Source organism: Fodinicola feengrottensis (assembly GCF_010993775.1).
Classification (GTDB): domain Bacteria; phylum Actinomycetota; class Actinomycetes; order Mycobacteriales; family HKI-0501; genus Fodinicola; species Fodinicola feengrottensis.
The window spans coordinates 218,089-264,677 of the sequence record NZ_WOTO01000001.1; the positions used below are offsets into that span (position 1 = coordinate 218,089).

Below are 46,589 nucleotides of genomic sequence, written 5' to 3' on the forward strand. Positions count from 1 at the left end.
GCTTCGGTGTACGCGGCGACTGAGTCGAGGAAGGGGTCGACGAAGGGGTCGCCAACATAGTCGGCGATGGGGTGACTGACGGGTCTGCGGGCCAGTGGAAGTTCGCGCGTCGCGGTGGCGTCACCGGCCATCCGTACGAGCGCCGCCGCGCCGCCGATCTGGGTCAGGTAGGCGGCGTCGCTGACCTGGACGAAAAGCCCGCTGCCGTCGGTGAAACTGATCCTGGTCGGGGTCACCGCGGCCGGTTTCCCGCCGATCTGGGTGGTGGCCGCCGGGGTGTCCGGCGGCTGCTGCAACCCGACGCCGACATAGCCGGTGTCGCTGTTTGGCGGCATCGGCGGATCGTCGCTGCCGTAGAGCACCTCGACGACCCGGGTGGCCCACGATTTCGTCCCGATCGGGCTGATGGTGCCCACGACCTGCGTGCCGCCGAGCGCGGACGCCTTGATCTGGGCCGGCATCGGGACCGCGTCGTGCGCGCCCGGCCACACACTCAGCGCCACCTTGTACGCTCGGTCGCGGCTCGCGCTGGGGCCTCGCAGCGACACGAATCCCCAGGCCCCGGGCGCGTACTCCCAGGCCAGCTCGACCGCACCGGACCGGATCATCGGCGGGGCCAGCCAGCGCGCTCGATGGCCGTCCACCGAGTCGGCGGACTCGCCACCGGGGCTCCATTCCTGACCGTTGCGGTACGGGTACCAACCGGCCGCATAAAGGGTCACGGTCGCATCGGTGGCCGGCATCGCCTGGTCGTCGGCCGGCACCAGTTGGATGACCTGCCGATATCGGCCAGTCTCGTACGTGACCGGGGTGAAGCCGCCGGCCGAGCCGACGTGGAAGGCCTGGCGCCGTACGTCAAAACTGCCCGAATGGGCGGCCGGCGTGGGCGTCTGCGGCTGGTGCACCGCGAAGGCCACCCCGGCCACCAGCGCCACCACCGCGATCGCGCCGGCGATGGGCAGCGCGGCCTGCCGGACCCGGACCTGGCGGCGGCCGGATCGTACGGCCCGGCGCACGTCCACCGCGATCGGGCCGTCCGGCTCCGAATCGCGCAGCGACGACAGCAGTCGTACACCGTCTTGCTCGTCCTTATGGTCCACGCCGCTACCGCTCGTCCAACACGGCGACGGCTTGGTCGCCAAGCAGCTTGCGGAGTCTCTTGAGACCCTGCGCGGTTTGACTCGTGACGTTGCCTTCCGAACACTCCAGGACCCGGGCCACCTCGCTGACCGGCAGGTCGCAGAGGAAGCGGAGCACCAGCACGCGCGCTGCCGGGGCGCCACCCGGGACAGCGCGGTGTGCACGACCGCGCGCGTCTCCACATCCGGGGCCGGTGAGGTGGTGACGTTCGGGATGTCGTTAGGCGTGCCCACGAGTCGTACGCGCGCCCACGCCATCCGTTGCTCGTTGAGGAACGTCCGGACAACCATGGTGCGGACGTACGCGTCGAGGTTCTCCGCGGACTTCGCGCGTTGCCAGTGGACGAAGAGCTTGGTGATCGCGGTCTGTGTGACGTCCTCGGCGCGATGGGTGTCCCGGCAGAGCAGAAAGGCCAGCCGGCGAAGCCAGGGCAGCGCGGACGTCACGTAGTCCACATAGTCCTGCTCGTCGTCGGCCCGCACGGCCCTCCGCTCTTCGCCGATATCCGCAGACCACAAGATATCGGCGAACGCCGGAACAATCGCATTTGTCATACGACTCGCACTTTCCAGAACACCACACCGCCGGCCGTACGGCCAGGGCCCAGCAGCTGCTCGATGGTCTTCTGCAAGGCGGCGTCATTCTCGTACGGCGGCAGCACGACCAGATCGGCTCCCCAGTAGGCGAAGTCCTGTTGGGCGTTCAGCCGATCCTGGTCGGTGATGATGGCGACCTGGCCGCTGTCCCGAACCCGGCGCAGCAGTTCGGTGGTGGGCCGCGGCGCTGGGCCGTAAGAGCCCTGCCGGGTGCCGTCCCATGGTCCGACGAAGTAGCCCTCGGGCAACGCGAAACCGAGGCCGGCCTCGATTTGCCAGTGCGCGGCCCGCATGTCCGTCGGCTCCGGAGTCGGGACCGTGATGATCACTGGGAGCTTCTTCCCGGCCGGCACGTACTGGCGCCAGATGCCCTGGCTGAAGAACGCCGGCGTGGGCGCGTGTGTGGTCGCGAGCAGCGGGATCGGGAAGATCGGCACCAGCGCGGCGGCGAGGGGCGATCGACCAGACGACCTTGATCCGGTTCGTCCGGGCAAGCATCAGATCGGTGGCGACCGCCAGCAGGATCCCGATCGTCGGTACGCAGATCATCGTCAACCGGGAGTCCAGCATGGACTCGAAGAGCGGCAGGTGGCCGAGGATCGCCCAGGGCATCGGAATGCCGGTGTCGTGGCCGTGCACCGCCACTGTCGCTCCCAGCGACAGCACGGTGATCGCGAGGGTCGTCAGCACCAGCGCCCGGGCGGCCAGCACCCGCCACACCAGCACCGCCACCACCAGGAACACGATGACCAGCGGCCAGCCGAAAAAGGAGTTCTCCTCGGTCGGGTACGCGTACGCCAGCGCGGTCGGATGGTCGCCGGCCAACGCGCGGCTGGGGAAGGTCACCAACGCCGCGAGGTCGTTGCCGTAGTTGCCGTGCTGCAGGCTGTCGTAGCTCTGCGGGCCGGCGAACTGGAACCACAGCGGGTAGGCGACCAGCGGTACGAAGACCGCGAGCGAGATGCCGATCCCGGGCAACAGCTGGCGGGCGGACGCCCAGGCGTCCCGTGGCCGTACGACGGCGTACGCGACCGCGAAGACGGCTATGCCGAGCGCGGCCATCAGCAGGGCTTCCTCGCCGAGGAAGAGCTGGTAGGTCACCAGCAGGCCGAGAATGACGCCGTTGCGGATCCTGTGCTCGCCGGTACGCATCTTCAGCAGCTGCCGATGATGATGATCAGCGGCAGCACGAAAAAAGACGGCCAGGTTCGGGTGGGCGTTGGCGTGCGAGACGATCGGCGGTGCGAAGCCGGCGAAGGCCGCGCCAATCGCCGCCGGTACCGGTGAGATGCCCAGGTGGCGGACCATCAGCCAATACCAGCAGCCGGCCGAGGCGGCCATGCCCAGCGTCAGCACCAGCGCCCAGGTGATCGTCGGACCGAAGATCAGGGTGACCGGCGCCAGCGGGATGGACAGGCCGAACATCGCCGTGTTGGCCATCATGTTCACTCCGAGCGGATGGCCTTGCAAGGTGCTGAGCAGCAGGTTGTCGCCGTGGGTGAGAGCGCGCGCGGTCACTGCGAAGAACCACTCCCAGTCGTACTGGTCCTGGCTGCTGGTCGTCAGATAACCGTCGCCGTGCGAGAGGATCCCGGCCCACAGGCCGCTGAACAGGTAGCAGGCCAACACCACGTACACCCCAACGAACGTGGCGTGGATCGGCCAGCGGCGCCACGCCGGCAGCCGGACCGGCTCGGCCTCCGCGGTGGCGGGCGGGCTGTCGACCGTCACAGCTTCTTCCCCCGGTGCGCCAGTCGTACGCGTACGACGTCCATAAGGACTCGGAGATAGTCCAGCGGCCGGACCTTCGACCCGGGCTGGTGCGCCCATCGCACCGGCACCTCGGAGATGGTCCAGCCGAACTGCCGGAACAGCCGGAGGATCTCGACGTCGAACCCCCAGCCGTCGATGACTGACAGCGCGAAGACCTGGCGGGCCTTGTCCCCGTCGAACATCTTGAAGCCGCATTGGGTGTCCGCGATGCCGGGCACCGCGAGCAGTTGGATCAGCCGGTTGCCCAGGCGCCCGAGCCACACTCGTACGCGCCGCTGGCTGACCTCGATCAGGGCCTGCTGTCCGGCTCGGGAGCCGATCGCCGCGTCGAAACCACTGTCGAGCTCGGCCCGCAACACCGCGATCTCCTCGATCGGGGTAGCCAGGTCGGCGTCGCAGTAGAGGACGCGCTTTCCGTGCGAGGCGAGGATGCCGCGGCGTACGGCATCGCCCTTGCCCTTGTTCTGGTCCGCGCGCAGCACTTTCACCCGCGGATCCGTGCTGGTCAGTCGCTCGACCAAGGCCGCGGTGCCGTCGGTTGATCCGTCGTCGGCGACGATGACCTCCCACGCCACACCTGACGCGTTCAGGTGGCGGTGCACCGCGGCCAGGCTGGTGCCCAACCGGTCCTGCTCGTTGTACGCCGGGATGATCACCGAAAGATCGATGACCTGCGCCTGGACCGGCGGTTGCGCGGAGACCGGCTGGTTCGCCGGGGTCGGGCTATGCATGGGCCGGAGGCTTACGCTTTGGCTCATACTTCCCTGACACCGACGACCACCCGGCGCGTTGTATGACCTGGGTCACATTTTTGCCGCGGCTGGCCGCACCCGGAAAAAAGCCGCCCTCGGACTCGGGAGTCCTCGGCGGCGCGGACGTTCTCGCTGAGCGCGCACTCACCGGCAAGATGCTGCCAGACTCGGCGCAAACTGCCACCGCCGGCGCGCGCGCTCTGCCTCTTTGGCACTTGGATGAGCCAGCTGCTTGCTTCGTACTCAGATGAGCCAGTTCTCTGGAGGCTCAGATGAGCCAGTGGCCGGAGGCCATGACGACCCGCTCGCGCATTTCCGAGCGGTCCCGCCAGGCGAGCACCCGGCGCGGCTTCAGAACGAGGTAGACGCAGCCAGGGACCCGGCTGGGATGCAAGGGCAACCGCACTGCTTCTGGGGTGACATTGGCGGTCGCGGGGAGTACGCAGAGGTCGCCGTCGATCAGGACGACGTCGGTGGGGGAGCCGAGCGCCAGCCGGGCCCGGCCGCCGTTGCGTACCGTACGAGCGGCCTCTTTGGTCGACATGACGATCTGGCTGCCGTCCCAGACATAAGCGAGCGGCACCAGGTGCGGTCCGCCGGCCGAGTCCGCGGTGGCGAGCCAGCCGTTTCGTTCGGTGCGAAGCATTCAGGACGGCCCGTCGGCCTTGCGCTGGGGCGGGCGAGCGGGCGGACCGGGGCGCCGGTCTGGCCGCGCTGAGTCTGGGTCACGAATCTCCTTCGGTCAGTGGAAAGTCAGCGCCACCGCGAGGGCCGCGAAAGCGACCAGCGCGAAGGACGTACGGGCGAGGTTCCAGCGGCCCCAGGACCGCCGCGGGTCGTGCCAGCCGGCCGGCACCTCGTCGAGGGCTTTCACCCGTTTGTTGATAGGTACGTTCCGGGTCTGCGACACGATGGACACGCCGACCAGGAAAACCGCTGCCAGCACGAAAAGTGCCCGCGCCGGTGGGCGGCCGTCGAGCACCGCGAGGATGACGGCCAGAACGGTCGAACTGACCACGATGATCGGCATCATCGGGTCGTACGCGCGGCCGATCAGTTTGTGGGCGGCCACGTACTGTTCCGGCGACATCGCCTGCAGCGCCGGCCAAACGCCGACCGCGTGGGTGAAAAGGACACCGGCGGCGATGCCGCTGGTCACCAGCACCAGGGTGCCCAGGGTCTGTACGAGCATGCTTCTTCCCTCCGATTTCGCCGCAGCGTGACAGAAATCCCTTGAGCCGCCCTAGAGAACGGACCTTCTAGTGGCGTGCGAGCGGGGTTCAAGGGTGGCCGGGAATGGTGCGGAAACGACAGACGTGCCGAAAGGAGTCCTTGGTGACCGCCACGCGCCCCACTGAGCTCGCCCAGAAGATCGCCGCCGCTGACATCGCGCCGAACCGGCGCCGCGGTGGCGACATCCGTGTCCTGCTCAGCCCGAAAACCGTCGGGTCCACCTCGGGTTTCATGGGCACCCTCAGGCTGGAACCGGCGGAGTTCGTCGCCGAGCACTACCACCCGTATTCCGAGGAATTCCTCTATGTGGTGAGTGGCCACATCACCGTCCGACTGGACGGCCGGCCGGTCGACCTCGGTCCGGGGGAGGCCATGATGGTGCCGATCAAAACCAGGCACCGGGTGGAAAACCACGCAGACGAGCCGGCCCAGGTGGTCATTCACCTCGGGCCGCTCGCACCCCGGCCGGAGCTGGGTCACGTGGACACCGAGCCGCTGCCCGGTGGCCACGAACCGATCCAGGCCGTCGGGGAGGTCCGGTGATCCGGCGCCGCGTCGCCGTCACCGGCATTGGCGTGATCGCTCCCGGTGGCATCGGCCGGAAGGCTTTTTGGAGCCTGCTCACCGAAGGTCGGACGGCGACCCGGCCCATCACGCTTTTCGACGCGACCGGTTTCCGGTCCCGGATCGCCGCCGAGTGCGACTTCGACCCGGCCGCGGAAGGCCTGTCCCCGCAGGAAATTCGCCGGATGGACCGGGCCGCGCAACTGGCCGTGGTGAGCGCCCGGGAGGCGCTCGCCGACAGTGGCTTGGAAACTCTCGTACCGGCCCGAACGGCGGTCACCCTCGGCAGCGCGGTCGGCTGCACGATGGGACTGGAAGAGGAATACGTCGTCGTCAGTGACACCGGCCGGAACTGGCTGGTGGATCACTCGTACGGCTCCCCGCATCTTTACCGCTATCTGGTGCCGAGCTCGCTGGCTGCCGAAGTGGCCTGGGTCGCCGGCGCGCGCAGGGTCCCGTTTCGCTTGTTTCCACTGGATGTACGTCCGGGCTGGACGCCATCGGCTACGGTGCCCGGTTGATCGCCGAGGGTTCGGCCGACGTGGCGTTGTCGGGCTCCACCGACGCACCTATCTCGCCGATCACAGTCGCGTGTTTTGACGCTATCAAGGCGACTTCAGCGAACAACGAGGATCCGGCGCACGCCTCCCGGCCCTTCGACGGTGAGCGCGACGGCTTCGTCCTCGGCGAGGGCTCCGCTGTTCTTCTTCTGGAGGAATGGGAAAGTGCTCAGGCCCGCGGTGCACATATCTACTGCGAGGTTTCCGGCTATGCGACGCGGAGCAACGCCTACCACATGACGGGGTTGAAGCCGGACGGCCGGGAAATGGCCGAGGCGATTCGAATCGCTTTTGAACGCGGCGAAACTCGACCCGACCAGTGTGTCGTACCTCAACGCGCACGGCTCCGGCACCCAGCAGAACGACCGGCACGAGACCGCCGCTTTCAAGCGCAGCTTGGGAAATCACGCGTACGAGGTGCCAGTGAGCTCGATCAAGTCGATGGTCGGTCATTCGCTTGGTGCGATCGGGTCGATTGAGATCGCCGCTTCCGCGCTCGCCATCGAGCACGGCGTGGTGCCGCCCACCGCCAACCTGCACAACTCGGACCCGGAATGCGATCTGGACTATGTCCCGCTGGTCGCTCGCGAGCATCGTACGGACGTGGTCCTGAGCGTCGGCAGCGGATTCGGCGGCTTCCAGACCGCGATGGTTCTGCGGGCACCGCAAGGGAAAGCGGCATGACCAGCCGGGCCCTGATCACCGGCATCGGCGTGCTCGCGCCGACCGGGCTCGGCCACGACGACCACTGGGCGGCGACGCTGCGCGGCGAGACCGCGATCGGTCCGCTGGCGCTTCGACCCGTCGACGTACCCGATCCGACTGGGCGGCGAAGTGCCGGGTTTCGTGACCAAGGACCGGGTTCCCGGCCGGCTGGTGCCACAAACCGACCACTGGACCCATCTAGCCCTGGCCGCCACCGATCTTGCCTTGCTGGACGCCGATATCCGGCCCGCCGAGCTGCCCGAATACGAAATGGCGGTGGTGACCGCGAGCTCGTCCGGCGGGGTTGAATTCGGCCAGCGGGAAATCGAGCGGCTGTGGGCCAACGGACCGCGGCACGTCGGTGCGTACCAGTCGATCGCCTGGTTTTACGCGGCGACGACAGGACAAATCTCGATCCGCCATGGAATGCGCGGGCCGTGCGGGGTGGTGGTGGCCGAGCAGGCCGGCGGGCTGGAGGCTTTCGCTCAGGCTCGCCGGGTGCTCGACGACGGCGCCCGGATCGTGGTCAGCGGCGGCACCGACGCGCCTTTCAGCCCGTATGGACTGACCTGCCAGCTCAGCAACGGCCGACTCAGTCGGATCGACGATCCGGATCGCGCGTACCGGCCTTTTGATGGTGAGGCGGCCGGCTATGTGCCCGGCGAGGGCGGCGCGATCGTGATTGTCGAGACGCCCGCGTCGGCGGCCGAGCGGGGTGTGCCCGGGTACGGCGAGATTGCCGGCTATGCGGCCACTTTCGACCCGCCACCGTGGACCGGGCAACCGTCCGCGTTGCGCGCCGCGATCCAGGGCGCGCTGCGCGACGCCGAGCTGGATCCGTCCGAGGTCGACGCCGTTTTCGCTGACGCCGCTGGCGATCCGGATCTCGACGCGGCCGAAGCCGCCGCCATTTGCGCGGTATTCGGCGCGTACGCGGTGCCGGTGACCGCCCCGAAAACGATGACCGGCCGTCTTTACGCCGGCGGTGCGCCGCTGGATCTGGTCGATGCCCTGCTGTCCATTCGCGACGCCGTGCTGCCGCCCACCATCGGCGTCCGGACTTTGTCGCCGGACTGCCGAATCGACCTGGTTCGCGACCGCCGTCGCCAACTGCCGGTTCGGACGGCACTGATTATCGCCCGCGGATACGGCGGATTCAACGCGGCTCTGGTCGTACGTGCCTGCCAGGTTCCCACCAAAAGGAGCAGCTGATGTCTGAACGTACGCTCACCGAGCTCAGGGAGCTCATGATTGCCAGCGCCGGAGTCGGTGAGGATGAGCTGCGGCTGGGCGGCGACATTCTCGACACGCCGTTCACCGACCTGGACCTGGATTCGTTGGCCGTACTGGAAATCGCCAGCCGGGTCGAGCGGGACTGGGGCGTGTCGGTGTCCGACGCCGTCGCCAACGGTTTCAAGACACCCCGCATGGTCCTGGACTTTGTCAACAACCGCACGGCGGTGCGGTGATGGCCGCCGGACACACCGAAAGCTCGGTCGTCATCGACGCACCCATCGACGTGGTCTGGGAAATGACCAACGACGTCACCTCTTGGCCCAACCTCTTCACCGAGTACGCCGAACCGAGGTGTTGTCCCAAGATGGGAACACCGTTCGCTTTCGACTGACGATGCACCCCGACGCCAACGGCAACAAGTGGAGCTGGGTGTCCGAGCCAGTCATGGATCCGGTGGCCCGTACGGTCCGCGCTCAGCGGATCGAAAAGGGATGGTTCGAAGAAATGGACATCTACTGGAACTATCGCGAAGTTGACGGTGGCACCCAGCTGAACTGGATGCAGGATTTTCAGATGCGGGCCGACTCGCCGGTGTCTGTGGAGCAGATGACCGAGCGGATCAGTGGGAACTCGCCCGTACAAATGGCCGCTATCAAGGCGAAAATCGAAAGCGCGTCGGTTTCGAGATGACCGTTTTCCTGCTGCCGATCGCGTTGTTGGCTATTGGTCTGTCGGCAGGCACGCTGGTGGGCACGACGATCGGCGTCGTGCCGTTCTATCACACGCTGCCCGCGAGCGATTACGTACGCGCACATGCTTTCGCGGCCGGTCGGTACGATCCGTTCCAAAACCGGCGTGTTTGCTGTGACGGACGGTGGTCGCGGACGTACTCGTCGCGATCACCGCACCGGTGCCGGCAGGTCGGGTGCTGGCTGGAGTCTGCGCCTTGTTGGCGGCCTCGGTGGTGACGGTTTCGGTGACCCGTAACGTGCCGGTGAACCGGTGGCTTCGATCGCTGGACCCGGAGCAGCTGCCGACGGACTTCGCCGACCGGGATCCGCGCGCGTACTGGACGAAATGGAACCAGGTGCGAACCGCGCTCGCGGTGCTCGCGCTGCTCGGCAACGTCATCACCGCCGGCCTGCTGATCTGACCTTCGACGAGAGGTTTCCTGCGATGGAACTGAATCTGGATGGAAAGAACGCCGTCGTCACCGGCGGCACCCGGGGCATCGGCCGGGCAGTCAGCCTGGAGCTGGCCCGGGCCGGCTGCAATGTCGTTGCCTGCTACCGAAGCAACGTTGAGGCGGCCGCGCAGCTGGAGAAGGACCTGGCCGAAACTCCAGGAAAGCACAGTGTGATCCAGGCCGATGTGGCGGTGCCGGCGGACGTGGACCGATTGGTCGACGAATGCCGTACCCGACTGGGATCGCTGGACGTGCTGGTGCATAACGCCGGCTCGATCAGCCACATTCCGTTGGCGAAACTGGGCATCGAGCAGTGGCGGAACGTGCTGGACAGCAACCTGACCGCGATGTATCTGTTGGTCAGCCGGTCGCTGGACCTCTTTTCGGACCAGGCCTCGGTGATTGGCGTCGGCTCGAAGGTCGCCTTGGTTGGCGTACCGTTGCGCGGCCATTACACCGCGGCGAAAGCCGGCATGATCGGGCTGACCCGGTCGCTGTGCAAGGAACTCGGTCCCAAGGGCATCCGGGTGAACCTGGTGGCGCCCGGCATTATCGACACCGACCAGGCCGCCGGACTTTCCCCGGAAATGCGCGAACGTTATCGCTCCATGACCTCGGTCGGCCGGCTCGGCGAACCGGACGACATTGCCGGCGCGGTGGTCTTCCTCGCCAGCGACATGTCGCGGTTCATCACCGGCGAGACCATCAACGTCGACGGAGGCATGTGAGATGGCCGTTTTCCGGATCATGCTGCGGATGCAGATCAAGGCCGGGATGGGACCGGAGTTCGAGAAGGCGTGGTATTCGATTGGCGACGTGATCTCCGGGCACCCGGCCAACCTCGGTCAGTGGCTGCTTCGCAGTGGAGATGAGGAAAACCTCTACTACATCATGAGCGACTGGGTCGACGAGCCGGAGTTCCGCGAATTCGAGAAGAGCGCGCAGCACCTGGAACACCGGCAGAAACTGCACCCGTACCGCGAACAGGGCAGCATGGCGACCATGCACGTCGTCTATGACATGCTGAAAATCCGGAGCGGCGCGCGATGATCGGCCGGGTCCGTGTGGTCGTCTATTATGCCGCTCCCGAGGAGACGTTGGTCGACGCGTACGAACGGGTCAACAAGGAGATGGCTGGCACCGCTGGCCTGGTCGGCGCGGAGCTGTTGAAGTCCACTTTGGACACCGACCGGTTCGCCGTGCTGAGCGAGTGGACAGACCTGCCGTCTTTTTCCAGCAGTGGGAGGAGGGCGCGCGGCACCGAAACCAGACGTCCGAGCTGCGGCCGTACGAGGACGGGACGAACGGCCGTCCGTACGGGATTTATCAGGTCATCGGGCAGTTGTGACCTCTCGGCGGGTAGCGGTGGCGGTCGGCCGGTTGGTCCTGCGCGGTCTGCAGGACCTCGGCCGCTGCCACGCGATGGCCGACTGGGCGGTGTTCGCGGAGCAGATTCCGGTGGACCAGCACGAAAAAGCGCTGAGTGAGGAGAAAACGGATGTCCGGAATCACGGGTTGGGTGGATTTCGAGCGTGACCTGCACCGGGACGGCGCCACGGTCCGCGCGATGACCGCCACGCTGGCCGGCCGCGGCCCGGACGCCGAGGAGCTGTGGCTCAGCTCGAGGGCGATCCTTGGCCACCGCCGGCTCGCGGTCGTCGATCGTGAGGGTGGCCGGCAGCCCAAGGTTGCCGAGGAAGACGGAAAGCTGCTCGCCGTCGTCGTTTTCAACGGCGAGATCTACAACGCTGATGAGCTGCGTGGTCAACTTGTCTCGCACGGCCATCGGTTCCGCACCCGCAGCGACACCGAAGTGGTCCTGCGTGCGTATCTTCAGTGGGGCGCTGAAGCACCCCGACGGTTCAACGGCATGTTCGCCTTCGGAATTTGGGACGTACGCAAGGAAGAGCTGCTGCTCGCCCGTGACCACATTGGCGCCAAGCCGCTCATCTACTACCCGACGCCTACCGGGGTGCTTTTCGGTTCCGAGCCCAAGGCGATCCTCGCGCACCCGTCGGTGCCCGCAGTGGTGGACTTCGACGGACTTCGTGAAGTCCTGTCGCAGTCCGGCACCCCTGGCGAGGTGGCTTTCCGCGGCATGAAAGAGGTTCGCGCCGGGCACCTGGTTCGCATCCGCCGGCAGGGACTGACCGTCGAGAAGTTTTGGGGGGCCTGGAGGCGTACGAGCACACCGACGACCTCAAAACCACCATTGGCACGGTTCGCGAGTTGCTGGAGGAATCGGCCGCGCTGCACCTGATGGCGGATGTGCCCATTTGCTCGCTGATCTCCGGTGGCCTGGATTCCAGTGGCCTCACCGCGCTGGTCGCGAAGGTGCTGAAGGCGCGGGGCGCCGGCCCGGTGCGTACGTTCACCGTCGACTATCGGGGCCTGGCGGAGAACTTCCAGCCGGACGAGGTGCGTACGACCCTGGATGCGCCCTATGTGGCCGATCTGGTCCAGCATCTCGGCGCCGAGCACACGAATGTCATGGTCAGCACCGAAGATCTGCTCGACCCGGTGATGCGGGCCGCCACCATCCGGGCCCGGGACGTGCCGAGCCCGCTCGGCGACATGCAGACCGGGCTGTACCTGCTCTATCGGGAGGCCGCGATCCATTCCCGAGTGGCCCTCACCGGTCAGCTCGCCGACTCGCTTTTCGTGGCCTCAAATGGTTGCAGGACCCGCAGTTCGCCAACGCCGACACCTTCCCCTGGGTGGCGTTGGCCCAGAAGCGTGCCTGCGCCGACGGCATCGGCAACGGCCTGCTGCATCCGGCGCTGCGGGCTCGGCTGGACATTCCCGGCTACTGCACCGAAAGATTCCACCAGGCACTCACCGAGGTGCCGACCATCGCCGGTGAGGACAAGCTGAACCGGCGGATGCGCGAAATGACGTACATGCAGCTGACCCGCTATCCGGAAACGCTCATCAAGAACGACGAGCGGTTGAGCGGCCAGGTCGGCCTGGAGGCCCGTTTCCCGTACTGCGACCCGCGTTTTTGCTGCAGTATGCCTTCAACACCCCGTGGGATATGCAGATTTTCGACGGCCGGGAGAAGAGCGTGCTGCGAGCCGCCGTCGCTGACCTGCTGCCCAAGTCTGTGGTGGAACGGAAAAAGAGTCCGTTCCCGGTCAGCGTCGATCCCACGTACGCGAAGGTCCTGCGCTCCGAGCTGACCGAACTTCTCGATGATCCTGGGGCGCCCGCCGCCGCACTCATCGACCGTGAAGGCGCCCGCGCGGTCCTCGACGACCCGGAAAGCCTCGCCAATGGCTGGCGAAGCCGCGCTAACGTGGAAATGCTGGTCCAGGTCAACACCTGGCTCCGCGACTACGGCATCCGCCTCGACATCTGATCTCCTTCCGGGTTCACCGGGCTCTCACGCGAGCTCACTCCGATCGCGGATCGTCTTTCCGGTGCGTCGGAAATCGGTGAGGTCGCCGCCTGCGAGGAGGTCGTCGACGTCCTCGGAGGTCACCGGTAGGCCGGGAGCGAACTGCCGGGGGCGGCTGCGCCGGCGGTCGGTGCGTACGGCGGTCGGCGGCGATAGCGATATCGCGCCCAGATCGTCGATCGCCAGTCGAAATATCGGCGCCCAGTGGCAGAATGCGATATGAAGTCTCCATGACTTCTCTCGACCCGAAAAGCCTGCCCCTCTCGCGCGCTATCTTCCGCGGCGGGCCGTGCGCCTGCCCACAACCGAAAAACGGCACGCCGCGATTCCGTGCGTGGACATTCACAACCACCTTGGTAAATGGTTGACCGGCGATGGCACCTGGATGACTCCAGATGTCGCAGAGCTCATCCGCATCATGGATCGCTGCCAGGTCGACCACATTGTCAATCTCGACGGCCGGTGGGGCACCGAACTTCAGGAAAACCTGGAAAGGTACGACCTCGCACACCCTGGCCGATTCTCCACTTTCTGCCATGTCGACTTCCGGGTCCTGGCCGAAAGGGGCAACGCGACGCAGACTCTGGTCGACCAGCTCCACGAAGCGGCCAAGGTCGGCGCTCGCGGGCTCAAAGTCTGGAAGAATCTCGGCCTGGAATTTCGCGACCAACGCGGTGAGCTCGTCCTGCCCGATGACGATCGGGTGGCGCCGGTCTTTGACGCGGCAGCGGAGCTGGACCTCCCGGTTCTTATCCATACCGCCGATCCCGTCGCGTTTTTCGAGCCGATAGACCAGCACAACGAGCGCATCGAGGACCTCGCCACGAACCCGGACTGGTGGTTCGGCAAGCCCGGGCTGCCGACCTTCGATCGCCTGATCGACGCGCTGGAAGCGGTGGTGGCCGGCCATCCGAGGACGACTTTTATCGCGGCACACGTGGGATGCGCGGCGGAGGATTTGCGGCGGGTCTCGCGAATGCTGACCGCGTACGAAAACCTGCACGTCGATCTCGGTGGCCGGATGCCCGAGCTCGGCCGGCAGCCACGAGCCGCCCGCCGGCTGATCGTGGACCATCCACGGCAGGTGCTCTTCGGCACCGACCTCTATCCAGTGGTAGAGCAGGAATATCATCGCTGGTTCCGGTTCGTCGAGACCGACGACGAGTGTTTTGGGTATGCACCGGACGACGAGATCCCGCCGATGGGCCGTTGGGATATCAGTGCCCTGGACATCCCAGCCTCCCATCTTGCCGCCCTGTATGCCGGAAACGCTCGACGAATTCTGCGTCTTCCCGTCAGCTGAAGGAAAACCACGGGCGAGGCGAGAGTGGCTGGCGAGCCCACTCGGGAAGCAGGGTCCCGTGAGCGGCGACGAGGTCGTCGCACAGGTTCCAGATCTGGTCCACGGTCAGGCTGGCGGCGGTGTTGGGGTCGACCATCGCGGCCTGCCGGATCATGCGCGGGTCCTGGGTGAGTGCCGCTTGGACAGTCAGCTCTCCCACACTGAGAAAGGCGCGGTTCAGCGCGGCGCACTGGACGGGGAGATCGCCAACGTGCCAAGGATGGACGCCACCGCGGTCGACGGTCGCCGGCACCTCGACGGCCGCGCCAGCCGGGAGATTGGTGATGAGGCCGGTGTTGGCCACGTTCACCTGAATCTGGCGCGGGGTGCCGGTGACGATGCTGTGGATGACCTGCGGAGCGTATTCCGTCGCCTCGCTCTCGATGTCGACCTTTCCGCCTGCCGCCACAATGTCCCTCGTACGCTCAAAAAAGTCGCGACGTTCTCCTCGCTTATCTTTATGTACGTATCGATCGGGATGCGTAGCCGAGCGATTTCGCTGGTATTCTTCAGATACCACGGCACGTACTCACTCGAGTGCTCGCTGGTCTCGGTCGGGTAGTAGCCCAACCGGCGATACATGTCCACCCGTACGCGCCGCCGCAGCTCTGGATCGGCGGCGATCCGGGTGTTCAGCAGTGGGTAGAGATCCTCCCCATCCCGCTCGAGTGTGAGCAGCCACGCCTGGTGATTGACACCCGCGGAGTGGAACGTGACTTCCTCGTGCGGGATGCCCATGACCTCGCTCAACCCCACGACTGTCCAGTAGACCGAGTGGCACAGTCCGTACGCGCGCAGTTTCGGGGCGATCCGGGACAGATACCAGATGTTCATCGCCATCGGATTGGTGTAGTTCAGCAGAATCGCGTCCGGGCAGACTTCGGCCATGTCCGTGGCGAGGGCACTGAGCAGCGGGAAGGTTCGTAGCGCCCGGAAAATCGCGCCGATGCCGAGGGTGTCCGCGATGGTCTGTCGCAGTCCGTACGCGGCCGGAATGTCGAAATCCGTGCGAGTCGCGGCCAAACCGCCGACTTGGACGATGTTGATGACGAAGTCGGCGCCCTCCAGTGCGGCCCGGCGGTCCGCGGTGGCTACGATCGTAGGCGCGGCACCGAGTTGTTCGGCCACCGAGCGGGCCACTCCATCGGCGGTCCGCAGCCGGCTGTCGTCGATGTCATGGAGGCGCAGCTCGAGATTTTCCAGGTCTGGAAAGCGAAGAAGGTCGGCGACGAGGTCGCGGGTGAATTCGACGCTGCCGGCGCCGATAAAGCTGATGACGGTCACGACTGCTCGGTCCTTCCGGGGGGCGGGGATGCGAAGTCGAAATGGGTGATGAGGTCGAGCAACTCGGTGCCGATCCGCTCGATGCCCAGCGTGAGCATCGAGTCGCGCATGCCGGTGACGCTGACCGCGGTGTGTGGCGACAGTTCCCCGAAAACCATCGGAACGCGCGCGCCGCGACGCAGAGCAGCCCGAGCTCGCTTTCCTGGTCATCGACCGAGAAGCCGGTTTCCCGTACGGCATCCAAGGCATCGGACAATGCCCCGGCGGTGGTCGCGGTGTGGTGCGTACGCTGAACCAGCGGCCCGTGTTCGCTGACCCATTCGCCGACGGCCGCGCGGTCGGGGAGAATATGTGCCAGTAACGCCTTGCCCACGCCGGTGGCATGGGCAGGGTTTCGGCCGCCGATCACCGAAGTGATACGAACGCCGATATTCGCCTCCACTTTGTCGACATAGCTGATCTCACCGCCGGCGAGGCACGCCAGGTGGGTGGTCTGCTGGAATCGGTCGCGTACGGACAGAACCAGCGGGTGCAGCACCTGCCGCAGGTCGAATCCAGCGTGAAAGGTGAAGGCTGCCTCCAATGCGGCCGCGCCCAGCAAATAGACGCCGCCAGATTCCTGTTGGGTGGCGAAACCGCGCGGGCGCGCATCGAGGAAAGAATCCGATGCAGAGATGGCTTGGGCACGCCGAGGCCGGCCGACATCTGCTGCAGGGAAACGCCTGACGGGTGCCGGCCGAGGAAGGTCAGGACCTGCAGGGGGCGCGGTCGACTGCCTGGTGCGCCGGGACGGCTGGGGAACCCAGGGGTGTGCTCATCGAGTCACAATCACATTCCGCTCATAGAAACGCTAGTCCGCTGACAGGATCGATGCTACCTTGCCACCCATCGACTGGACGGAGGGATTTGATGCACGCCTTGGTCTTCACCGGCGCGGGGCGCGTCGAGTTGCAGAATGTGCCGCCTCCAGACGCGGCCGAAGACGAGACTGTAGTGACTGTCCGTGCCAGCGGAATCTGCGGAAGTGAACTGCATGGATTCCGTACGGTGGGCATGAGAGTGCCACCGCTCATCATGGGGCACGAGTTTGTCGGCACCACCGATGCCGGCGACCGAGTGGTGATCAACCCGCTGATTTCCTGCCAGAGCTGCGATTCCTGCCTGCGCGGCGAGCCTCAGGTGTGCCGGACCAGGGGATTGCTCGGGGTGAGTCGCCCGGGTGGTTTCGCGGAAACTGTCGCGGTCCCGACCGGAGCGCTCTATCCCTTACCGCTGGGGGTTGGTTGGAGCGCGGCCACGTTGATCGAGCCGCTGGCCAACGCCGTACACGCCTGGTCAGCGCGCGGTGACGGGGATCGGGTCGGGGTGATTGGCGCCGGGGCGATCGGTTTGGTTTGTGCGCTGGTGGCCCGTTTCCACGGCGCCGAGGTGACCGTCAGCGAGACTTCCACGGACCGGAGAGAGGTGGCCGAGTCGCTCGGCCTGACTGTGACCACCGCACTTCCTGGTGAGTACGACACGGTTTTCGACGCCGTCGGCGCGCAGGTCACCAGGGTCAGTGCGATCGAGAGATGCCGCCCGGCTGGCACCGCGGTGTGGCTGGGCCTGGCCGCCGACGACGTGCAACTGGCCGGAAATCCTCGTCGTCCGGCAGGAAAAGCGAATCGTCGGATCGTTTGCCTACACGCCAGCCGATTTCGCCGCCGCCGTCGATCTGGCGACCACTCTGGACCTGTCGTGGACCACCGACGTGCCGCTGTCCGAGGCGGACGCCGTTTTACTCGCTGGCAAACGGAAAACACCGCGATCGCGAAGGCGGTCATCGTGCCCGACTCGGTGGTGGGCACATGATGGGCCTCGCCGGTCGTGGCGTGCTGGTCAGCGGCGGCACCAGCGGGATTGGGTTGGCCGCGGCCCAGCGGTTCCTCGAAGAAGGCTGCCGGGTGTACATAACCGGGCACGAGCCGGACGCACTGGCCGCAGCGCTGGAAAAACTCGGCAAACGAGGGGAGATTTCCGGTCAGGTGTGCGATGTCAGCGACCACCAGCAGGCGATCGCCGCGGTGGAGGCCGCGGACGCGGCCGTCGGTGCGCTCACGGTGGTCGCCAACAATGCCGGTATTTCCTGGCGAGAGCCATTTCTGCAGCAGCTGGAAGTCGCGCACTGGGACCGGATCATGGCTGTCAACCTGCGAGGAATGTTTTCGGTGGCGCAGGCCGCCGCGCAATTGCTCGTACGCGCCGGACGCGCCGGTTCCATCATCAACATGGCGTCCACCAACGCGCTTGGCGGTGAGGAGGACTACGCGCATTACAACTCCTCGAAAGGCGGAGTCCTTCAACTCACCCGCAGCATGGCCGTGGAACTCGGCCCGTACGGCATCCGGGTCAACGCGATCTGTCCCGGATATATCGACACTCCACTGAACCAGACGATCGCCGGCGGGCTACCGGGCGACTTCGCCCAGCGGTATGCGAACGAACGGATTCCGTTGCGCAGGGTGGGCAATCCCGAGGATGTCGCCGCCGCATATGCATTCTTGGCCAGCGACGACGCGGCTTTCGTGCATGGCGCCGTGCTCGCGGTCGACGGCGGTCAGGTAGCGGTGATGTGATGCTGGTGCAGGACGTGCGGGGGCCAGTGTGCGATTTGGGGGAAGGTCCGTGGTGGGACGCGCGAACGCACCGCCTTGTCTGGGTCGACCTGCTCGCGGGTTTTGTTCACATGCTTGACCCGGGCACCGAGGGCTGCCGGACGGTGGTCGTGGGCCAGCCGGTCAGCGCGGTCGTACGCGCCGGCGAAAACTGGCTGCTGACTGTCGAAACCGGCTTCGAACTGCGCGATCCGGAATGGAAAACCCTGTCGTCGTACGAGATTTTCCGGAAGCCCACGAAAGTCCGGATGAACGACGCCGGCTGCGATCCGGCCGGTCGACTTTACGCCGGCTCGTTGGCGTACGACGACAGGGAAGGCCTGGGCTGCCTCTACCGACTCGACCAGGACGGCGGTTGCCATGAACTGGTGACCGGGTTGGGCATTTCCAACGGTCTGGCGTGGTCGCCCGACCACCGGACGATGTACCACGTGGATTCCGCGGCCCGGGTGATTTATGCCCGTGAGTACGACGAAACCACTGGCTCACTCGGGGGGCGGCGCCAGTCTTTTATACCCACACCGACGACGACGCGATGCCGGACGGGATCGCGGTCGACGCGCAGGGCGGCCTGTGGGTGGCGCTCTGGGACGGCGGCCGGGTGATCCGACTGGACGCCACCGGCCACGTCACCGCGCAGGTTTCGGTGCCAGCGCTGCGGGTCACGAGTGTCGCGTTCGGCGATGAGGACCTGCGTACGCTCTATTTGACGACGGCTCGTACAGGCCTGAACGAGGCGACCCTAAAAGCCTATCCAGGCAGCGGTCGCGTGCATTTCTTCCATACCGACGTCCCCGGCCTGTCAGTTGCCGGCGCGGCGCTGTTTTCCCTTCCTGACTCGTCCCCAGCGAGTCCGCACGGATGTCCAAGGAGGGCAACGTGACGTTGACGAACCGCCGTCTTGTCGCTGTTTTCACCGCTGCCGCACTGGCTGTCGGGGTCGCCGGCTGTGCTGGCTCCGGCCAAGGAGCCAGTGGGCCGCTTGACCCAGCCGCCAAAGTCACCCTGACGTGGTGGACCGGGCAAGCCTCGGACGCGGAGAAAACCCTGGAAGGGTTGGCCGCGGACTTCCACAAGCTGCACCCCAATGTCACGATCAACATCTCCGCCGGCGCGTCCACCACCGATGACCTGCTGCAGAAACTCTCGGCTGGTTTCGCCAGCAACCAATATCCGGATGTCTCGTACGCTTACGGCAGTTGGGCCAGCGAGTTGGCCTCCTCTGGCCGTACTTTGGACATCAGCCAGCAGATCAGCGATCCGGCCGTGCGCTGGTCGGAGCTGCCACCGGCCGGTCGGGCGACCGCGGCCGCCAGCGGCAAGGTCATTGGTTTCCCAGCGATCGTGGACAACCTGACCTTGCTCTACAACAAAACGGTGTTCGACAAGGCCCACGTGGCGTACCCGACGAACAGCTGGACCTGGGACGACTTTCGCCGTGCGGCGAAACAACTCGCCAATCCGGCCACCACCACGTACGGCTTCGGCTATCCGCGACGACGGCAGTGAGGACACCACCTGGCATCTCTGGCCGCTGCTGTGGCAACTCGGTGGGAACGTGATCAGCGCGGATGGCAGGAAATCCGCTTTCGACAGTCCCGCGGGCGTACGAGCATTGGACTTCCTGCGATCGATGGCCGTCGACGACAAGAGCGTCTATCTCGACCAGACCAGCGAAAAGTACGGTCCGCTGTTCGCCTCCGGGCGGATCGGGATGATCATCTCAGGGCCGTGGATGCTGCACGATCTGTCTCAGGCGGGTACAAAGTACGGCGTGACCTATCTGCCGGCATTTAACGGCGTGCATACCACTGTCGCCGGCCCCGATTTATGGGTGCTGCTGAACCATCAGGACGCGAGCCGCGCCTACTGGTCGTACCAGCTGACAAAGTGGCTTACTGATCCGACCCAGGACGCCCGTTGGAACCTCGCCCAGGAGAACCTGCCACTGCGCGCCTCGGAACAGTCTTCCGCCGCATACCAGGAACTTCGGAAAACTATCCGGGGATCGACGTGATGGTCGCGAACTTCGCGAACGCCACCAAACCGCGTCCGACGGTGACTGGGTATGTCGGGCTGTCCCAGGCAGTGGGCACCGCGATTTCCCAGGTCATGCAGGGAGCGTCGACGCCAAAGAACGCCTTGGCCGCGGCCGCGACCAAGGCCGACCAGGCATTGGCGGGGGACTGATGGCGATCCTCGCCCGGCCAGTGCCGTCCAGCGTTTCGGCGCCCTCCAGGGCAAGCCGACGGCCACGGCGGGCCGTCGGCCGGCTGGGCGTGGGCCTGTCCTTCACTGGTCCGGGGACCTTGATCGTGGTCGGTCTCTCGATTTTCCCGGCGATCTGGGCATTTTTTCTCTCGCGGGAGAAATGGAACGGCTTCACGCCGGCCACCGACATTGGCTGGCTGAACTACCAGCGGATGGCCAGCGATCCGGACCTCGCGGCGGCGGTCGACCACACGCTGCTTTTCACCGCGCTTTTCGTACCGGCCTCGATCTTTCTGCTCGGCTTGCTGCTGGTGGGTGGCGTTGAACCGGCCGATCAGGTTCGTGGGCTTTTATCGTACGTGCATTTTCGTGCCGTTCGTGGCATCGGCGGTCGCCACCGGGATCCTCGGGAACTATGTCTTCAACCCGCAGTTCGGGGTGGCCAACAACATTCTGCGAGTGCTCGGGCTGCCGGCCCAGGGACTGTTGGAAAGCCAGCAGCAGGCGATGATCGTCATCGCGGTGATGGCGCTGTGGCAGCAGCTCGGCTTCACGGTTGTCGTCTACCTCGCGGCTTTACAGGACATGCCGGCCGATCTGGTGGAGGCGGCCAGAGTGGACGGCGCCTCCGCGCCGCGGATCTTTCGCCACATCGTGCTGCCGCAGCTGGCGCCGGTGACGGTTTTCACCACCATCTGGCAAACCATCACCGCGCTGCAACTCTTCGACCTCGTCTTCGTCACCACCAAGGGCGGGCCGCTGGGATCCACCGAGACGGTCGTCTACTACCTTTGGGACCAGGCATTTCGGGGGGGGCTGCGTTTCGGCTACGGATCGGCGGTCGCGTACGGCCTCTTCGCGGTCACCATGCTGATCACCATCGGCATGGTCGTCTATTCCCGCCGGGCCAAAGTCGAGGCGTTCTGATGACCGCCCCCGCCACCAAACGCCGGCGCTTGAACCCCTGGCACCTCTTGCTTGCCCCCACCGCGTTGATTTTCCTTTTCCCGCTCGTCCAGTTGGTGATGACCTCGGTGGAACCGGAGGCGGACATCAACCGCTTCCCGCCGCGGTTCTGGCCGTCCCGGATCACGTTCGACGGCTATGTGGAGCTTTTCCAGCAGTCGGGGATCATTCGCTGGTTCCTCAACACCGTCATCGTGTCCGGCACGTCGGTGCTCGCGCATCTGGTGCTGTGTTCGCTGGCCGGCTATGGCTTCGCGCGGCTGAAGTTTCCCGGCCGGAACCTGGGTTTCCTGATGATCGTGGCCACCATCATGATCCCGACCCAGCTGCTGATGATCCCGACGTACGTGATGTTCAGCCGGCTCGGGATTATCAACACGCTTGCCTCCGCGATCGTTCCATGGCTGGCGAGCGCCTTCGGGATCTTCCTGATGCGGCAGTTTTTCCTTTCCCTGCCGGTGGAGTTGGAAGAAGCCGCCAGGCTGGATGGCTGCTCGCCCTACGGGACCTTCTGGCGGGTGATCCTGCCGCTGGCCCGGCCGGCGTTGGCGACTCTCGCGATCTTCACCTTGATCGGATCCTGGAACGACCTCATCTGGCCACTCATCGCGATTAACGACTCGCACAACTACACGTTGCAGTTGGGTCTTTCAGACTTCCTCGGCACCCGGCGGACCCGCTGGTCCCTGCTGATGGCCGGGAACGTGGTGGCCACCGCGCCGCTGATCCTCTTCTTCATGGTCGCCCAGAAACAGTTCGTCGCGACCATGACCTTTTCCGGCCTCAAAGGCTGATCGTACGACAAAAGAAGGGAGGTCCGCGCTTTCGTTTGTCCCCCCCACAGAGAAACAAAGGGAGATGCCATGCGAGTCCTCGGCTGCCCAGACGCCCGCCCGGCCCGCCGGACGTTCCGTCTTTTACTCGCAGCCACTACCGTCGGCCTTCTCGGCCTTTCGCTGGTTGTCGCGGCCAGCCCCGCAGCTGCCGCAGTAACCCTGCCGCCCGCTCATGGTCAGTTCGACTACCAAATCGGCGGCGCGTATCCCCCGGCGGCATCGGTCGCCATCGTCGACCGCGACCGGACGTCCACCCCGGTCGCGGGCAAGTACAACATTTGCTACATCAACGCATTGCAGACTCAACCAGACGGTGACAATCCGCCGGCCGAGCCTGACTACGGCACAGTTTCCTGGTGGGTCAAATACCACAACGACCTGGTGTTGAAGGACAGCAAGGGAAAGCCGGTGATTGACACCGACTGGAAAGAGGCGTTGCTGGATGTTTCGACGGACGCCAAACGCCAGTCGATCCTCACCATCGAAGAGGGCTGGATCGATGGCTGCCAGACCTCCGGCTTCCAGGCAATCGAACCGGACAACCTCGACTCGTACAGCAGGTCAGGTGGCCGGCTCACTTTCGCTCAGGACAAGGCATTCATGGTGCTGTTCGTGCCGTACGCGCACACCAAGGGACTGGCGGTGGCGCAGAAGAACACCAACAGCGAGTTCGGCACCACCGGTAAGACCGAGGTCGGCTTCAACTTCGCGATCGCCGAGGAATGCGGCTTCTACGACGAATGCGGTGACTATGCCGCCGCGTACGGGAACAACTACATCGAGATCGAATACACCGACGAGAGCGCCAAGAAGTTCAAGGCCGCCTGCACGGACCATGGCGCGACCGTGTCGATCATCCGACGCGATCGCAACGTCGTTCCCAAGGGCGATCCTGCCTATCATTACGAGCTCTGTCCCTAAATAAATGAGGATCGCTGCGCGCCGGGCCGCTGCCCGGCGCGCAGCCGGGATCGTGAATCATGGATTGATGGACCAGTTGCCGGTCGAGCTTGTCGGTAGCTAACGCCGAGACCTCGATCCCGCCGCTGAGATCATACAACCGGCGCCTTTGTCTCGGCGAGCCTTTCCAACAGGACAGCGGCTTCCACCGGCGGGTCGTGCCGGGCGAAGTCGGTTTGGACGCGAACGGCCGCGCGCTGGTAGGACGGGTTGCTCAGGACTGCCCGTACGGCATCACGGATCTTTCCCACCGTGGGCCGATCGGTCTTCAGGTCGATCCCCACACCGGTGTGCGCGATCCGGGCGCAGACCGCTGGCTTGTCCTCCGTACGGCCACCGCCGATCAGCGGCAGACCGTGCGTCAGCGCGGCCAGGATGCCGCCGATGCCACCGTTGGTGACCATCACGTCGACGTACGGCAGCAGCAACGCATACGGGATGGACTTGGCCAGCCGTACGTTCGCCGGCAGCGGCCCGAGATCGGCCGGATTCGCGGCGGTGGCAACGACAAGGACATCGTCGTCAGCGCGAGTGCGTCGAGGGTGGGGCGCAGCAGGCTGGTCGGATCGGTTGCCACCGTGCCCTGGGTGACGTGCACGACCGGCCGGTCGGCGCTGACCACGTCCTGCCACCACGGCGGCAGTTCGAAAACATCGGGCCCAGGCGGCAGAAGTGGGCCGACATGGTGTACCTGCGCCGGAAGTTCTGGGCGGGGGTAGTCGAAAGCCAGGGTTCCGGTCTGTAGCTGAAGAAATGGCGAGATGGTGGCGGCGAAGCCGGTCTCGCCAGTTGGCTGTGGACCGAGGCCGAACCTGGCCCGCAGTTCGTCCAGGGCCTCGGTCAACTGAGACATGTGGACATTGGCTGCTTCCCAGTTCATCCGCCGATAGCGGTCCTGCACCCCGGGATCGTCGGAATAGGGCAGAACTTCCGGTGGATCGGCGAAAACCGCGGGCGACACGAGCGGCGGGATAGCGGAGGTGGGCAGGCTTGGCAGCGGGCTGACGCCCAGTCGTGCCCACGGGGGGCCGCCCAACTCGTGCAGCAGCCGCGGGCCTAGGCCCGCAGTCGACTCGTTGATGACCACATCCGCGTCGAAGTCGGACAGGATTTCGGTGTAGTCACGCAACTGTCCGGGGGCGGGCTCGACAAACAGCCGGCGCAACGCACCCACGACAGCTTCCCAGCTGCGGCTTTGTTTGGGTCGCGGGGTGAGGTCCTGGAATCGGGGCGCGTGTTTCATCGGGACGAAAGAGGCACCCGTTTGACTTACTTTGTCGGCGAAGTCAGGCCCAGTGTGCCACCGGACCTGGTGGCCGCGGGGGCGGCGAGCGCGGTAGCGATCGGGAGCGCTGGATAGATGTGTCCGGTCTCGGGCATCGTGCTGATCAGGAATTTGGCCATCTCACCCTCATCTTTGGAGCCGTGTGCCGCACCCGAATGGTCCCGGTCCACCGAGACGTACGAGCAGGCCGACCCCGCTCGGTCCACCCGGTCATAGCGATCGCTGGTAGGCGCGGAAAGACTGGACCGTGACGGCCGCGCAAACGACGGCGAGCACGCACAACCAGCCCAGCCGACTGAAAACCAGGCCCCAGTCAGCGTTCGCGGCCAGCGCCGTACGGCCAGCCTGCACCGCCCAGTCGATCGGGTTGAACCGGGCGACCGAAGTGATCCAACCGGCCGCGAGCCGCTGAACCATGAACGCCGAGCTCATAAACACCAGCGGCAGCAGGATAAACTGGATGGTCGCGGTGAGCGACTGCGGTCGCCGGATCACCAGCGCGAATGCCATCGACAGCGATCCGATCGAGAGCACAATAAGGGTGGCCGCCACCAACATCACCAGTACGCCGGGAAAACCGCCGGGCAGATGAGCGCCGACGGCGACGGCCAACACCAGGACGACCATTGCCTGCACCATGACGGTGATCACCTGGTGGCCCAGGTGACCGGCGATCAGCGCGGCCCGCGAGACCGGAGAGATCAGAAATCGGTCCAGCACACCATGATCCAGCTCAAATAGCATGTCGCGCCGCCGCTCCAGGCACCGCGGGTGAGGGCCATCATCACCAGCACGCCCGGGGTCAGGTAGTCGAGGTAAGAGGTGGCGCCAAAACCCCCGAGTTCGGTCACCCGGCCGAAAAGCTGGCCAAAGATCAGCAGCCAGATTGCCGGCTGCACCAGCCCGATGGCGAGAAAAAGCGGCTGGCGCAGGGTGGACCTCAGCAACCTGGTCGTCATGAACCACGACTGGGTGAGCGTGGCGGTCATCGAGTCGTCTCCTCTTCCAGCTCGCTCAGCGAGCGGCTCGCGTAATGCAGGTAAACATCGTGAAGGGACGGTCGCGCGACGGTGACCGAGACGGCGTTGACACCGTCCGCGGCCAGCGCCGCGAGCACCAGCGGGACGCCGCCGCGGCCGCGTCGTCGACACGCGCTCGTACGGCACAGCCTTCGATGGTGACCTCGCGGATCGCTTCGAGTCCAGCCAGCGCGCGGTGGGCGGCTGGTACGGCCCGCGGCTCGATCAGGTCCACCTGCACCGCGTCGCCTTTGAGGTCGTCTTTTAGTTGGCTGGGACTGCCTTTCGCGACGACGCGTCCGTGGTCCAGGATCACCACCCGATCGGCGAGCCGGTCCGCCTCCTCGAGGTGGTGCGTGGTGAGCAGGACGGTAAGCCGTTCAATGGCCGCCAAAGCGGCGATCTGCTGCCAGATTTCGGCCCGGATCTCCGGATCCAGCCCGGTGGTCGGCTCGTCCAGGAAAAGTACCTGTGGCCGATGGATAAGGCTCATCGCGATGTCGAGTTTGCGTTTCGTACCACCGGAATAGTTGCCGGCGACCCGGCTCGCCGCGGCGGTCAGGTCGACCTGCTCGACCAGCTCGTCGACCCGGCGGGCGAGTTTTCGGCCGGACATGCCGTGTAACCGGCCCTGCAGCGTGAGGTTCTCCCGACCGGTCGCGCTGCTGTCCACCCCGGACCGTTGCGCTACACAGCCAATCATTCGACGGACTTGCTGGGGGTCGCGTACCACGTCGATGCCACCAATGTGGGCCGATCCCGGTGTCCGGCCGGGCCGGGCCAGCGTGGTGAGGATCTTCATCGCCGTCGACTTGCCCGCGCCGTTCGGCCCGAGAATGCTGAAAACACTGCCGGCCGGGACGGCGAAACTGACGCCGGCGAGCGCCCGTACGTCTCCTGGATAGGTCTTGGCGAGGTCTCGGACCTCAATGGTCGCTGATGGCAACGTCATCCTCCTGCCGCGGGCGGTCCCGGACACAGTCACAGAAATCGGTGGAGAGGCCCTCAAGACAGGCTCGAGGGCATGCCCTCGAGCGCGAGCCCAGTGGTCTGCGAGTCCACGGCCACAGGATGTGCCGCAAAAGTCCGCCGCTGCGAGGAGAGGCGCTCGATGAAGCAGACAATCGCCGGAAAGACCGAGCTGATCAGGCTCGGCCTCGACCACTGCCGATCGAAGGTTTTGCTGAGTGCGGTCGAACTCGGTGTCTTCACCCATCTCGCTGCCGCGCCCCACACGCCACCGAGACCGAGCTGCGTTCGGCACTGGACCTGCACCCGCGGGCCACCGCCGACTTCCTGGACGCGCTGGTGGCTATTGGCCTACTCAGCCGCGAGCAGGGTTTCTACCAGAACACCGCGATTTCGGACGCATACCTGGACGCCCGCAAGCCCGGCTATGTCGGCGGATTCCTGATCATGCACAACCTGCAGTACGGGAAATGGGCCCGGTTGACCGAACTGTTGCACGTCGGCTCGGTGACCCAGGACGTACGCGACGAACAGAAAATGCATGACGACATGCAGGCCGACCCGATGCGGATCCGGCGTTTCATGGCCGCGATGGACGGCATCAACCAGCTGGTTGGCCCGGCGCTGGCGGAAAAGTATGATTGGAGCCAGCTGCGGACGTTCGCCGACCTCGGCGGCGCTCGCGGCAACTTGTCCGCGGAATTGGTCAAGGCGCACCCGCATCTGGAGGCGACGGTCTTCGACCTGCCGGCCGTACGGGAAGTTTTCGACGAGCACATGGAAAAGCTGGACCTGGCCGGCAAGGTCACCTTCCAGGGCGGGGATTTCTTCACCGAGTCGCTGCCAACAGCCGACGCGTTGATCTTCGGTCACGTGTTGCACGACTGGAATCCCGGCCTGCGTAAGGATCTCGTCCGCAAGGCGTACGAAGCTCTGCCTTCAGGCGGATATCTGCTGGTCTATGACCCGATGATTGACGACGAGCGGCAGCGGAACGACTACAGCCTGATCACCAGCCTGCACATGATGCTGATCAGCCCCGGTGGCAGCGAATACACTGCGGCCGACTGCCGGTCGTTGATGATCGAGGCAGGTTTCGCCGAGACAGACACGATCCCGTTGACCGATGTGGACACGCTGGTCGTCGGGCGCAAGAGCTGAGATGACCGGCGGATTGCTCGCCCAGCTGCGGCGGGTCGGGATTTCCCGGGAGCTGGCGGTCTTCGTGGTGATTGGCGTGCTCAGCACGGCTGCCCACCTGGCCCTCTACGCGCTCCTGCGGTCGGTGTTGCCGGCCTTGGTGGCGAATGTGCCGGCGGTGTTGGCCGTGATGGTGGTCAACACCGCGGCGAACCGGCGATTTGCCTTCGGCTATCGAGGCTCCGAGCGAGCCGTCCGGCACCACCTCGAGGGTGGCATCACGTTCCTGTTGGGGCCGGCGACCAGCACTTTGGGTTTGTGGCTCCTGCAACTGCTCGCTCCACATGCGACAAGACTCGCCGAGTTGGCAGTCCTGGCCGCGTGTACGGCACTGTCCACACTCCTGCGCTTTCTGCTGCTCCGCGGCTGGGTTTTCCATCCCCGCCGCAACCTTTCCGTCCCTCCCACCACAGTCCGGGAGCCCGCGCGATGACCACCCACCTTTCCCCGCCGGCGACCACCGCCGAGAAAACCGCTCCTGCCGCGACCGGCGTTCGCGTTGGTTGGCTGCGGAGATTGCTGCTGGGCCGTCCGGCAGATCCGCGGTGGGCCCGACCGGCACTCTGGGCGATCCTGGTTTCTCGCGGCCGCCCTCTACACGTGGGGCCTTGGCGCGAGCGGCGACGCGTACCAGTACTACTCGGCCGCGGTCCTGAGCGGAACGAAGAGCTGGAAGGCGTTCTTCTTTTCTTCGCTTGACCCGGCTTCCTTCATCAGCGTGGACAAGCCGCCGCTGGCGCTCTGGATTATCGGCCTGAGCGTACGGGTATTTGGCTTTAATACGTGGAGCCTGCTGTTGCCGCAGGCCGCCGAAGCGGTGGCCGCGGTCGCGGTTCTCTATGCGGCCGTACGCCGAACGGTTGGTCTTCCCGCCGCACTGATCGCCGCCCTTGTCCTGACCCTGACGCCGATCACGGTGGCGATCACCCGGGACGATACGCCCGATCCCTTGCTCGTCCTGCTCCTCGTGCTGGCCGGCTGGGCAGTCCTGGAGGCCACTCGCACCGGGAAGCTCACCTTATTGCTGGGATCGGCCGTGCTGGTTGGCCTTGGCTTCAACACCAAGATGCTGCAGGCATATCTCATTGTGCCTGCATTGGCCCTCACCTATCTGGTGGCAGCGCCCGGAAAGCTGGTCCGCCGGCTTGGTCACCTGGTCGCCGCCGGAGCGGTCCTCGCGGTAGCGAGTTTCTGGTGGACGCTGATCGTCGACTCGGTGCCGGCCAGTGCTCGGCCGTACATCGGTGGCAGCTCGAACAACACGGTCCTGGACAGTGCCATCGGGGCGAACGGCATTGGCCGGCTGGGAAATCCGGGTCCGGCGACGAATGGATGGGCGACCCGGGCCTGGGACGGATGTTCAACGAATTCATCGGCACCCAAATCTCGTGGCTGCTGCCGCTCGCAGTGCTGGTTTTGGTGGCGGCGCTGATCCTGCGCGGAGTACGGCCGCGGACCGACTTTCCCCGCGCGGTGCTGATTCTCTGGGGGTGCTGGCTGCTCACGCATGTCGCCGTGCTGAGTTCGACCAGCGGTGGACCGCATCCGTACTACACGGCGTCGATGGCTCCGGCGGCGCTCGCGGCCCTGGTCGGGATCGGATGCGTGACACTTTTCCCCCTGCGATGGGCATTGCCGGTGATGGTGGCGGTTTCTGGGCTCTGGGGTTCGATCCTGTTGATCCGTACGAGCACCTTCTTGCCCTGGCTGGGATGGATCGTCCTCGCCGGCACCGTGGCCGCGGTCGTCGGTCTGCTCTTGCCGCGGTGGAAACCGGTCGCCGCCATCGTGGCCGCCATCGTCGTACTCGCCGGACCCGCTGTTTTCTCAGTCATCACACCGTTCCAGCGGATCATCTTCACCAACCCGCTCGCCGGTCCGGCGAGTACCTGGATGGGCGGACCCGGCGGAAAGGGTGGCTTCGGCGGTGATCCGAACGGCCCGTTTCAGGATCTGAGTAGTCCGACCGGAGATCCAGCCAGCTACCGCAAAATGCTCGACTATCTCCAGGCGCGGCAGGGCTCGGCCACCTGGCTGGTCGCCGTCCCCAGCTCCCAGTACGCCGCGCCCCGATCATTCTGCGAACCGGGCGGTCCGCGATGGCGATGGGTGGATTCATCGGCAGCGATCCGACGCTCACCCTTTCCCAGCTGCGGAAGTATGTACGGCAGGGTCAGGTCCGCTATTTCCTCGTCTATCCCGGCCAAGTTCCACCCCGGTTCGCTGACCCGGTGCTCGCCGGTTGGGTGACGGCGCACTGCCCGGTGGTCAAGCCGGCAGCGTTTGCGGCCGCTTTCACCCAGGACGCCCTCGTCCTGCACGACTGCGGTCCTGCGAAAGGGTCATCATGACGATTTCTCTGGAAGCTCCTACCAAGTCCGGCAACCAGCCGAAATTCGCCCGTGACGTGGTAGTCATCGGCGGCTGCGGGCACGTCGGGCTGCCATTGGCGATCGCGCTGGCCGATCGCGGGGCGAATGTGGGGATCTACGACGTGAACGCGAGGTCCGTACGCGACGTCAACGGCGGCCAGATGCCATTCGACGAGTCCGGCGCTCCCGATGTTTTGCGGCGAGTGCTGGCAGCGGATCGGTTGAAGGCATCGGTCGACCCGGCGATGATTTCCAGTGCGGAGCACGTTGTGGTGGTGATCGGTACGCCGGTCGACCGGCACCTGAATCCTGACCAGGCCGCGATTGGGGACGCGTTGGCCGCCTGCGCGGATCATTTCCGCGACGGGCAGCTGATCGTGCTGCGCAGCACGGTTTATCCAGGGGTCACGGCGAGCGTGGAGAAAATGGTCGCCGGACTCGGCATCGAACTGGACGTGGCTTTCTGCCCGGAGCGGATCGCCGAGGGGCGGGCGATGACCGAGCTGTTCGATCTGCCGCAGATCGTCTCCAGCCGGACCGCTCGCGGCGTGGAAACGGGCCGGCCGGCTTTTCCGCCTGTTGACGGGCAGCGTGGTCGAGATGACGCCAGAGGAAGCCGAGCTGGCCAAACTTTTCACCAATGTCTGGCGATATGTCAAGTTCGCCACCGCGAACCAGCTTTACATGATGGCCAACGACCGTGGGCTGGACTTCGAACGGATCCGGGCTGGCCTGACCGCCGAGTACCCGCGGGCGGCGGACATGCCAGGGCCCGGTTTTCGCGGCGGGGCCGTGTCTTTTCAAGGACACGATGCAGCTCGCCGCGTACAACAACAACAACAATTTCGCGCTCGGGCACACCGCGATGGCGATCAACGAGGGGTTGCCTCTCTATCTCGTCGACAGGGTCGAGCGTCGCTTCGATTTGTCGTCGATGACGGTCGGCATCCTGGGGATGGCGTTCAAGGGTCGATCGGATGACATCCGGTCGAGTTTGTCCTACAAGCTCAAGCGGATTCTGAAGTTCAAGGCCGCCCGGGTAATGTGCACCGACCCGTACGTCACGGTTGATCTTGACCTGCGCCCGCTGGACGAAGTGCTTGCCGCCGACCTGATTTTCGTGGCTGCTCCACATGAAGAATATCGCGGCCTGAGCATTGACAAGCCGGTTGTCGACGTGTGGAACATGATGGGCAAGGGGTCCGGGTGTGACCGTCATGACGCGGCCGCGGGTTTCTGTCGTTATTCCGGCCTACAACGAGGGCAAGGACATCGTGCCGGTCCTCGACCGGCTTTTCGGGGCTGTCACGCTGGTCTGCGAGGTCCTGGTGGTCGTGGACGCGCCGGACGACACGACAGTCGCCGTCATTGAGGAATATGCGCAAGGTCAGCCGGGCCTGAGATGCACGGTGAACACGTACGGCCGCGGCCCTGCGAACGCCATTCGCTTCGGCATCGAGGTGGCCACCGCACCGGTGACTGTTGTCACCATGGCCGACGGCTGCGACGATCCCCGGCAGATCGACGACCTGACCCGGCTGGTCGAGCGTGGTGTGTCCGTCGCGGCCGCGTCCCGCTATATGCCCGGGGGCCAACAGGTCGGCGGGCCGTGGCTGAAGGCCCTGATCTCGAAATGGGCCGGTCTTTCGCTGTGGCTGCTGGCACATCTCGGGACCCGCGACGCGACCAATTCCTTCAAGGCGTATTCCACGGACTTCGTCCGTTCGGTCGGCATCGACAGCCGAGACGGTTTCGAGATCGGCATCGAGCTCATCGCCAAGGCCAAGAGGCTGCGCCGCCCGGTGGCCGAGCTGCCGACCATCTGGTTGGACCGGCAGGCCGGTGTGTCCAACTTCAAGATCGCCCAGTGGATTCCCAAATACCTGCGCTGGTATCGGTTCGCCTTCGGGCCGCGGCTGTCGGTCGCGCAGATCCGGGCCAGATCAGCCAGAAGTCTGTCGAAAGGCGCGTGATGGAGAAGGTTCTCGTCAGCGGTTCGGCCGGATTCATCGGCGGCTATGTCGTCGAGGAACTGTTGAGCCGAGGCTACTCGGTGGTCGGCATCGACAATTTTTCCAAATACGGAAAGGTAGCGAAGTCGTACGACGACCATCCCCGTTACCAGTTGGTCGAAGGCGATGCCACCCAGGTAGACCTGATGACCGACCTGCTGGCCGACTGCGACCATTTTATCGCCGGTGCCGCGATGATCGGCGGCATCTCGTATTTCCACACGTACGCATACGACCTGCTGGCTACCAACGAACGGATCATCGCCGCCTCCTGCGATGCGGCGATCGCCGCGCAACGCAAGGGAAAACTCGGCAAGGTCACCTATCTTTCGTCGTCGATGGTCTTCGAGAGCACCACCGACTGGCCGTCGTACGAAGGGCAGGAGCGCGAGGTCCCGCCGCCACTTTCCTCGTACGGCTTCCAAAAACTCGCGGTCGAATATTTCGCCCGAGCTGCCTGGGACCAATATCAGCTGCCGTACACAATCGTCCGGCCCTTCAACTGCGTTGGCATCGGGGAAAGTCGCGCCCTCGGCGACGAGCGAATCCTTTCCGGCAACGTCGAGCTGGCGATGAGTCATGTTGTTCCAGACCTGGTCCAGAAAATCGTCAAAGGCCAGGACCCACTGCATGTTCTCGGCGATGGATCGCAGGTCCGCCACTACACGTACGGCGGCGACCTGGCCCACCGGCATCGTCACGGCGATGTCCCATCCGGCCGCCCGCAACGAGGATTTCAACCTTTCCACCGCGGAATCCACCACGGTCCGCCAGTTGGCCGAGGTGATGTGGCACCGGATCCGGGGTCACGAGGTGCCGCTCCGGTTCGTCCATGACAAGCCGTTCGCGTACGACGTGCAGCGCCGCGTGCCCGCCACCGAGAAGGCGAAGCGGGTCCTCGGTTTCGAAGCCACCACCTCGCTGGAGCACATGCTCGACGAGGTCATCCCCTGGATCGTCCAGGCCGTTGACACCGGCACTATCTAGTACCCAAAGCAAGAACGAGCAGGTCTGGCGGGTACGCATGACCTGCAGGCATACACGCTAAAGGGTTCGGGCCACTCGATAAACCTGGCCAGCAACACCGCGCTTTACCGGGATCGGGTCACGCAGTGGTTCGGTACGCATTTCTAGGAGTCATTTCGGCTGGGGGCCGCGGTCACCACTGTCGCGGCCTGCCAGTACGGCACAAGCAGGATGATCCCCCATCACCGCAGCGAAAATTCCGCCGGTGACGGCGATCGCGGTGAGCCAGCAAATCAGCACGAATTCGACCACCAGGGCCCGATAGAGTGCGCGCCGGAATCGGCGATCGGTGGCGCGCAACGCAAGATAGGGCGTGCGCCCAGCCGGCAACAACAAACGGCCCAGAAATATGAGCAAGGCCAGCGCGATCAAGCCGGCGCCGACGCGAACGGCGGGCGCCAGCGCCGGCAGTGCCCAGGTGGCCACCGCTGCGGTGGCCGCGAGCAGCACCATCAGGCCGGTCAGCATCCAAAATGGTCCGATCGCCGCCAGGATGACCGGCCACGCCGAAAGCTGCGGGTCGTGATCGGTCGGCCGCAGCCGCGCGAGCGCGCCGTAGCGGCCCAGCGACTGGCGGATCTGGCCCTGGCTCGCGGCCAGCTCGGCCAACCCGCGATGGGCGTGCGCGGACTGCGGGTCCCGGCGCAGCGCCTCCTCGTAAGCCGCCGTGGCCGCACCGAAATCCCGGCGTTCGCGCTCGACCAGCGCGATGGTGAGCCACGGCTGCTCGGCTTCTGGATCCAACGCCAGGGGCGCGTCGCGCGGTCTCGATCGCTTTCGCACTCTCGCCGCCGCCGGCATAAGTCTGGGCCAGCAGCGACAATCCGCCCGCCCACAGCGGAGCCAGCCGCACCACCCGCTCCGCGGCCGCCACTGCCGCCGGCCAGTCGCGACACCGCATCCGCACGTACGCGATCTCGACGTAGCCACCAGGCCCATTCGGCGCGGCCGCCACCGCAGCCTCCGCGGCGACCTGCGCCTCCGCGTATTTTTTCCTGCTCAGCGAGCGTACGAGCGAGCAATCGCAGCAATTTCCCATGGGCCGGCTCGGCCACCAGCCCGCGCCGCGCGACCTGCTCGGCTTCGGCGTACCGGCGCAGGTCGAACAACGCCACCACCCGAGCCGCTTCGTCCGCCACCCTGCTATTCGACCACGACGCCACACCGTCCGTGCAGTGTCGCCGCCTAGGTGGTGACGCCGACGTTGAGCAGGCTGATATCGAAATACTCGGAGTGCATGCGCGCACCAGTCACCTTGGATCCGGTCAGGATCACGACTTTGACGTACTGGAGCGGAATGATCGCGGCTGACTCCATCACAAGCCGGTCCACCTGTGCCCACAACGTCTGGGCCTTCCTGGTGTCGGGCTCGGCTTCGGCGGCGCGGATCGCCTGGTTCACCTTCGGGTCATCGAGCAGCGAGAAGTTGGAGTTTCCATCGGAAAGGATTTGCCGACCGTCAAAGAGCGGCGGATAGAGGGCCGCGCCGGATGGCCAGTCGGGGATGAAACCTGTATTCACCAGTTCGTCCTCGGTGCCGGGTTTGCCTACCGTGGAATAGAACTCTTTGCGGGCTATGGGGGTAGGCAGCACGGTGATACCGGCCCTCGCGAATGCGTCCTTCACCGCGGCCGCCGTGCGATCGCTCACCGGCGTTTGGGCATAGTCGTATTTGATCGTTCGCGGGCAGTCCGAGGCCTGTGCCAACAGTTGTCGGGCCTTTGCCGGGTCGCCGCGCGGATCGGTGGCCGGAGCCGCCCGATAGGCCTTCATCGAAGGCCCCGCGACTGTGTTCGCGTAGTCCCCGGTTGCCGGCCCACCGAGAACGGTCACATATGTCTGCTTGTTCATCGCGTACGAATAGGCCTGCCGGCAGCGTACGTCCGGAACTTTTCTCGTGTTGATAGCGATGAACGAGGTGCTGCCGGTGTAGCCGCTGAACGTTCGCGAACGCAGTTTTGGATTGCCGAGAACCTGCGAGAGCTGCTCGGGCGACACTGTGGTGTTGGCGAACGGGATGGTTTGCTGGTCGGTGTCGCGGTCCTGGATCAGCCGGTCGGTGATGACCTCGCGGCTCAGCCCGAAGGTGAAACTGAGGACATCTGGCAGGTTCTTCCTGATGTGGTCCAGACCTTGGTCCCAGTACGGGTTGCGTACCAGCGTGAGGCTCTGGTCGCGAACATGGGTCTTTATCATGTACGGGCCGTACGAGAACGGTTGGTCGTCGTATTTTGTTCTGGTGTCCCGATCCTGTCGGACGGCCGCGAAGATCCCCATGGAGACGGCGTAGCGAAAGTCCGGGACCGGATATTTCAGTTGGTAGGTGATCGTCTGTTCGCTGCAGGTGACCGAGGGAATCCCGCGCGGATCCTGATAAATTCCGGAATAGGTGTCGCCACCTCGCAGATATGCTTTCTGATAGGTCGGGCCGCCGGGAAGCAGGTCGGAGAACGAACGGTTCACGCCGTACCGGAAGTCCGCGCACGTCACGGGCCGGCCGTCCTGCCATGTGAGGTTGTCTCGCAGGGTAAAACTCCACTGGGTGGCGTCCGCGTTCGGCCGGCCGGTGTCGGTGGCGGCGTCCGCGCCGACCTCAGTGCCGGCGAGACCGGGGGCATTGACATAAGACGTCAGTGTTGGCGCGTAAAGAGTCTCAAGGTGCAGTTGGCTGGGTGGATAGTTACGTGCCGGGTCGAGATGGTCGAAATCGGACTGGTCCAGAATATGCAGGGTCCCGCCGCGATGATCCTGGCCGGCGCTCGGACGATCGGAGCCGCTTGTTCCACATCCACCAGCGAGCAGAAGGACAACGATTCCGGCGATCAGTCGGGTGGCAGGGTTCTTCCTCATGGTCGAGAAGATTGTCTGATCGGTGGGCAAAATTCGCCGGCGAAAGAGGCAACCAAGAGGGCAGCATCGTCGGCCCGGCGCAGCCAGATGTGATCGGTCACATCGGGCAGCGTCGGGCTGGTCGGGTCAGATTCTGTTGAAGATCTTCGAATAGGCGTAGCCGACCTTCTTGTCGTACGAGTCGACCTCCCAGAACGACAGCTCCTGTACGCCCTTGGACGCGGCGAACTGTTCCAGGGTGGTGGCGTTGCCCTGGGTGAAGTTCTCGTTGTCGTCGTTGTGACCGGCGATCGGGGTGAGCCCGATCAGCTTCCATGCCATGCCTGCGATGCGGAGATCCCGTACAGCGAGGCGAGCTGCTTTTCGGTGCCGTTGGCCGCGGATTCGGCGTCGTTGAGGGCGTTCTCGCCGTCACCGAAGTCCATCGTCATGATATTCACCAAACCGACCTTCACCCCCTTGGCTTTGGCGTCCTTCAAGAGGTTCATCGCGTTGCCGGGCAGCCCGCCCGGATCGACCGGCAGCGTGTAGTCGACCTGTACGGCCGGATCGGCTTTCTGCAGGGCGGCGAGCGCCTGGTCGCGGCGGGCGATCGACGAGCTGTTGTCCAGCGGTCCGCCCTCAATGTCGAAGTCCAGCCGGTGCACGTTGTAGGTGGTGACGATGTTCGCGTACGCGGCCTGAAGGTTGGTCGCGGACGTACAGGTCAGTGCGAGTTCACCGCCGGCGGCGCCACCAAAGGAAATGATCGCGTCGCCACCGGCTGCCTGCAACGCGTTGATTTGCGATTTGAAGGTGCCCACTGATAGTCGCCGTCCTCCCATTTGGCGGTGCAGCCGCTCTTGGGAATCAGGAAGGCAAGCGTGTAGTGGTTGACGCCGGAGGCGTTCCGGTCCGAAACCATATCGCCGACGCTGCTACTGCTCAGCTCCAGATAGGGCGCCGCGTATTGGCTCGGGAAAGCGGCCGGGGCGGCGACGGCTACTTTGCCCGTACCTAGCGCCAAAGCCGCGGTCGCTAGCAGCGAGACGCCGGCGACGAGTGCGGATTTCCGGAATACACCTAGCATGGTGGGTCCTCCCTGGTGCTCAATGGCGGCACGGTCCTGGTGCGCGGGCGGCTCACAAGGCAGCGACGTTGGTGCTCAGACCCACCTTCATCGGTATTCACAAACATGAACATTGAACATGTGTGTGAATCTCATCACCGTTCGGAACAATAGGGGCCAACCCCGACGGTGGTCAAGAGGCTCGTAAAAGACCGCCGGACGTCAGAGAGCGACCCGTGAAGGTGCGTACGCCAGCACAGAATCGACCACATGATCGACTTCTTCGGCCGCCATGCCGGCGAAAAAAGCGGCAGCCGGACGAGGACGTCGGCGACCTCCTCGGTGACCGAGCAACCGCCCGGAGCGACGCGCGCATGCCGGAGACCGGCCGGTGCGTTGTGCAGCGGCTGGTAATGGTGGACGGCTCGTACGCCGCGCTCCGAGAGATGCCGCAGGAAATCATCTCGCTGGACCGGATTGGGCAGCAACAAGTAGTAAAGATGGGCCGGCTGAACGCATCCGGCCGGTACGGTCGGCCGCCGGACACCGCGTTCGCAGGCCCAGACCGCGAGCCGCTGGTCGTACGCGCTCCACACCTGGCCGCGTTTTTCCTGAATGCGCTCAAAGGATTCCAGCTGTCCGAGCAGGTACGCGGCAGCAGCAGCTCGGACGGGAGGTAGCTCGACCCGAGGTCCCGCCAGCAGTATTTGTCCACCTGGCCACGAAAGAACCGGGCCCGGTCGGTGCCCTTCTCGCGAATGTCTCGGCCCGCCCGCTCGGTCAGCCGGTCGTCGCCGATGACCAGCGCACCGCCTTCGCCGCACTGGACGTTCTTGGTCACGTGGAAGCTTTGGGTCGCCATCGCGCCAAAAGAGCCGAGCGGCCGGCCGTGGTACGAGCCGCCGAGGCCGTGCGCGTTGTCTTCGATGACGCTGAGGCGATGGCGGCTCGCGATCGCCATGATCGTCGCCATTTCGCAGGCCACACCGGCATAATGGACGACGACGACCGCCCGCGTCCGGCTGGTGATCGCGGCTTCGGTCAGCCGCTCGTCCAGATTCAGGGTGTCCGGGCGTATGTCGACGAAGACCGGCGTGGCGCCGCGCAATACGAAGGCATTCGCGGTGGACGTGAAAGTGAAGGACGGCATGATGACTTCATCGCCCGGCCGCAAATCCAGCAACAGAGCGGAAAGTTCGAGAGCATGCGTACAGGAGGTGGTCAACAGTGCAGAGGTGGCGCCAGTCAGGCCAGCGACCAGGGCGGTCGCCTTCTTGGTGAAAGGCCCGTCGCCGCCGATGATTCCGCTGTCGACCGCCTGCCCCACGTAGTCCAGTTCGGCACCGGTCAAGTAGGCACGGTTGAAAGGCACTTCGGTCATGACCCCTGCACTCCGCTCTGTCGGAGCGCTTCGGCGGCGATTTCCAGCGTACACACGCGATCCGGGCCGTACGGGGTGATGGCAAGTGTGGTGACACCGGCGGCGGCGTAGGCTTTCATCTTCTGCGCGATCCGGTCCACCGGGCCGATGAGTCCGGTGGCGTCCACGAATGCGAAGGGGATAGCTGCCGTCGCAGCGGAGATTTCACCGGCCGCATAGAGATCCTGGACTTTGGCCGCCGCGGCTCCCAAGCCCATTCCGGCGGCCAGCCGGAAAAATAGAAGTTCTTCTCCCGGTGGCCGATGCTCATAAAGCGAGCCGCGTGCGGTTTCAGGGCGAGCGAGGCCTTTTCGGGGTCGTCGTCAACGGACACGCCAGCGGTCAGGTTCATCTCGAAGGATTCGCGGGGCCGCCCGCTGGCGTCCCGGCCGGCCAGGATCAGCGGCAGGATCTCCGAAATCCGCTCCGGCGAAGAGAAAACGCCGATCCAGCCGTCGGCCACCAACCCAGTCAAGTGCAGGTTGCGTGGGCCGACCGCGGCCAGGTGAACCGGAATGGGGGTGTTGCTGGGCATCCGGAAAGGGTTGCCGGTGCGACCGGCCAGCGGGATCTGAAAAAGCTCGCCAGCGTAACGAACTTCGTCTCCGGCCAGTGCCATCCGGACGATGTCGACATACTCCCTGGTTCGCGCGAGTGGCCGCTCGAAGGACACGCCGTGCCAGACCTCAGCGGTGTGCGAGTTGGAGATTCCCAGCCCCAGCTGGAATCGGCTACCGGACAAGGTCGCGAGGGTGGCGGCCGTCATCGCCATCGCGACCGGCGTACGAACCGGCAGCTGGCAGATGGCCGACAGCTGGATTTCGTTGGTACGGGCGGCCAACCAGCCCACGACTGACTGACGGCGTCGGCCCGAAATCCTTCTGGCACCAGGGCCAGCCGTAGCCGAGCCGAGCCGCGCCGCTCGCGTCGACCGCGATGCCCGGGTCCAGATGCGTGACGTTGACGCCCAGTCGCATCCTCAGCTCCTTCTTTGCGGTGACGGCAGCGTTAGCCGGCATGGTTTCAACGTGGCCTTGAGAAACGGTCGACCGGCGCTGCCCGATTGAGCCTTGAGTGCGGCGCGGTCCGGGTTCAAGCGCTGCCGGCAACTATCGCCTCATTACCGGACATCGCGTGAGGAGTCTGATGGACACCCAGGCTGACAGGTTGGCGGGCGCCGCGACTGGATGCCCGTACCCGTTCCACCGGCCAGCGCCTCTGGAGCAGCCCAAGGAACTGGCCGACCTGCGTGCCGAACCAGTGGTGAAAGTCCTGCTGCCCAGCGGCGACCAGGCGTGGATGGTGACGCGGTATGCGGACGTACGCGCGCTGCTCGCCGATCCCCGGATCAGCCGCAATCTCAACCGGCCGGGCGCGGCCCGCATCAGCAAGACGAACAAGCTTTTCCAGGACCCCAGAATGGATCCGGACCCGCCAGAGCACACTCGGATCCGCCGACTGGTCATGAAGGCGCTGACCGCTACCCGGGTGGAGCGGATGCGTCCGCGAGTGCAGCAGATCGCTGATGAGCTGGTCGCCGATCTGGTCCGGCAAGGCCCGCCGGCCGATCTCAATGAGACTTTGGCTTATCCACTGCCTATCCGGGTGGTGTGCGAGTTACTGGGCGTGCCGGTCCAGGACCAGCAGAGATTTCGGGTCTGGACCAGCTCTTTCAAGTCGATTAGTGGCTCCTCCGAGCAGAACCGGCTCGCGCTGGACAACTATATGCGTGAGCTCATTGAAACCAAACGCAAATCTCCGGCCGACGACCTGATCAGCGCGATGATCGCGGCCCGGGACGAAGACGACGGCCGGCTCAGTGAATACGAGTTGCACTGGTGGTCCCGGCTGCTTGTCCTGGTGGTCGGGTACGAAACCACCGCCGTACAGATTGGCGGTGCCATTGCGATGATGCTCGCCCATCCGGACCAGTTCGCGTTGGTACAGGAAGATCCGGACCTCATGAAGAGTGCCGTCGAGGAGATCCTACGCTGGAAGCTGGTTGGCTCCTCGGTGACCATGCTTCGTTATGTCACCGAGGATGTAGAGGTCGGCGGGGTCACCATTCCGGCTGGCTCCAGCATTATCCCGGCCGCCGACTCGGCGAACCAGGACGAGTCGGTCTTCGAGCATCCCGAGGTTTTCGACGTGACTCGGAAGGACAACATTCACCTGACCTTCAGCGCCGGCACCCATTTCTGCGCTGGCGCGGCTTTGGGACGCGTCGAGCTGGAAGTGGTTCTGGCCACTTTGCTGCGGGAGTTGCCGAACCTGCGGCTGACGGTGCCGGTCGAGCGGATCCGGCGGGACGAGAAGCACCTGCTGGAGAGCTTTCTCGAGATCCCGGTGACCTGGTAAGCAGTCAATTTTGCCCATTCTGGAAGGCATCTGTCGATGAAAGCTCTCGTGCTGGCCGGCGGTTCCGGCACCCGGCTGCGGCCGCTGACGCACACCGTTTCCAAGCAACTGGTGCCTATCGCCAACAAGCCGGTGCTCTTCCACGGATTGGAGGCGGTCCGGGATGCCGGCATCACCGAGGTCGGTGTCATTATCGGACCGCACGGTGCGGACGTACGCCGAGCGGTCGGCGACGGCTCCCGGTTCGGTCTGCATGTCACGTACATTCCGCAGGAAGCGCCGCTGGGTCTCGCGCATTGTGTGCTGATTGCCCGCGATTTCCTCGAAGACGACGACTTTGTCATGTATCTAGGGGACAATGTCATCTCCGGCGGGATTGAACACCTGGTCCGGGAGTTTTGGGCGACCCGTCCGGACGCACTGGTCATGGTCGGGAAAGTCCCCAATCCCAGCGAATACGGCGTCGCCGAGCTCGACGCCGATGGCCGGGTCCTGCAACTGGAGGGAAAAGCCGAGCCAGCCAACCAGCGACCTGGCGGTGATCGGAGCGTACGTCTTCTCGTCAGCGATCCATCAGGCGGTGCGCAGTATCCGCCCCAGTTGGCGCAACGAGCGGGAGATCACCGACGCGATCAGCTGGCTGGTCGAGCACGGGTCCGCGGTCCGCGGTCACGTGTTTTCCGGCTATTGGAAGGACACTGGCCGGATCGCCGACTTGTTGGACGGCAACCGCGCGCTGCTGGATCTCATCGATCCGGCCAACGCCGGCGAAGTGGACGACGAGAGCGAGCTGATCGGCCCGGTGATCGTGGACGCCGGAGCGCGGATCACCCGCTCCCGGGTGATCGGGCCGGCGGTGATCGGATGCATGGCCTCGATCACCGACAGCACTGTCGGGGCGTACACCTCGATCGGCGCGGAATGTGACATCACCAGCACCGATATCGCCGACTCGATCGTGCTGGAGGGCTCGACGGTGTCCGGGGTGGACGCGGTCCGGCAAGTCGGTTATCGGGCGCTACGCCCAAGTGCATTCCAGGCCCGCGCTGGACACCGTGCCATCCCGGCGGCTGGTGCTGGGCGACAACACCGAGGTGGTGATCGAGCGATGAGGGTGATGGTCACCGGCGGCGCCGGGTTCATCGGCTCCCACTACGTCCGGAGCATGCTTTCCGGATCGTACAAAGGATATGTCGACGCGCAGATCACGGTTGTCGACAAACTCACGTATGCCGGAAACACCGGCAACCTGCCGATCGGCGACCCGCGGCTGACTTTCGTCAAGGGTGACATCTGCGATGTCGGCCTGCTGCGAGAACTGTTGCCCGGCCACGACGCTGTCGTCCACTTCGCCGCTGAGTCTCATGTGGACCGTTCGCTGGTCAGTGCCGGTGAATTCGCGGTAACCAATGTGCTCGGCACTCAGAGCGTTCTGGACTGCTGCCAACTCGTCGGCATCGACCGCGTGGTGCACGTCTCAACCGACGAGGTGTACGGCTCTATCGACTCCGGATCGTGGCATGAAAACACGCCGTTGCATCCGAATTCCCCCTACGCGGCTTCGAAAGCGGCCAGTGACCACTTCGCCTTGGCGTACTTTCGCACCCACCGGGTGCCGGTGATGGTCACTCGCTGTTCGAACAACTATGGACCGTACCAATTCCCGGAGAAGGTCATTCCGCTCTTTATCACCAACTTGCTGGAAGGGCAGAAGGTGCCGCTCTTCGGTGATGGCCGGAACGTCCGCGAGTGGCTGCACGTTGACGACCACTGCCGGGCTGTCCAGTTGGTGTTGGAAAGTGGCACGCCCGGCGATGTCTACCACATTGGCGGTGGGGTCGAGATGACCAACGCGGACCTCACCAGGAGGCTGGTCGAGCTGTGTGGAGCGGACGGGAACCAGGTCGAGCACGTCCCCGATCGCATGGGCCATGACCTGCGCTATTCCCTGGACGACAGCAAAATCCGTACCGAGCTCGGATATCGGCCGGAGGTCGACTTCGGCGCTGGGCTGGCCGAGACGGTTCAGTGGTACCGGGACAACCCGGCTTGGTGGGAACCTCGTCGCGAGGACCACTTCCGTTTCCCGCGGGGCTGGTGACCGCCATGACCGCCGTCGTCGCGGCCGTGTCCGATCTGGACTGGATCTGCTGCCTGAAATGCCGAGAAATCGTCTATGCCCGCCGCTATGCCCGATCGCTGCAGGTCTGTCCGGGCTGCGGTATGCATGGGAAGCTGACCGCGCCCGAGCGCATCGAGCAGCTGCTTGATCCTGGCTGGTCCGAAATCGAGGTGGCCGACGCGGTCGAGGATCCGCTTGGTTTTGTGGACAGCAAACCGTATCCGCGCCGGCTGCGAGAGGCGCGCGAACGTACCGGCCTGACCGAGGCAGTGGTGTGCGTACGCGGTGAGATTGACGGCCGCCGGGTGATCACGGCGGTGATGGACTTCCGCTTCCTCGGTGGAAGCCTGGGAAGTGGTGTCGGAGAGCGGATCACTGTCGCGCCGAGACCGCCGTTCGCGAGCGCACGCCTTTCCTGTTGGTCACCGCTTCGGGCGGTGCGCGGATGCAGGAGGGTGCGCTTTCGCTGATGCAGATGGTGAAAACCAGCCAGGCGATCGCGATGCTCGATGAGGCCGGCATCCTCACGATGGCCTTGGTGACCGACCCGACATACGGTGGAGTCGCGGCCTCTTTCGCCACCCTCCCCGACGTTATCCTGGCCGAACCAGGTGCACGGGTGGGTTTCGCCGGCCCGCGGGTGATCGAGCAGACCACCGGCCAGCAGTTGCCGGCGGGATTCCAGACAGCCGAATTTCTGCTGGGGCAGGGCCTGGTGGACAGCGTGGTGCCGCGGCCGGCGCTGCGGCGGACGATCGCCCGGCTTTTGTCGGCGCACGAGCCGAAGTCACGTCCGCAAGCGGCGCCGGAGCCGGCCGTACCAGTGATCACCGATCCGGCACGGCTGCCCGAGCGCGATGGGTTGGCGGCCGTACGACTGGCCCGGCACGCCGATCGGCCGACGGCTGACGAGTACGCGACCTTCATGCTGGAGGAGTTCCTGGAACTGCACGGCGACCGGGTGAGCGGCGACTGCCCGGCGATCGTCGGCGGCATTGGCCTGCTGCACGGTCGGCCAGTTGCCCTGATAGGACACCAAAAAGGCCGGGACACCAGAGAGCGAGTGCAGCGGAACTTCGGGATGGCGTCACCGTCCGGCTATCGCAAGGCGGCCCGGTTGATGCGGCTGGCAGCCAAACTCGGGCTGCCGGTGGTGACTTTGATCGACACGCCAGGCGCGGATCCCGGGATCCAGGCCGAGGAACGCGGCCAGGCCTGGGCGATCGCGGAAAACCTGCGGCTGATGTCCGCGCTGCCGGTGCCGGTCGTCGTGGTGATTACCGGCGAAGGCGGCAGCGGCGGTGCTTTGGCCCTAGGAGTGGGAAATCGCGTGCTCGCTCTGTCAAACGCCGTCTATTCGGTGATCAGTCCGGAGGGCTGCGCGGCGATCCTGTGGAAAGGCCCGGAACTGACCAGGGAAGACACGGTCGGCCGGGCGGCCGCGGCTCTACGCCTGCACGCAAGGGAACTTCTGGCGTACGGCATCGTCGATGGTGTCATCGCCGAGCCACCGGACGGTGCGCACACCGACCCGGTGCAGACGATGTCGCTGGTGCGGTCGGTGGTCGCGGCCGCGGTCCGGGAGCTCGCCGACCTCGATGCGGCGCGGCTGGTGGCGGACCGGCGGCAGCGATTCCGCCGATTTGGCGCCCCTCAAGGACAGCTGGCAGACAACGGAGACCCTCGATGACCGACTCGCCCGAGCTACTCGAAGAGCTTTGCCGCCATGCCGTACAAATCCTGGACGGCACCCGCGGTCCGGTCCGCAGCGTACGCCTGCGAGCCGGCGACATCACCGTGGAGGTGGAACGGCCAGAGGCCACCTCTGTTCAGCACGCGGTCGCGGTGGTGGAGCAAGCTCCGGCGGCCGAGACGACCGATCCGGCCGAGTCGATTTGTGCGCCGACAGTGGGCACTTTCTTCCGTTCGCCCGAACCCGGCGCCGACCCGTTCGTTCGAGAGGGCGACCAGGTGCAGGAGGGCCAGCAGGTGGCGATCCTGGAGGCGATGAAGCTGATGAACCCGATCGAGGCGGACCGGTCCGGCCGGGTGGTCCGGGTCCTGGTGCCCGACGGGGAGTCCGTCGAATACGGCCAGCCGCTGTTCGTGATCGCTCCGGCGGCCTGATTTCCCTCTGGAGGATGACAATGTTCTCGGCTGTTCTGATCGCCAATCGCGGTGAGATCGCGTTGCGGGTCGCCCGTGCCTGCCGTGAGCTGGGCGTACGTACGGTGATGGTGCATTCCACCGCTGATCGCGACTCGCCCGCGCTGCGTCTCGCCGACGAGTGTGTCCACATTGGACCCGCGCCGTCCCGGCGCAGCTATCTTTACCCTCCGGCTATTCTGGAAGCCGCGTTGCGGACCGGCGTCGACGCGCGATCCATCCCGGCTACGGCTTCCTCTCCGAGGATCCCGATTTCGCCGAGATGTGCGAGGCGCAGGGACTCATTTTCATCGGCCCGCCCGCACACGTGATGAGCCGGCTGGGCGACAAGGCGCAGGCCCGCGAGGTGGCCTCGGCGGCCGGCCTGCCGGTGCTGCCGGGTAGCTCGCGGGCTGTCGAAAATGGTTTGGAGGCCAAGGAAATCGCTGAGCGGATCGGATATCCGGTCATCATCAAGGCGATTGCCGGCGGTGGCGGGCGGGGAATGGCGGTCGTGCGCGCTGGCCGTGAGTTGGCCCGTGCGTACGCGACTACCCGTGCCGCGGCGCAGGCGACATTTGGCGATGGTCGCGTCTATGTCGAACGTTTCCTGGAGAGCACTCGGCATGTCGAGGTGCAGATTCTGGCCGATCACCACGGGAATGTGGTCAGCTTGGGGGAGCGGGACTGTTCGGTGCAACGCCGCCGGCAGAAGCTGATCGAGGAGACGCCGGCCACCGGGCTGCCGGCGGGGCTGGCCGAGAACATTTGCGCGGCAGCCGTCCGCGGTGCTCGCGCCTGCGGCTATGTCGGCGCCGGTACGTTCGAATTTCTGGTCGACGACAAGGGAGATTTTTACTTCATCGAGGTGAATTCCCGGATCCAGGTGGAACATCCGGTCACCGAGATGGCCACCGGCATCGACATTGTCGCCGAGCAGCTGCGAGTGGCCTCCGGCAGCCCGCTGTCCTTCCGGCAGCAGGACGTGGTGCCGCGCGGAGTAGCGCTGGAATGCCGGGTCAACGCGGAGGACCCGGACCGGGATTTCCTCCCCACCGCCGGGCTCGTGGACCCTTTTTCGTGCCGCCGGGCGGCCCGTTTACCAGGGTGGACACGCCGACCGCTTCCGGCGGGCTGGGCCTTCCTGCCGGCGAGGCTGCCGCGCTGTTCGGCGTCTACCTTGGATCGGTCTTCGTCCTGTCCATGCCGGGCAGCTGGGTGGGAGACCGGATTCTCGGGGAACGCCGTGCCATCCTGCTCGGCGGGGGTCGTCATCGCGGCCGGACATTTCAGCCTGGCGGCGGCTGTTCGCGTTGCGTACGTCGGCCTGCATCGCGGTGCTGGGAATCGCACGTTTTTGCTGGGATG

66 protein-coding genes and 7 pseudogenes (1 of these 73 running past the window's edge) are annotated in these 46,589 nt (G+C 65.4%); 45 read left to right on the top strand and 28 right to left on the bottom strand.

The annotated features are described in order from the left end of the window. The 5 genes from GNX96_RS66985 to GNX96_RS01220 form a co-directional block, all read right to left on the bottom strand. Positions 1 to 1,622 carry the 5' portion of a sigma factor gene (locus GNX96_RS66985; RefSeq protein WP_279578990.1) on the bottom strand. It extends 613 nt beyond the left edge of the window, so 1,622 of the gene's 2,235 nt are visible here — the first part of the coding sequence; it begins with the start codon at positions 1,620 to 1,622; the stop codon falls past the left edge of the window. Positions 1,623 to 1,778: 156 nt separating this feature from the next. Beyond that, entirely contained in the window at positions 1,779 to 3,566 is a 1,788-nt protein-coding gene (locus GNX96_RS01210) for a glycosyl transferase (protein ID WP_279578991.1), read from the bottom strand. Beyond that, entirely contained in the window at positions 3,464 to 4,240 is a 777-nt protein-coding gene (locus tag GNX96_RS47710; protein ID WP_279578992.1) for a dolichyl-phosphate beta-glucosyltransferase, read from the bottom strand. Before GNX96_RS47710 ends, GNX96_RS01210 begins: the two co-directional genes overlap by 103 nt. A 289-nt stretch (positions 4,241 to 4,529) precedes the next feature. Then, the gene (locus GNX96_RS01215) at positions 4,530 to 4,907 is read right to left on the bottom strand and encodes a pyridoxamine 5'-phosphate oxidase family protein (protein WP_163566674.1); all 378 of its coding nucleotides are present in this window, start codon (positions 4,905 to 4,907) and stop codon (positions 4,530 to 4,532) included. Positions 4,908 to 5,003: 96 nt separating this feature from the next. Then, the gene (locus tag GNX96_RS01220; RefSeq protein ID WP_163566675.1) at positions 5,004 to 5,453 is read right to left on the bottom strand and encodes an anthrone oxygenase family protein; all 450 of its coding nucleotides are present in this window, start codon (positions 5,451 to 5,453) and stop codon (positions 5,004 to 5,006) included. A 143-nt stretch (positions 5,454 to 5,596) separates the two neighbouring features. Between GNX96_RS01220 and GNX96_RS01225 the strand changes: the two genes are divergently transcribed. The 3 genes and pseudogenes from GNX96_RS01225 to GNX96_RS47720 all read left to right on the top strand — a co-directional run. Beyond that, a complete protein-coding gene (locus tag GNX96_RS01225; RefSeq protein ID WP_279578993.1) occupies positions 5,597 to 6,037 on the top strand; it encodes a cupin domain-containing protein in 441 nt (146 codons plus the stop codon). Then, positions 6,034 to 6,579, top strand: a complete 546-nt coding sequence (locus GNX96_RS47715) for a beta-ketoacyl synthase N-terminal-like domain-containing protein (protein WP_279578994.1) — start codon at positions 6,034 to 6,036, stop codon at positions 6,577 to 6,579. The genes GNX96_RS01225 and GNX96_RS47715 overlap by 4 nt, the downstream gene beginning before the upstream one ends. Then, positions 6,558 to 6,722 (top strand): annotated as a pseudogene (locus GNX96_RS47720) (beta-ketoacyl synthase N-terminal-like domain-containing protein); the annotation flags it as partial. The gene GNX96_RS47715 and the pseudogene GNX96_RS47720, both read left to right, overlap by 22 nt. On the opposite strand, the gene GNX96_RS47725 reads toward GNX96_RS47720, so the two are convergent. After that, positions 6,675 to 6,806: a hypothetical protein gene (locus tag GNX96_RS47725; RefSeq protein ID WP_279578995.1), complete on the bottom strand. Its 132-nt coding sequence runs from the start codon at positions 6,804 to 6,806 to the stop codon at positions 6,675 to 6,677. The pseudogene GNX96_RS47720 and the gene GNX96_RS47725 overlap by 48 nt on opposite strands. 103 nt (positions 6,807 to 6,909) lie before the next feature. On the opposite strand from GNX96_RS47725, the gene GNX96_RS47730 reads away from it, so the two are divergent. From GNX96_RS47730 to GNX96_RS01275, 13 genes and pseudogenes are all read left to right on the top strand, one after another. Next, positions 6,910 to 7,302, top strand: a complete 393-nt coding sequence (locus GNX96_RS47730; protein ID WP_279578996.1) for a hypothetical protein — start codon at positions 6,910 to 6,912, stop codon at positions 7,300 to 7,302. A gap of 150 nt (positions 7,303 to 7,452) precedes the next feature. After that, on the top strand, positions 7,453 to 8,535 hold the full coding sequence (locus GNX96_RS01235) for a beta-ketoacyl synthase N-terminal-like domain-containing protein (protein WP_279578997.1): 1,083 nt from the start codon (positions 7,453 to 7,455) through the stop codon (positions 8,533 to 8,535). After that, complete coding sequence (locus GNX96_RS01240) at positions 8,535 to 8,792, top strand: acyl carrier protein (protein ID WP_163566677.1); 258 nt, start codon at positions 8,535 to 8,537, stop codon at positions 8,790 to 8,792. The genes GNX96_RS01235 and GNX96_RS01240 overlap by 1 nt, the downstream gene beginning before the upstream one ends. Next, complete coding sequence (locus tag GNX96_RS47735) at positions 8,792 to 8,950, top strand: SRPBCC family protein (RefSeq protein WP_279578998.1); 159 nt, start codon at positions 8,792 to 8,794, stop codon at positions 8,948 to 8,950. Before GNX96_RS01240 ends, GNX96_RS47735 begins: the two co-directional genes overlap by 1 nt. Positions 8,951 to 8,952: 2 nt before the next feature. Continuing rightward, positions 8,953 to 9,249, top strand: a complete 297-nt coding sequence (locus GNX96_RS47740; RefSeq protein WP_279578999.1) for an SRPBCC family protein — start codon at positions 8,953 to 8,955, stop codon at positions 9,247 to 9,249. A gap of 184 nt (positions 9,250 to 9,433) precedes the next feature. Continuing rightward, the gene (locus tag GNX96_RS47745; RefSeq protein ID WP_279579000.1) at positions 9,434 to 9,712 is read left to right on the top strand and encodes a DUF1772 domain-containing protein; all 279 of its coding nucleotides are present in this window, start codon (positions 9,434 to 9,436) and stop codon (positions 9,710 to 9,712) included. A 23-nt stretch (positions 9,713 to 9,735) separates the two neighbouring features. Beyond that, complete coding sequence (locus GNX96_RS01255; protein ID WP_163566678.1) at positions 9,736 to 10,473, top strand: SDR family NAD(P)-dependent oxidoreductase; 738 nt, start codon at positions 9,736 to 9,738, stop codon at positions 10,471 to 10,473. A gap of 1 nt (position 10,474) precedes the next feature. After that, positions 10,475 to 10,795 (top strand): antibiotic biosynthesis monooxygenase family protein, encoded by a 321-nt coding sequence (locus GNX96_RS01260; RefSeq protein ID WP_163566679.1) that lies wholly within the window; start codon positions 10,475 to 10,477, stop codon positions 10,793 to 10,795. Next, complete coding sequence (locus GNX96_RS01265) at positions 10,792 to 11,232, top strand: antibiotic biosynthesis monooxygenase family protein (protein WP_163566680.1); 441 nt, start codon at positions 10,792 to 10,794, stop codon at positions 11,230 to 11,232. The genes GNX96_RS01260 and GNX96_RS01265 overlap by 4 nt, the downstream gene beginning before the upstream one ends. An 11-nt stretch (positions 11,233 to 11,243) precedes the next feature. Beyond that, entirely contained in the window at positions 11,244 to 12,005 is a 762-nt protein-coding gene (locus GNX96_RS47750) for an asparagine synthetase B family protein (RefSeq protein ID WP_279579001.1), read from the top strand. Next, positions 12,005 to 12,684 (top strand): annotated as a pseudogene (locus GNX96_RS47755) (asparagine synthase-related protein); the annotation flags it as partial. The gene GNX96_RS47750 and the pseudogene GNX96_RS47755, both read left to right, overlap by 1 nt. A gap of 62 nt (positions 12,685 to 12,746) precedes the next feature. Beyond that, the gene (locus tag GNX96_RS47760) at positions 12,747 to 13,103 is read left to right on the top strand and encodes an asparagine synthase-related protein (protein ID WP_279579003.1); all 357 of its coding nucleotides are present in this window, start codon (positions 12,747 to 12,749) and stop codon (positions 13,101 to 13,103) included. Between the two features lie 328 nt (positions 13,104 to 13,431). Beyond that, the gene (locus GNX96_RS01275) at positions 13,432 to 14,445 is read left to right on the top strand and encodes an amidohydrolase family protein (protein ID WP_163566681.1); all 1,014 of its coding nucleotides are present in this window, start codon (positions 13,432 to 13,434) and stop codon (positions 14,443 to 14,445) included. On the opposite strand, the gene GNX96_RS47765 is transcribed toward GNX96_RS01275, so the two are convergent. The 5 genes and pseudogenes from GNX96_RS47765 to GNX96_RS62105 form a co-directional block, all read right to left on the bottom strand. Further along, positions 14,438 to 14,893, bottom strand: coding sequence for a family 4 glycosyl hydrolase (locus GNX96_RS47765; protein WP_279579004.1), 456 nt, complete (start codon positions 14,891 to 14,893; stop codon positions 14,438 to 14,440). The genes GNX96_RS01275 and GNX96_RS47765 overlap by 8 nt on opposite strands. Continuing rightward, positions 14,791 to 15,768: a family 4 glycosyl hydrolase gene (locus tag GNX96_RS47770; protein WP_279579005.1), complete on the bottom strand. Its 978-nt coding sequence runs from the start codon at positions 15,766 to 15,768 to the stop codon at positions 14,791 to 14,793. Before GNX96_RS47770 ends, GNX96_RS47765 begins: the two co-directional genes overlap by 103 nt. After that, positions 15,765 to 15,926, bottom strand: a complete 162-nt coding sequence (locus tag GNX96_RS47775) for a hypothetical protein (protein WP_279579006.1) — start codon at positions 15,924 to 15,926, stop codon at positions 15,765 to 15,767. The genes GNX96_RS47770 and GNX96_RS47775 overlap by 4 nt, the downstream gene beginning before the upstream one ends. Positions 15,927 to 15,985: 59 nt before the next feature. After that, a pseudogene (locus GNX96_RS62100) lies at positions 15,986 to 16,288 on the bottom strand (IclR family transcriptional regulator domain-containing protein); the annotation flags it as partial. After that, a complete protein-coding gene (locus GNX96_RS62105) occupies positions 16,174 to 16,527 on the bottom strand; it encodes a helix-turn-helix domain-containing protein (RefSeq protein WP_390623875.1) in 354 nt (117 codons plus the stop codon). The pseudogene GNX96_RS62100 and the gene GNX96_RS62105, both read right to left, overlap by 115 nt. A gap of 150 nt (positions 16,528 to 16,677) precedes the next feature. Here GNX96_RS62105 and GNX96_RS01290 point away from each other — a divergent pair, with 150 nt between their 5' ends. The 10 genes from GNX96_RS01290 (at position 16,678) to GNX96_RS01325 (ending at position 23,356) form a co-directional block, all read left to right on the top strand. Next, positions 16,678 to 17,619 carry an alcohol dehydrogenase catalytic domain-containing protein gene (locus GNX96_RS01290; protein ID WP_163566682.1) on the top strand — a complete coding sequence of 314 codons (942 nt, stop codon included), beginning with the start codon at positions 16,678 to 16,680 and terminating at the stop codon, positions 17,617 to 17,619. After that, positions 17,616 to 18,383, top strand: a complete 768-nt coding sequence (locus tag GNX96_RS01295; protein WP_163566683.1) for an SDR family NAD(P)-dependent oxidoreductase — start codon at positions 17,616 to 17,618, stop codon at positions 18,381 to 18,383. Before GNX96_RS01290 ends, GNX96_RS01295 begins: the two co-directional genes overlap by 4 nt. Continuing rightward, positions 18,383 to 19,027 carry an SMP-30/gluconolactonase/LRE family protein gene (locus GNX96_RS01300; protein WP_163566684.1) on the top strand — a complete coding sequence of 215 codons (645 nt, stop codon included), beginning with the start codon at positions 18,383 to 18,385 and terminating at the stop codon, positions 19,025 to 19,027. The genes GNX96_RS01295 and GNX96_RS01300 overlap by 1 nt, the downstream gene beginning before the upstream one ends. Continuing rightward, positions 18,958 to 19,305: an SMP-30/gluconolactonase/LRE family protein gene (locus tag GNX96_RS01305; protein WP_163566685.1), complete on the top strand. Its 348-nt coding sequence runs from the start codon at positions 18,958 to 18,960 to the stop codon at positions 19,303 to 19,305. Before GNX96_RS01300 ends, GNX96_RS01305 begins: the two co-directional genes overlap by 70 nt. Continuing rightward, on the top strand, positions 19,302 to 19,931 hold the full coding sequence (locus tag GNX96_RS47780; protein WP_279579007.1) for an ABC transporter substrate-binding protein: 630 nt from the start codon (positions 19,302 to 19,304) through the stop codon (positions 19,929 to 19,931). Before GNX96_RS01305 ends, GNX96_RS47780 begins: the two co-directional genes overlap by 4 nt. Further along, positions 19,861 to 20,439, top strand: a complete 579-nt coding sequence (locus tag GNX96_RS47785) for an extracellular solute-binding protein (protein WP_279579008.1) — start codon at positions 19,861 to 19,863, stop codon at positions 20,437 to 20,439. Before GNX96_RS47780 ends, GNX96_RS47785 begins: the two co-directional genes overlap by 71 nt. Then, entirely contained in the window at positions 20,439 to 20,612 is a 174-nt protein-coding gene (locus tag GNX96_RS47790; RefSeq protein ID WP_279579009.1) for a hypothetical protein, read from the top strand. The genes GNX96_RS47785 and GNX96_RS47790 overlap by 1 nt, the downstream gene beginning before the upstream one ends. 336 nt (positions 20,613 to 20,948) lie before the next feature. After that, positions 20,949 to 21,560 carry a carbohydrate ABC transporter permease gene (locus tag GNX96_RS47795; protein ID WP_279579010.1) on the top strand — a complete coding sequence of 204 codons (612 nt, stop codon included), beginning with the start codon at positions 20,949 to 20,951 and terminating at the stop codon, positions 21,558 to 21,560. Further along, entirely contained in the window at positions 21,560 to 22,393 is an 834-nt protein-coding gene (locus tag GNX96_RS01320; RefSeq protein ID WP_163566686.1) for a carbohydrate ABC transporter permease, read from the top strand. Before GNX96_RS47795 ends, GNX96_RS01320 begins: the two co-directional genes overlap by 1 nt. A 69-nt stretch (positions 22,394 to 22,462) precedes the next feature. After that, complete coding sequence (locus tag GNX96_RS01325; RefSeq protein ID WP_163566687.1) at positions 22,463 to 23,356, top strand: endo alpha-1,4 polygalactosaminidase; 894 nt, start codon at positions 22,463 to 22,465, stop codon at positions 23,354 to 23,356. Between the two features lie 131 nt (positions 23,357 to 23,487). Here the strand turns inward: GNX96_RS01325 and GNX96_RS47800 are convergent, their stop codons facing one another. Genes GNX96_RS47800 through GNX96_RS01350 form a run of 6 tightly spaced genes read right to left on the bottom strand, consistent with a single transcriptional unit; the run spans position 23,488 to position 26,645 of the window. After that, positions 23,488 to 23,865, bottom strand: coding sequence for a glycosyltransferase (locus tag GNX96_RS47800; RefSeq protein WP_390623876.1), 378 nt, complete (start codon positions 23,863 to 23,865; stop codon positions 23,488 to 23,490). Next, positions 23,799 to 24,638: a glycosyltransferase gene (locus tag GNX96_RS47805; RefSeq protein ID WP_279579012.1), complete on the bottom strand. Its 840-nt coding sequence runs from the start codon at positions 24,636 to 24,638 to the stop codon at positions 23,799 to 23,801. The genes GNX96_RS47800 and GNX96_RS47805 overlap by 67 nt, the downstream gene beginning before the upstream one ends. Positions 24,639 to 24,664: 26 nt before the next feature. Next, the gene (locus GNX96_RS01335) at positions 24,665 to 24,886 is read right to left on the bottom strand and encodes a hypothetical protein (RefSeq protein WP_163566689.1); all 222 of its coding nucleotides are present in this window, start codon (positions 24,884 to 24,886) and stop codon (positions 24,665 to 24,667) included. Positions 24,887 to 24,890: 4 nt separating this feature from the next. Further along, positions 24,891 to 25,400 carry an ABC transporter permease gene (locus GNX96_RS01340; protein ID WP_163566690.1) on the bottom strand — a complete coding sequence of 170 codons (510 nt, stop codon included), beginning with the start codon at positions 25,398 to 25,400 and terminating at the stop codon, positions 24,891 to 24,893. Continuing rightward, a complete protein-coding gene (locus tag GNX96_RS01345; protein ID WP_163566691.1) occupies positions 25,382 to 25,669 on the bottom strand; it encodes an ABC transporter permease in 288 nt (95 codons plus the stop codon). The genes GNX96_RS01340 and GNX96_RS01345 overlap by 19 nt, the downstream gene beginning before the upstream one ends. Positions 25,670 to 25,694: 25 nt before the next feature. Next, entirely contained in the window at positions 25,695 to 26,645 is a 951-nt protein-coding gene (locus tag GNX96_RS01350) for an ABC transporter ATP-binding protein (protein WP_279579013.1), read from the bottom strand. Positions 26,646 to 26,770: 125 nt separating this feature from the next. Here GNX96_RS01350 and GNX96_RS01355 point away from each other — a divergent pair, with 125 nt between their 5' ends. The 3 genes from GNX96_RS01355 to GNX96_RS01365 all read left to right on the top strand — a co-directional run bounded on the left by GNX96_RS01355 (position 26,771) and on the right by GNX96_RS01365 (position 29,300). Further along, positions 26,771 to 27,829 carry a methyltransferase gene (locus GNX96_RS01355; RefSeq protein WP_163566692.1) on the top strand — a complete coding sequence of 353 codons (1,059 nt, stop codon included), beginning with the start codon at positions 26,771 to 26,773 and terminating at the stop codon, positions 27,827 to 27,829. Position 27,830: 1 nt separating this feature from the next. Then, positions 27,831 to 28,301: a GtrA family protein gene (locus GNX96_RS01360; RefSeq protein WP_163566693.1), complete on the top strand. Its 471-nt coding sequence runs from the start codon at positions 27,831 to 27,833 to the stop codon at positions 28,299 to 28,301. Positions 28,302 to 28,367: 66 nt separating this feature from the next. Beyond that, on the top strand, positions 28,368 to 29,300 hold the full coding sequence (locus tag GNX96_RS01365) for a glycosyltransferase family 39 protein (protein WP_163566694.1): 933 nt from the start codon (positions 28,368 to 28,370) through the stop codon (positions 29,298 to 29,300). Between the two features lie 118 nt (positions 29,301 to 29,418). Here the strand turns inward: GNX96_RS01365 and GNX96_RS66990 are convergent, their stop codons facing one another. Then, on the bottom strand, positions 29,419 to 29,703 hold the full coding sequence (locus tag GNX96_RS66990) for a hypothetical protein (protein WP_452124453.1): 285 nt from the start codon (positions 29,701 to 29,703) through the stop codon (positions 29,419 to 29,421). A 270-nt stretch (positions 29,704 to 29,973) separates the two neighbouring features. On the opposite strand from GNX96_RS66990, the gene GNX96_RS66995 reads away from it, so the two are divergent. The 7 genes and pseudogenes from GNX96_RS66995 (at position 29,974) to GNX96_RS47815 (ending at position 33,239) form a co-directional block, all read left to right on the top strand. Continuing rightward, positions 29,974 to 30,219: a hypothetical protein gene (locus tag GNX96_RS66995; RefSeq protein ID WP_452124454.1), complete on the top strand. Its 246-nt coding sequence runs from the start codon at positions 29,974 to 29,976 to the stop codon at positions 30,217 to 30,219. Then, positions 30,216 to 30,710: pseudogene (locus tag GNX96_RS62110) on the top strand (nucleotide sugar dehydrogenase); the annotation flags it as partial. The gene GNX96_RS66995 and the pseudogene GNX96_RS62110, both read left to right, overlap by 4 nt. 130 nt (positions 30,711 to 30,840) lie before the next feature. Next, a complete protein-coding gene (locus GNX96_RS62115) occupies positions 30,841 to 31,221 on the top strand; it encodes a hypothetical protein (protein ID WP_390623877.1) in 381 nt (126 codons plus the stop codon). Next, positions 31,175 to 31,612 carry a UDP binding domain-containing protein gene (locus tag GNX96_RS47810; RefSeq protein WP_279579015.1) on the top strand — a complete coding sequence of 146 codons (438 nt, stop codon included), beginning with the start codon at positions 31,175 to 31,177 and terminating at the stop codon, positions 31,610 to 31,612. The genes GNX96_RS62115 and GNX96_RS47810 overlap by 47 nt, the downstream gene beginning before the upstream one ends. Beyond that, the gene (locus GNX96_RS01380) at positions 31,515 to 32,213 is read left to right on the top strand and encodes a glycosyltransferase (protein ID WP_279579016.1); all 699 of its coding nucleotides are present in this window, start codon (positions 31,515 to 31,517) and stop codon (positions 32,211 to 32,213) included. The genes GNX96_RS47810 and GNX96_RS01380 overlap by 98 nt, the downstream gene beginning before the upstream one ends. Continuing rightward, positions 32,213 to 33,088 carry an NAD-dependent epimerase/dehydratase family protein gene (locus GNX96_RS01385; protein ID WP_279579017.1) on the top strand — a complete coding sequence of 292 codons (876 nt, stop codon included), beginning with the start codon at positions 32,213 to 32,215 and terminating at the stop codon, positions 33,086 to 33,088. The genes GNX96_RS01380 and GNX96_RS01385 overlap by 1 nt, the downstream gene beginning before the upstream one ends. Next, positions 33,066 to 33,239, top strand: coding sequence for a hypothetical protein (locus GNX96_RS47815; protein ID WP_279579018.1), 174 nt, complete (start codon positions 33,066 to 33,068; stop codon positions 33,237 to 33,239). The genes GNX96_RS01385 and GNX96_RS47815 overlap by 23 nt, the downstream gene beginning before the upstream one ends. A gap of 150 nt (positions 33,240 to 33,389) precedes the next feature. Here the strand turns inward: GNX96_RS47815 and GNX96_RS01390 are convergent, their stop codons facing one another. From GNX96_RS01390 to GNX96_RS47850, 10 genes and pseudogenes are all read right to left on the bottom strand, one after another. After that, positions 33,390 to 34,022, bottom strand: coding sequence for a tetratricopeptide repeat protein (locus GNX96_RS01390; protein WP_279579019.1), 633 nt, complete (start codon positions 34,020 to 34,022; stop codon positions 33,390 to 33,392). Between the two features lie 441 nt (positions 34,023 to 34,463). Further along, positions 34,464 to 36,128 (bottom strand): ABC transporter substrate-binding protein, encoded by a 1,665-nt coding sequence (locus tag GNX96_RS01395; protein WP_163566698.1) that lies wholly within the window; start codon positions 36,126 to 36,128, stop codon positions 34,464 to 34,466. A gap of 126 nt (positions 36,129 to 36,254) precedes the next feature. Then, positions 36,255 to 36,449, bottom strand: a complete 195-nt coding sequence (locus GNX96_RS47820; protein WP_279579020.1) for a glycoside hydrolase family 18 protein — start codon at positions 36,447 to 36,449, stop codon at positions 36,255 to 36,257. After that, positions 36,434 to 36,901, bottom strand: a complete 468-nt coding sequence (locus GNX96_RS47825; RefSeq protein WP_279579021.1) for a glycoside hydrolase family 18 protein — start codon at positions 36,899 to 36,901, stop codon at positions 36,434 to 36,436. Before GNX96_RS47825 ends, GNX96_RS47820 begins: the two co-directional genes overlap by 16 nt. Then, on the bottom strand, positions 36,835 to 37,197 hold the full coding sequence (locus GNX96_RS47830) for a hypothetical protein (protein WP_279579022.1): 363 nt from the start codon (positions 37,195 to 37,197) through the stop codon (positions 36,835 to 36,837). Before GNX96_RS47830 ends, GNX96_RS47825 begins: the two co-directional genes overlap by 67 nt. Positions 37,198 to 37,331: 134 nt before the next feature. Further along, positions 37,332 to 38,000, bottom strand: a complete 669-nt coding sequence (locus GNX96_RS47835) for a DegT/DnrJ/EryC1/StrS family aminotransferase (protein WP_279579046.1) — start codon at positions 37,998 to 38,000, stop codon at positions 37,332 to 37,334. Beyond that, positions 37,964 to 38,557 (bottom strand): annotated as a pseudogene (locus tag GNX96_RS47840) (aminotransferase class I/II-fold pyridoxal phosphate-dependent enzyme); the annotation flags it as partial. The gene GNX96_RS47835 and the pseudogene GNX96_RS47840, both read right to left, overlap by 37 nt. Beyond that, positions 38,554 to 38,676 carry a hypothetical protein gene (locus GNX96_RS47845; RefSeq protein WP_279579023.1) on the bottom strand — a complete coding sequence of 41 codons (123 nt, stop codon included), beginning with the start codon at positions 38,674 to 38,676 and terminating at the stop codon, positions 38,554 to 38,556. The gene GNX96_RS47845 and the pseudogene GNX96_RS47840, both read right to left, overlap by 4 nt. Further along, a complete protein-coding gene (locus GNX96_RS01415; protein WP_279579024.1) occupies positions 38,673 to 39,446 on the bottom strand; it encodes an LLM class flavin-dependent oxidoreductase in 774 nt (257 codons plus the stop codon). Before GNX96_RS01415 ends, GNX96_RS47845 begins: the two co-directional genes overlap by 4 nt. Next, positions 39,328 to 39,615, bottom strand: coding sequence for a hypothetical protein (locus tag GNX96_RS47850; RefSeq protein ID WP_279579051.1), 288 nt, complete (start codon positions 39,613 to 39,615; stop codon positions 39,328 to 39,330). Before GNX96_RS47850 ends, GNX96_RS01415 begins: the two co-directional genes overlap by 119 nt. Positions 39,616 to 39,742: 127 nt before the next feature. Here GNX96_RS47850 and GNX96_RS01420 point away from each other — a divergent pair, with 127 nt between their 5' ends. From GNX96_RS01420 to GNX96_RS01445, 9 genes and pseudogenes are all read left to right on the top strand, one after another. Further along, positions 39,743 to 40,954, top strand: coding sequence for a cytochrome P450 (locus GNX96_RS01420; protein WP_163566701.1), 1,212 nt, complete (start codon positions 39,743 to 39,745; stop codon positions 40,952 to 40,954). A gap of 36 nt (positions 40,955 to 40,990) precedes the next feature. Continuing rightward, positions 40,991 to 41,443: pseudogene (locus tag GNX96_RS62120) on the top strand (sugar phosphate nucleotidyltransferase); the annotation flags it as partial. After that, a pseudogene (locus GNX96_RS62125) lies at positions 41,436 to 41,636 on the top strand (sugar phosphate nucleotidyltransferase); the annotation flags it as partial. The pseudogenes GNX96_RS62120 and GNX96_RS62125, both read left to right, overlap by 8 nt. 33 nt (positions 41,637 to 41,669) lie before the next feature. Further along, entirely contained in the window at positions 41,670 to 43,055 is a 1,386-nt protein-coding gene (gene rfbB, locus GNX96_RS01430) for a dTDP-glucose 4,6-dehydratase (protein WP_390623878.1), read from the top strand. A 5-nt stretch (positions 43,056 to 43,060) separates the two neighbouring features. Then, the gene (locus tag GNX96_RS47855) at positions 43,061 to 43,546 is read left to right on the top strand and encodes a carboxyl transferase domain-containing protein (RefSeq protein ID WP_279579026.1); all 486 of its coding nucleotides are present in this window, start codon (positions 43,061 to 43,063) and stop codon (positions 43,544 to 43,546) included. Further along, on the top strand, positions 43,495 to 44,766 hold the full coding sequence (accA, locus tag GNX96_RS01435) for an acetyl-CoA carboxylase carboxyl transferase subunit alpha (RefSeq protein WP_279579027.1): 1,272 nt from the start codon (positions 43,495 to 43,497) through the stop codon (positions 44,764 to 44,766). The genes GNX96_RS47855 and accA overlap by 52 nt, the downstream gene beginning before the upstream one ends. Next, positions 44,763 to 45,203 carry an acetyl-CoA carboxylase biotin carboxyl carrier protein gene (gene accB, locus GNX96_RS01440; protein WP_163566703.1) on the top strand — a complete coding sequence of 147 codons (441 nt, stop codon included), beginning with the start codon at positions 44,763 to 44,765 and terminating at the stop codon, positions 45,201 to 45,203. Before accA ends, accB begins: the two co-directional genes overlap by 4 nt. Before the next feature lie 20 nt (positions 45,204 to 45,223). Then, positions 45,224 to 45,553, top strand: coding sequence for a biotin carboxylase N-terminal domain-containing protein (locus GNX96_RS47860; RefSeq protein ID WP_279579028.1), 330 nt, complete (start codon positions 45,224 to 45,226; stop codon positions 45,551 to 45,553). Then, positions 45,457 to 46,589: ATP-binding protein (locus tag GNX96_RS01445; protein WP_390623879.1), on the top strand; the 1,133-nt coding region annotated here is incomplete at its 3' end. The genes GNX96_RS47860 and GNX96_RS01445, both read left to right, overlap by 97 nt.

Coding starts and splice junctions, on each gene's coding strand:
- GNX96_RS01210 (WP_279578991.1), bottom strand. CDS start 3,566: ATGGGCGCACCAGCCCGGGTCGAAGGTCCGGCCGCTGGACTATCTCCG.
- GNX96_RS47710 (WP_279578992.1), bottom strand. CDS start 4,240: ATGCATAGCCCGACCCCGGCGAACCAGCCGGTCTCCGCGCAACCGCCG.
- GNX96_RS01215 (WP_163566674.1), bottom strand. CDS start 4,907: ATGCTTCGCACCGAACGAAACGGCTGGCTCGCCACCGCGGACTCGGCC.
- GNX96_RS01220 (WP_163566675.1), bottom strand. CDS start 5,453: ATGCTCGTACAGACCCTGGGCACCCTGGTGCTGGTGACCAGCGGCATC.
- GNX96_RS47725 (WP_279578995.1), bottom strand. CDS start 6,806: ATGTGCACCGCGGGCCTGAGCACTTTCCCATTCCTCCAGAAGAAGAAC.
- GNX96_RS01240 (WP_163566677.1), top strand. CDS start 8,535: ATGTCTGAACGTACGCTCACCGAGCTCAGGGAGCTCATGATTGCCAGC.
- GNX96_RS47735 (WP_279578998.1), top strand. CDS start 8,792: ATGGCCGCCGGACACACCGAAAGCTCGGTCGTCATCGACGCACCCATC.
- GNX96_RS47740 (WP_279578999.1), top strand. CDS start 8,953: ATGCACCCCGACGCCAACGGCAACAAGTGGAGCTGGGTGTCCGAGCCA.
- GNX96_RS01255 (WP_163566678.1), top strand. CDS start 9,736: ATGGAACTGAATCTGGATGGAAAGAACGCCGTCGTCACCGGCGGCACC.
- GNX96_RS01260 (WP_163566679.1), top strand. CDS start 10,475: ATGGCCGTTTTCCGGATCATGCTGCGGATGCAGATCAAGGCCGGGATG.
- GNX96_RS01265 (WP_163566680.1), top strand. CDS start 10,792: ATGATCGGCCGGGTCCGTGTGGTCGTCTATTATGCCGCTCCCGAGGAG.
- GNX96_RS47750 (WP_279579001.1), top strand. CDS start 11,244: ATGTCCGGAATCACGGGTTGGGTGGATTTCGAGCGTGACCTGCACCGG.
- GNX96_RS47775 (WP_279579006.1), bottom strand. CDS start 15,926: ATGGTTTTCGGGGAACTGTCGCCACACACCGCGGTCAGCGTCACCGGC.
- GNX96_RS01290 (WP_163566682.1), top strand. CDS start 16,678: ATGCACGCCTTGGTCTTCACCGGCGCGGGGCGCGTCGAGTTGCAGAAT.
- GNX96_RS01295 (WP_163566683.1), top strand. CDS start 17,616: ATGATGGGCCTCGCCGGTCGTGGCGTGCTGGTCAGCGGCGGCACCAGC.
- GNX96_RS01300 (WP_163566684.1), top strand. CDS start 18,383: ATGCTGGTGCAGGACGTGCGGGGGCCAGTGTGCGATTTGGGGGAAGGT.
- GNX96_RS01305 (WP_163566685.1), top strand. CDS start 18,958: ATGCCGGACGGGATCGCGGTCGACGCGCAGGGCGGCCTGTGGGTGGCG.
- GNX96_RS47790 (WP_279579009.1), top strand. CDS start 20,439: ATGGTCGCGAACTTCGCGAACGCCACCAAACCGCGTCCGACGGTGACT.
- GNX96_RS01320 (WP_163566686.1), top strand. CDS start 21,560: ATGACCGCCCCCGCCACCAAACGCCGGCGCTTGAACCCCTGGCACCTC.
- GNX96_RS01325 (WP_163566687.1), top strand. CDS start 22,463: ATGCGAGTCCTCGGCTGCCCAGACGCCCGCCCGGCCCGCCGGACGTTC.
- GNX96_RS47805 (WP_279579012.1), bottom strand. CDS start 24,638: ATGAAACACGCGCCCCGATTCCAGGACCTCACCCCGCGACCCAAACAA.
- GNX96_RS01345 (WP_163566691.1), bottom strand. CDS start 25,669: ATGACCGCCACGCTCACCCAGTCGTGGTTCATGACGACCAGGTTGCTG.
- GNX96_RS01355 (WP_163566692.1), top strand. CDS start 26,771: ATGTGCCGCAAAAGTCCGCCGCTGCGAGGAGAGGCGCTCGATGAAGCA.
- GNX96_RS01360 (WP_163566693.1), top strand. CDS start 27,831: ATGACCGGCGGATTGCTCGCCCAGCTGCGGCGGGTCGGGATTTCCCGG.
- GNX96_RS66990 (WP_452124453.1), bottom strand. CDS start 29,703: ATGACTGAGAAAACAGCGGGTCCGGCGAGTACGACGATGGCGGCCACG.
- GNX96_RS66995 (WP_452124454.1), top strand. CDS start 29,974: ATGGGTGGATTCATCGGCAGCGATCCGACGCTCACCCTTTCCCAGCTG.
- GNX96_RS62115 (WP_390623877.1), top strand. CDS start 30,841: ATGACGCCAGAGGAAGCCGAGCTGGCCAAACTTTTCACCAATGTCTGG.
- GNX96_RS47810 (WP_279579015.1), top strand. CDS start 31,175: ATGACGGTCGGCATCCTGGGGATGGCGTTCAAGGGTCGATCGGATGAC.
- GNX96_RS01385 (WP_279579017.1), top strand. CDS start 32,213: ATGGAGAAGGTTCTCGTCAGCGGTTCGGCCGGATTCATCGGCGGCTAT.
- GNX96_RS01395 (WP_163566698.1), bottom strand. CDS start 36,128: ATGAGGAAGAACCCTGCCACCCGACTGATCGCCGGAATCGTTGTCCTT.
- GNX96_RS47820 (WP_279579020.1), bottom strand. CDS start 36,449: ATGGCATGGAAGCTGATCGGGCTCACCCCGATCGCCGGTCACAACGAC.
- GNX96_RS47830 (WP_279579022.1), bottom strand. CDS start 37,197: ATGCTAGGTGTATTCCGGAAATCCGCACTCGTCGCCGGCGTCTCGCTG.
- GNX96_RS47845 (WP_279579023.1), bottom strand. CDS start 38,676: ATGAAAGCCTACGCCGCCGCCGGTGTCACCACACTTGCCATCACCCCG.
- GNX96_RS47850 (WP_279579051.1), bottom strand. CDS start 39,615: ATGCCGGCTAACGCTGCCGTCACCGCAAAGAAGGAGCTGAGGATGCGA.
- GNX96_RS01420 (WP_163566701.1), top strand. CDS start 39,743: ATGGACACCCAGGCTGACAGGTTGGCGGGCGCCGCGACTGGATGCCCG.
- GNX96_RS47855 (WP_279579026.1), top strand. CDS start 43,061: ATGACCGCCGTCGTCGCGGCCGTGTCCGATCTGGACTGGATCTGCTGC.
- accB (WP_163566703.1), top strand. CDS start 44,763: ATGACCGACTCGCCCGAGCTACTCGAAGAGCTTTGCCGCCATGCCGTA.
- GNX96_RS47860 (WP_279579028.1), top strand. CDS start 45,224: ATGTTCTCGGCTGTTCTGATCGCCAATCGCGGTGAGATCGCGTTGCGG.